The sequence below is a fragment of the Pseudomonas abyssi genome (assembly GCF_003444685.1).
GTDB classification, from domain to species: domain Bacteria; phylum Pseudomonadota; class Gammaproteobacteria; order Pseudomonadales; family Pseudomonadaceae; genus Halopseudomonas; species Halopseudomonas abyssi.
Genome location: NZ_LMAZ01000001.1, coordinates 1 through 55,589 on the forward strand (window position 1 = coordinate 1; position 55,589 = coordinate 55,589).

The window sequence follows — 55,589 nt, forward strand, 5'->3', positions numbered from 1 at the left end:
CCCCCCCTTAACTCGCCGTAAAAGGCGAAAGGCGGAGTCGACAGCGGCGCGATGTTGAGGCTAAAAGCAACGCGCTGAAACCTTACTCGCAGCTAACTCGCGCCGGATAAGTTTGCCGCCACAGGTCAAAACCGCCATCCAGGCTGTAGGCCTCGGCAAAGCCGATGCTGGCCAGGTAGGCGGCGGCGCCCTGGCTGGAGTTGCCGTGGTAGCAGCAGACGATCAAGGGCGCCTGTTGGTCGGCGTTGGCGACGAAGTCAGCGAGGTTGTCGTTATCCAGGCGGATGGCGCCTGGAATGTGGCCAACGTCGAAGCTCTGCGGGTCGCGGATATCAACCAGCTGGGCGTTGCTGTCCAGCAACTGGCTGGCGGTGCGCGGATCGATGCGTTTGAAATCGCTCATGGTGTTCTCGCCGGGTCAGTGATCGCAGTCGCAGTGGTGCAGTTCGCGGGTGTCCAGGTTCATCAGCGTCATGCGGCTGCCCCAGACGCAGCCGGTATCCAGCGCGTGTATGCCCTGGGTGCCGGTGCGGCCTTCGATAGCGGCCCAATGGCCAAAGATGATCTGAATGTCCGGGTCCTTGCGCGGATAGCGGAACCAGGGAGCATAGCCCTTGGGCGTGGTGTCCAGCCCCTCCTTGGATTTGAATTCCAGGGTGCCGTCGGGTTTGCAGAAGCGCATGCGGGTCAGATAATTGGTGATCGCGCGGAGACGGTCGATGCCCTTGAGGCTGGACTTCCAGCGTGAGGGTTCGTTGCCATACATCTCGTCCAGATAGTCGGGCAGGCGCTTGTCGCTACGCAGCACTCGTTCCACTTCCTCGGCCAGCTCAAGGGTTTGCTTGACGGTCCAGATAGGCGGGATGCCGGCATGGGTCATGACAAAGCCGAGTTCAGCATCGAAGTGGGCCAGCGGCCTGCGGCGCAGCCAGTCCAGCAGGCTGTCGCGGTCGTCGGCCTTGAGTAGCGGCTTGAGGGTATCGGATTTGCGCACGCGACTGCCGTTGCGGCTGGCGGCCAGCAGATGCAGGTCATGGTTGCCGAGTACGGCGATACAGGCGCTGTCGAGCTGCTTGAGATAGCGCAGGGTCGCCAGCGAGTCGGGGCCGCGATTGACCATGTCGCCAACCGACCAGAGCACGTCCTTTGACGGGTTGAAGTCAACCTCGGCAAGCAGGCATTGAAGGGGCTTCAGGCAGCCTTGAATGTCGCCAACGGCGTAGGTAGTCATAAGGCAGCGTCAATTGAGTGCGTGTGGCTGGGCCAGGCGAAAGCGGGCGATGGTGGCGCTGAAGCTGTGCCCGTCGCTGGCGCGCATGTCGTAACTGCCTTCCATGGTGCCCACCGGCGTCTCCAGCAGGCAGCCGCTGGTGTAAGTGTGGCTGGCGCCTGGGGCGATGACGGGTTGTTCGCCGACCACACCGGGGCCGTCCACCCGTTGCTGCTTGTTGTTGCCATCGGTAATCAGCCAGTGTCGGTACAGCAGTTGGGCGTCTACACAGCCCTGGTTGGCGATGGTGATGGTGTAGGCAAAGGCAAAGCGCTTTTTCTGCGGGTCGGACTGTTCCGGCAGGTAGCGGGTCTGCACACTCACCGCGATGGCATAGTCGCTCATGCGCTGGCCGCCTGTTTGCGGGTGAGGCGGTTGGCCAGGCGGACAAAGCCGGCCAGGTCAACCTGCTCGGGACGGGTGCCCGGGTCGATGCCTTCGGCCTCGATCTCTTCAGCCGTGAGCAGCGCCTTCAGGGTATTGCGCAGGGTCTTGCGGCGCTGGTTGAAGGCGTCGCGTACCAGCACTTCCAGCACGCCTGCGTCGTCAGCCGGATGCGGCAGCGTGGCGTGCGGCACCAGGCGAACGATGGCCGAGTCGACCTTGGGCGCCGGGTTGAAGGCGCCGGGGCCAACGTCGAACAGGTGTTCTACGCGGCAGTGGTACTGCACCATGATGCCCAGGCGTCCGTAATGGTTCATGCCCGCGGTGGCAGCCAGACGCTGCACCACTTCCTTCTGCAGCATGAAGTGCATGTCTTCGATGCAGTCCGATTGCGACAGCAGGTGGAACATCAGCGGGGTGGAAATGTTGTAGGGCAGGTTGCCGACCACGCGCAGCTTCTCGCCTCGGGTGGCGAGGTCGCGGAAGTTGAACTTGAGGGCGTCGCCCTTATGCAGACGGAAGCGCTCAAGGAAACCGAACTGGCCCATCAGTATCGGGTGCAGGTCCTTATCCAGCTCAACCACGTCAAGCTGTGCACCACTGGCCAGCAGACCCGAGGTAATGGCGCCCTGACCGGGGCCGATCTCGACCAGATGGTCGCTTTCGCGCGGGCGAATCGAACGGACGATGCGGTCGATGACGCCGGCGTCATGCAGGAAGTTCTGGCCAAAGCGCTTGCGCGCCTTGTGTTGCGGAAACTGACTCATACAGCCCTCCGGGCGGCGATCATCTGGATGGCGGTATCGAGGGCAACCTGCAGGCTGCCGGGGTTGGCCTGACCCGTTCCGGCCAGGTCGAGCGCCGTGCCGTGGTCCACCGAAGTGCGGATGATCGGCAGGCCCAGGGTAATGTTGACGGCGTTGCCAAAGCCCTTGTGTTTGAGCACCGGCAGCCCTTGATCGTGGTACATCGCCAGCACGGCGTCGGCCTGCTCCAGGTGCTTGGGGGTGAACAGGGTGTCGGCGGGCAGCGGGCCGATCAGCTGCATGCCCTCGGCGCGCAGGCGCTGCAGCGCGGGGATGATCACGTCCAGCTCTTCACCTCCCAGGTGCCCATCTTCGCCAGCGTGCGGATTCAGGCCGCAGACCAGAATACGCGGCGTGGCGATGCCGAACTTGCTGAGCAGGTCGTTGTGCAGGATGCGCATGACGCGCTCGATCAGCGGACCCGTGATGGCGTCAGCGACCTGGCGCAGCGGCAGATGCGTGGTGGCCAGGGCCACGCGCAGGCCGGGGCAGGCAAGCATCATCACCACTTGCTCGGTCGCGGTTTGCTCGGCAAAGAACTCGGTGTGCCCGGAGAAGGGCACGCCAGCGTCGTTGATGATGCCCTTGTGCACTGGTGCCGTGACGATAGCGTCAAAGCTGCCGGCAAGTGCGCCGGCACCAGCCAGGCGCAAGGTTTCGAGTACATAGCCGGCGTTGGCGGCGTTCAGCTCGCCCGGCCGACAGGGTGCGGCCAGGCTGACCGGCAGCACGCTCAACTGGCCGGCGGCCTGCGCGGCGGGCAGCGCATCCGGGTCAAACGGCTGCAGCTCGACGGACAGTCCGAGCTGGGCGGCGCGCTGCTCCAGCAGCTGCGGGTCGGCAATCACCACCCGCTCGCAGCTGGCCGGCTGTTGCGCCAGCATCAGACACAGGTCGGGGCCAATGCCCGCCGGCTCGCCAGCGGTGATGGCCAGGCGTGCCGGACTCACCCGTTCTTGATCTCCACGTAGGCTTCATCGCGGATCTGCAACAGCCAGGTCTGCAGCTCTTCTTCGTACTTGCGGCTGCGGATCAGGTTGGCAGCCTGCTGCTCACGCATCTCGTCGGTCATATCAACGTCGCGGGTGCCCAGCACTTCCAGGATATGCCAGCCAAACTGGCTCTGGAACGGCCGGGTCAGCGTGTTGAGCGGCGTGCTGGTGATCATTTCGCCAAATTCCGGGGTCATTGCATCCGGCGTCACCCAGTCCAGGTCGCCGCCGTTCAGCGCGCTGCCTGGATCCTCGGAGTAGGACTTGGCCAGGGTGGCGAAGGATTCGCCATTCTGGATACGCTCGTAGATGCGCTGGGCCAGTTGGGCGGCTTCGCCGTCAGTGCGGATTTCGCTGGGCTTGATCAGGATGTGACGGACGTGGAACTCCTCGATCATCTGTCCTTCACCGCCGCGGCGATCCAGCAGCTTGAGGATATGGATACCGGCTGGCGAGCGCATCGGCTGGGTGATGCCGCCGATCTCCAGGGCGTTGACCGCGGAAGCGAACGGACCCGGCAGCTGGGCCGCCTTGCGCCAGCCCAGTTCGCCACCTTCCAGCGCGGTGTCACCAGCCGAACGGCTGGCGGCCAGGGTGTTGAAGTCCGCACCCTGCTGCAGCTGGTTGTAGATGTCGGTTGCGGCGCGACCGACTTTCTCGACCTCGGCCTGGCTGGCGTTCTCTGCCAGCGGCAGTACGATCATCGCCAGGCGGAAATCAGCAGAAGTCTGGTACTTGCCGACCTCGGAGTTGAGGAAGTTGCGCACTTCCTGATCGCTGACCTGGATGTTGTCGCGGACCCGGCGCTGACGTACGCGGTTGATGATCATCTCGCGGCGGATCTGCTCGCGGGCCTGTTGAAAGCTGATGCCGTCGCGCTCCAGCGCGGCGCGGAACTGCTCCAGGGTGGCACCGTTGCGGGCGGCGATCTGCTGCATGGTTTGGTTCAGCGATTCGTCGTCAATCTGCATGCCGGCGCGTTCGCCCATCTGCAGCTGGATGCTTTCCAGGATCAGACGGTCGAGTACCTGGCTGCGCAGCTCGCTCTCGGCCGGCGCTTCAGCGCCGTTCTGCGCCAGTTGCTGGCGCACCGAGGCCATCCGCTCATTGACCTGGCTGGCCATGACCACGTCGTTATCGACGATGGCGGCGACCCGGTCCAGGGGCTCGACGGCCGCCTGGCTGGAGGCGCTGAACAGGAGGCCCGCACACAGGCTGAGGGCTGTAACAAACTTAGAATGCATTATCTTCACGCTCTCTGTAACCGGGAATGCCTTCGTCGAGGAGGCTGTGTACTTCGTTGCCGCTGACACTGCCGAGGCCCTTGAGGACCACCTGCAGGAAAATGCCGCGGTTGGATTCGTCGCGGGCGACCGATTCAAACTCGTTGTAGTCAACCCAGTAGCGGTTGATCACGCGCAGTTTCCAGCAGCAGCTGTCGTACTCCAGACCACCGAAGGCTTCGAGGGTTCGATCGTCGGCAAAGTCGTGCTGCCAGCGGCCGATCAGGCTCCACTGCGGATTGAGTGGCCACATGAACGACAGGTCGGACTGGTCGATACGGCTGTCCGGGTCGTGCTGGAAGGTACCGGTCAGCGCGTTGTAGGTGTTGATGTTGTTGCGGTAGCGATAGCCCATGTTCAGCACCTTGCGTGGCTCGGGCTGGTAATGAGCGAAGACGCTGCCGGCGTCGCTGCCGCTGTCGTCCGGATCCCAGATGATGTCGCCGTTGACACGCCAGGCGTCGCTGACCCGGTACATGACCTCGGCGGCGTAGGCGGAGGATGACGAGGTGTCGGCGCTGCGCGCGACGCCGTTGGCGTCGAGCATCTGGACTTCGCGGTCACGGAAATACAGAACCTGGCCGAAGCTGGCGCGGGCACGCTCGGTGCCATTGGACTCCAGCGCGCGGCTGGTCAGGCCCAGCGACAGCTGGTTGGCATCGGCCACGCGGTCCCGGCCGCTGAAGCGGTTGTCGCGGAACAGCGAGTTGTAGCTGAAGGTGTTCTGGTTGGTGTCGAACAGCGGCTGCTCGTCCTGGTCTTCGTGCGGCGCGTACAGGTAGAAGGCACGCGGCTCCAGGGTTTGACGCAGGCCCTTGCCAAACCAGCTGGTCTGACGGTCGAAGTACAGGCCGGCATCCAGCGCGGCCACCGGCACGGTGCTGGACGGCGTGGTATTGGCATCGGCGTAGTTGAAGCCGTCTGCGCGGGCGTCGAAGTCCAGGTCGTAGTAGGTGGTCTGGGTGCGCACGCTGGGCGTGACAAAGGCCCAGCTGTTGCGCCAGGGGTAGCTGAGTTTGGGGCTGATGCTGACCCGGTGACCGGTGGCGCGTTGCAGGCCGGTCAGGTTTTCGTCGGGGGTCAGAATCGGGTTGCCCAGGCTGTCGAGCTGAATGCCGTCCTGGCCGGTGATGAAGCCGTCGCCCAGGTCGCGATCAAAGAAGGCGTATTCCAGGTCATAACCGAAGCGCAGGCCGGTATCGCCCAGCCAGTTGGCGCCGTCGAGGCGCAGCTGCGGCAGGCGCTCGTAAGGCGTCAGCGAGGTGATGGTGGCCAGCTCGTAGGCATGCACGCCAGCGCGGAAGCGCCAGCCGTCACCCCGGTAGGTAATGCCGGCGCGCTGGTTGACATAGGTGTCTGAGCGGGCCTCCAGGGCGGTGTTCAGGTCCTGGAAGTAAAAGGGGTCGCTGATGTCGACGTACTCGACGTCGGTGCTCCAGCGGCTTTGCAGGCCGCCCTGGTGCTGCCAGCCGTATAGCCAGCGGTTTTCGCCATATTCGCTGTCGTCCAGGAAGGCGGCGGTGAGCGTGCCTTCGTTGTCCGGCTTCATGTAGCGGAAGTCGCCCTCCATCTGCAGGCCGCGTTCGGAGAGGTAGCGCGGGTACAGGGTGGCGTCGTAGTTTGGCGCAATGTTGATGTAGTACGGCGTTTCGATCTCGGTGCCGTTGTCGGTCGAGTGACTGAAACTCGGCGGCAGCAGACCGGTCTGACGACGGTCATCAATCGGGAAGTAGATATACGGCGTGTAGAACACCGGCACGTCCTTGACGCGCAGGGTGACGTGACGGGCTTCGCCCCAGCCTTTCTCGCGGTCCAGCTCAATGTCGTCGCCGTGCAGCGCCCAGCTGTTCTGGCCCGGCTCGCAGGTGGTGTAGCTGCCTTCGCTGATCACGATGATGGCGTCATCACGGCGCATCAGTTTGCTGGCGGTGCCGCGGGCGCGGGCGTCATGGACGACGTACTCGACGCCGTCGATTCGCGTCTCGCCGTTGTCGATGCGCATGGATGCGCTGTCGCCCAGCACCAGTACGCCCTGGTCGCGCAGGCGGACGTTGCCTTCCAGCACGGCCTGGGCATTGGCCTGGTCAAAACTGGCCTGGTCAGCGCGGGCCTGCAGGCGGCCCTGGCGCAGCAGAACGTCACCTTGTAGCACGCCGGTCTGCTTGTCCTGCTCAAAGCGACTGCTGTCGGCCGAGGCGTAGACGGGCAGTTGATCGAACGGTGTCGGGTCGTCACGGCCGGTGCGTTCCGGTTCGACATAGGCGCCGCCGCAGTAGGGCGCAATGGCGGCCTGCTGCTCAGCGCTCAGCTGTTCCCGCGGGACCCAGTCCAGGCGGCTGAAGTCGGTGCTGGCGGTGGGGCGGCCGGCGCCGGTAGCGGCTGCCGCTACGACGGTCTCGCTGATCGGCGCAGGGGTTGGAGCCGGGCGCGGCGGCCGGGGCGGCAGTTCGCCGCGGGTCTGCAGGGGTTCACAAGCCCAGCTGTTGCCGGACGGGCGGCACTGTACCTGTTGATTGGCAACAGCGCTCAGTGGCTGGGCCAGCAGCAAGGAGCTGGCCAGCAACATGGGAAAAGAAGTGCGAAAGGGTGGAGTACGGTAGGCCATTATGTCGTTATCCGGGCTTCCAGTCGGTGCGTGCTCGCGACGCCTTGTGCGAGGAGAATGCAATCTGCATGCTGTGTCAGTGCAGCAAGATAACGGATAATAAAGCATTGAGCGATGCCTGAGTACGAATTGGCACGGCAACCGATAGGCGAGATTGGGATATTGATGGACTCACGACAGCAGCAGATGCAGCAATGGCTGACCCGGGCGCTGCCCCAGGCAGCGGCGACCCTGCAATGGGCCGACTTGCCCGCGGGCGAGCTGGCACCGGCCAGCGCCGATGCGAGTTTTCGCCGTTATTTTCGCTGGCAGGCGGGCGAGCGCAGCCTGATTATTATGGATGCGCCGCCGGCGCACGAGAACAGCGAGCCCTTTGTGCGGATTACCGGCTTGCTGCAGGCGGCGGGTGTGCGCGTGCCGCGTATCTTTGCCGACGATCTGGAGCAGGGGTTTCTGCTGCTCGAAGACATGGGCGCCCAGACCTATCTGCAGTACTTGCAACAGGGCGTCAGCGACGCCGAGCGCGAGCGCCTGTTCACCGGCGCCATCGGCAGTCTGATCCGCTGGCAGCAGGCCAGTCGGCCCGGTGTGCTGCCTGATTATGATGAGGCGGTGCTGCGCCGTGAGCTGGCGTTGTTTCCCGAGTGGTATGTTGCGCGGGTGCTGGCGCGCGCGTTTAGCCCCGACGAGCAGCGCCTGTGGGATGCCCTCCAGCAGTTGCTGCTGGACAGCAATCTGGGCGAGGCGCAGGTCTATGTGCACCGTGACTACATGCCGCGCAACCTGATGGTGGCGGACGGCGAGCCCGGTGTGCTGGACTTTCAGGACGCGCTTTACGGCCCGATCAGCTACGACGTGACCTCGCTGTTTGCCGATGCCTTTTACAGCTGGTCGGCTGCCGAGCGGCGCCAATGGTTGACGCGCTACTGGCAGCAGGCAGCAGCTGCCGCTCTGCCGGTGCCGGCGCAGCTGGAAAGCTTTCTGGATCAGGCCCGGCTGATGGGCGTGCAGCGCCATCTCAAGGTGCTGGGGATCTTTGCGCGCATCTGCCACCGTGACGGCAAGCCGCACTATCTGGCTGACGCGCCGCGCTTTGTCCGCTATCTGCGTGAGGCCTGTACCGAGGATGTGCGGCTGCAGCCGCTGAGTGAGCTGCTGGACAGCCTGGAGATGCCGGCGGCATGAAGGCGATGATCCTGGCGGCGGGCAAGGGCGAGCGCATGCGTCCGCTGACACTGCACACCCCGAAGCCGCTGCTCAAGGTGGCGGACAAGCCGCTGCTGCAATGGCATATCGAGGCGCTGGCGGCCGCGGGCCTGCGGTCGCTGGTGATCAATCACGCCTGGCTGGGTGAGCAGATCGAGGCGTTCTTTGGCGACGGTGCGGCGCTGGGCGTGGCGATCAGCTGGTCCGCCGAAGGCGAACCGCTGGAAACCGGTGGGGGCATCCGTCGTGCGCTGCCGTTGCTGGGCGATGCCCCCTTTGTACTGGTCAACGGTGATGTCTGGACCCGGTTTGATTTTGCCCACCTGAGCCTGCCGCCCGGCAAACTGGCCCACCTGGTGCTGATCGACAACCCCGCGCACAACCCGAACGGTGACTTTCTGCTGCACGACGGTGAGGTCGGTAACCCTGCGAGCGGCCAGCGCGGCCTCACCTACAGCGGCATCGCGGTGTTGCACCCGGCGCTGCTGGTCGACCAGCCCGACGGGGCCTTTGCGCTGGCACCGTTGTTGCGCCAGGCGGCGGACCAGGGGCGGGTCAGCGGCGAGTACTATCGTGGCCCGTGGATCGACGTCGGCACACCCGAGCGGCTGGCGGACGCTGATCGGCAGGCGAGGGTCTGAGCATGCTCTGGCCGGTGACGGTATTGGGGGCGCTGGTGGGGGGGCTGGGCGGCGCGTTGCCCGGTGCGCTGCTGGGCGCTGTGGTCGGACACGCGCTGGACCGTCATTGGCGCCTGCGGCGCTGGCGGGATCTGCCGGCCCGTCTGGCCGAGCTGCGCCTGGGTGACAGTGGTTTTGAACGCGTGCTGTTTCTCTGTCTTGGTCGCCTGGCCAAGGCCAGTGGGCGCGTCAGTCAGGCGCATCTGCAGCTGGCGCGTGATCTGATGCAGCAATATCGCCTGGATGAAGCGGCGCGACTGCGTGCCATGCGAGACTTTAACGAGGGCAAGACGGCCGGTGATCTGGCCCCTCTGGTGCGCGCTCTGCGCAAGCGCGAGCCGGCACGCGCCGCCGAGCTGCTCGACAGCAGCTGGCGCATGGCGGTGGTCCCGGGGCAGCTGAATGAGGAGGTGCGCACTCTGCTGTTCGTCTGGGCTGGCGAAGCGGGCCTGGGGCAGGCTGAGCAGCAGCGCATGCACCAGCGCCACCAGCGAACGCAGGCGCCGCCGCGCAGTCGTTCGGCCGTCCCGCGGCAGGACGCGCTGAAGCGCGCCGCAGCGCTGCTCAAGGTTAACCTGGACGACTCGCCGGAGGTGATCAAGCGGGCCTACCGTCGACAACTCAGTCTGCATCACCCTGATAAGCTGGCCGCCCGCGGCGCGGGTCGTACCGAGCAGGGCAATGCGGGTGAGCGTATCCGCCAGATTCAGGAGGCGTACGAGCTCCTGCGTCGGCACAAGGGCTTCCGCTAACTCCCTTTTTGATGGCTGTTCTTCAGGGCGCCTCGCTCGCTTCGGGCGTGGCTTGGGCCGGCCGATAGTTGGCTTCCAGCCAGCCCTGCAGCCGCTTGGCAATCATCTCCTGCGCCACTGCCGAGCGTTGAATCGGTGCCAGATCCAGTTGTCGGTAGCGGCTGTGGCCGGCGCGTCGGGCGATACGCAGATGGGCGGCGGCGTGCGCCTGGCCCAGAGCGCTGCTGCTGTCGAGCATTTCCAGCATGGGCTTATCCCACCCCTCCATCAGGCTGCCAAGGCTTGGGCGCTCGGCCGCAGCGGGCTGACGCACCTCGTACAGCACCATTGCCTGCGGTGGTTGATCGTCAGGGGTGCTGTCGGTGGCCAGCAGCGCCCAGTAGCCCGCGTCGCGGCGGGCGACCAGGGTAATCTGCTCGGCGCCCTCAGCCTTCAATACCTGCAGCGCGGCGTTGATCAGGCCGCCGGCCGCGGTGCCATAGTCCAGGCTGACGGGCGGCTCGGGTGGTGCATCAGCGGGTTCGCTACCGGCCAGCAGCGCCGGGTCGGCGGCGGGGGGCGCTTCCCCTGGCGGCTGATTGTCCGGGTCGGCAATCGGCGGGCTGATGATGGTCGGGCCGTCCGGTGCATCGGGCAGAGTAAGAGCCAGCGTGTGCCAACCGGCATCACTCAGCTGGCGGCGCGCCGGACCAATCAACTCGGGCCAGTCGGCGTGCTCACCGGACCCCGCGATCAGCAGCACGCCACCCAGTGGCTGCGGTCTGGCTGCGGGTAGAAACAGGCCGAAGACGGACTCGCCGTTGAAATCCAGCTGGCGTTGTTCGTCGGTCGGGATCTCGCGCTGCAGTGCGTTGCGATACTGGGCGTTGCGAGACAGCGCGTCGACGCGTTCGCTCGGCGCGCTGGCCGCCGCTGCGTCCGGTGTTGGCGCAGATGGTTCCTGTGCGGCGGCGTGGCTGGCGAGGCAGAGCAGCGCGATCAGGGCTGGCAGGCGCATGGGCAGGTTCCGTCGGGCGGTTGGCAGGTTATCCGGCTGGACCGTAGACGATACGGCGCTCGGGTCTGTGCCGAGTATAACAGCGGCGGATGCGGTACACTGGCGACCTTTTCCGTGTCCGTTTTTACCGAGGTTTGTCATGCCTGATTACGCCATCGCGCCGTCCATCCTGTCTGCCGATTTTGCTCGTCTCGGAGAAGACGTCGACCGCGTGCTGGCGGCCGGCGCCGATATCGTGCACTTCGATGTCATGGATAACCATTATGTACCCAACCTGACTATCGGCCCGATGGTCTGCTCGGCGCTGCGCAAATACGGCATTACCGCACCGATCGATGTGCATCTGATGGTCAAGCCGGTGGATCGTCTGATCGGCGACTTTCTCGAGGCCGGTGCCAGCTACATCACCTTCCACCCGGAAGCCTCCGAGCACATTGATCGTTCGCTGCAGCTGATCAAGGACGGTGGCGCCAAGGCCGGTCTGGTGTTCAACCCGGCAACCTCGCTGGATGCGCTCAAGTACGTGATGGACAAGGTCGACATGGTGCTGCTGATGAGCGTCAACCCGGGCTTTGGCGGCCAGAAGTTCATCCCGGGCACGCTCGACAAGCTGCGCGAGGCGCGGGCACTGATCGACGCCAGCGGTCGTGATATTCGCCTGGAGATCGACGGTGGCGTCAACGAACAGAATATTCGTGCTATCGCTGAAGCGGGTGCCGATACCTTTGTTGCCGGTTCGGCGATTTTCAACAAACCGGACTACAAGGCAGTGATCGACAGCATGCGTGCGGAGCTGGCGCAGGTAAAACGCTGAGATGCTATTGCGCGATCTGTTTGCTGGAGAACTGCCAAAGCTGGTGATGTTCGATCTGGATGGCACCCTGATCGACTCTGTGCCGGACCTGGCTGCTGCCGTCGATGTCATGCTGCGTCAGCTCGGTCGAGATCCGGCTGGCGATGATCAGGTGCGTCACTGGGTCGGCAATGGTGCGCGGGTGCTGGTGCGTCGCGCGCTGGCGGGCGGTATGGCGCACGAGCATATAGATGAAGGGGCAACCGAGCAGGCGCTGGCGCTGTTTCTTGAGGCGTACGCCGGCGATCACTCGCGCAGCACGGTCTACCCCGGTGTGCGCGCCTTGCTTGATCAGTTGCAGGCGGACCAGGTGCCGCTGGCGCTGGTCACCAACAAACCGAGTCGCTTTGTGCCTGAGCTGCTGGCAGACAAGCAGCTGGACGGTTACTTTCGCTGGCTGGTGGGCGGCGATACGCTGCCCGTGCAGAAGCCTGACCCCGCCGCGCTCAACTGGGTCATGCAGCAAGCCGCGGTGAGTGCCGCCCAGGCGCTGTTTGTCGGCGACTCGCGCAGCGATGTGCTGGCCGCCAGAGCTGCGGGCGTGCCGGTGGTCGCGGTCAGCTATGGCTACAATCATGGCCAATCGATCGCCACGGAAAACCCGGACCTGCTGGTTGATTCGCTTGACGCGCTCATATAGGCTTGCTCGGGTATCCCCTCCAGTGATGGATCAGCCGTGTTTGTCAGCAACCGCAAACTGATGAGAGTTATCAAGGCGCTCGCCCGCTGGCGTTGGCGTACCTGAACTGTCCCTGCTCGCCCTCGTGTGCGAGCACCCCTGTTTGCGTATGACTTACCCTGCCTTTGAGGCTGATCATGATCCGAGACGAATTCCTTCGCCTGGCTGCCCAGGATTGCAACCGTGTACCCGTTGTACGCGAGGTGCTGGCAGATCTTGAAACTCCGCTGTCCACCTATCTGAAACTGGCCGACGGTGCCTACTCCTACCTGCTGGAGTCGGTGCAGGGCGGCGAGAAGTGGGGGCGTTATTCCATCATCGGCCTGCCGGCCCGCACCGTACTGCGCGTCGACGGCCATACCGCAACCGTGCTGGTCGACGGTGTCGAGCAGGAGCGCCACGAGTGTGCCGATCCGCTGGATTTCGTCGAGACCTTCAAGGCCCGTTATCGGGTGCCGAGCATTCCGGGTCTGCCGCGCTTCAATGGTGGGCTGGTTGGCTACTTTGGTTACGACTGCGTGCGCTATGTTGAGCCGCGCCTGGCCGCGACGGTCAATCCGGATGTGCTGGGTACCCCGGACATCCTGCTGATGGTGTCGGATGAAGTGGTGGTGTTCGACAACCTCGCCGGCAAGCTGCACGCCATCGTGCTGGCTGACCCGAGCGCCGACGATGCCTTCGAGCAGGCCAATGCCCGACTGGACCAACTGCTTGAGCAGCTGCGCCTGCCGACGCCGGCGCGCAAGCTGATTGATCTGGCTGCGCCGGTCAATACCGACCTGGAATACCGCGCCAGCTTCACCCGTGAGGATTACGAGCGGGCGGTCGACACCATCAAGGAATACATCCTTGCCGGTGACTGCATGCAGGTGGTGCCGTCCCAGCGCATGAGCATCGACTTCAAGGCCGAGCCGATTGATCTGTACCGGGCGCTGCGCAGCCAGAACCCGACGCCTTACATGTACTTCTTCAACTTCGGTGACTTCCACGTGGTTGGCAGCTCTCCCGAGGTGCTGGTCCGTGTCGAAGAGGGTGAAGTAACGGTACGCCCGATTGCCGGTACCCGCCCGCGTGGCGCGACCGAAGAAGCCGATCTGGCGTTGGAGCAGGACCTGCTGTCCGACGCCAAGGAAATCGCCGAGCACCTGATGCTTATCGACCTGGGCCGCAATGACGTTGGCCGCGTGGCGCAGATCGGCAAGGTCAAGGTGACCGAGAAGATGGTCATCGAACGTTATTCCAACGTCATGCACATCGTCTCCAACGTGCAGGGCCAGCTCAAGCCGGAACTGACAGCGATGGACGCGCTGCGCGCCATTCTGCCGGCGGGCACCCTGTCCGGCGCGCCGAAGATTCGCGCGATGGAAATCATCGACGAGCTGGAGCCGGTCAAGCGCGGCGTCTACGGCGGCGCGGTCGGCTACTGGGCGTGGAACGGCAATATGGACACGGCCATCGCGATTCGTACCGCGGTGATCAAGGATGGCGAACTGCACGTACAGGCTGGTGGCGGCATTGTGGCTGACTCGGTGCCCGCGCTGGAGTGGGAAGAGACCATCAACAAGCGTCGCGCCATGTTTCGTGCGATTGCCCTCGCTGAACAATCGGCCCGGTAAAGGAGAAAAGCCATGCTGCTGATGATCGATAACTACGACTCCTTTACCTACAACGTGGTGCAGTACCTCGGTGAACTGGGTGCCGACGTTAAGGTGGTGCGCAACGATGAATTGACCGTCGCCGAGATCGAAGCCCTCAATCCCGAGCGCATCGTTGTTTCACCTGGTCCGTGCACGCCCAACGAGGCGGGTGTGTCGGTGCCGGTGCTCAAGCACTTTGCCGGCAAGCTGCCGATTCTCGGCATTTGCCTGGGCCACCAGAGTATCGGTCAGGCCTTTGGCGGTGATGTGGTGCGCGCCCGTCAGGTCATGCACGGCAAGACCAGTCCGGTCTACCATGAAGGCTTGGGGGTGTTTGCCGGCCTGAACAACCCGCTGACCGTGACCCGTTACCACTCGCTGGTAATCAGCCGCGATACGCTGCCCGACTGCCTGGAGCTGACGGCCTGGACCCAGCATGAAGACGGCAGCGTTGACGAAATCATGGGCGTGCGCCACCGCGAATACATGATCGAGGGCGTGCAGTTCCATCCCGAGTCGATCCTGTCCGAACAGGGGCACGAGATGCTCGCAAACTTCCTCAAGCAGCAGGGCGGCCTGCGCCGCTGATCAGCAAGGAGAGACGGCATGGATATCAAGACAGCCCTCGGCAAGGTGGTCGATCAACTGGATCTGTCCACCGAGGAAATGCAGGACGTCATGCGCCAGATCATGACCGGCCAGTGCACCGACGCACAGATTGGCGGCTTTCTGGTTGCCCTGCGCATGAAGAGTGAAACCCTCGACGAAATTACCGGCGCGGCCATGGTCATGCGCGAGCTGGCTTCCGGGGTGCAGATCAGCGGCGAGCGGCTGGTCGATACCTGCGGCACCGGCGGCGACGGCGCCAATATCTTTAACGTGTCGACCGCCGCAGCGCTGGTGGTAGCCGCTGCTGGCGGCAAGGTCGCCAAGCACGGCAACCGGGCGGTATCCGGCAAGAGCGGCAGTGCCGACCTGCTGGAGGCGGCAGGCGTGAACCTCAATCTGACGCCCGAGCAGGTTGCCCGCTGTGTGGAAAGCGTCGGCGTCGGCTTTATGTTCGCCCCGGCTCATCACGGCGCGATGAAGCACGCCATCGGCCCGCGCCGCGAGCTGGGTATGCGCACCCTCTTCAACATGCTCGGCCCGATGACCAACCCGGCCGGGGTCAAGCATCAGGTCATCGGCGTGTTTACCCAGGCGCTGTGCCGGCCGATTGCCGAGGTGCTCAAGCGTCTCGGTAGCGAGCACGTGCTGGTGGTGCACTCCAAGGATGGCCTGGACGAACTGAGTCTGGCGGCGACCAGCCACATCGCCGAGCTGAAAGACGGTGAAGTACGCGAATACGATGTCAGCCCGGAAGAGCTGGGCATCAAGAGTCGCTCGCTGATCGGCCTGACAGTCGAGGACTCGACTGCCTCGCTCAAGCTGATTCGCGACGCGCTCGGCAAACGTGAAACCGAGGCGGGCGAGAAGGCTGCCGATATCATCATTCTCAATGCTGGCGCGGCACTGTACGCGGCGGATCACGCCACCAGCCTGCTCGAAGGCGTGAAGCTTGCCTCCGATGCGCTTTACTCCGGGCTGGCGCGGGAAAAACTCAACGAACTCATCGCCTTTACCGAGGTATTCCGGGAGGAAGCAGCACAATGAGCGTGCCGACTATCTTGCAGACCATTGTTGCGCGCAAGCACGAGGAAGTGGCTGAGCGACTGAAGCAGCGCAGTCTGGCCGAGCTGGAGCAGCTGGCAGCGGCTGCGCCGCCCACCCGCGGCTTTGCCAAGGCCCTTCGGAACGCTGCAGCAGCGCGTCGCCCAGGCGTGATTGCCGAGATCAAGAAGGCATCGCCGAGCAAGGGCGTGCTGCGTGAGCATTTTGATCCGGCCGAGATTGCCGTCAGCTATGAAGCCGGTGGTGCAGCCTGTCTGTCGGTACTGACCGATGTGGACTTCTTTCAGGGGCACGACGATTACCTGCAGCAGGCGCGCGCCGCCTGCGCATTGCCGGTGATCCGCAAGGACTTTATGGTGGACCCGTATCAGATCGTCGAGGCCCGTGCGCTGGGCGCCGATTGCGTGCTGCTGATCGCGGCCTGCCTTGATGATGGGCAGATGAACGAGCTGGCCGCCACTGCCCGTCAGCAGGGATTGGACGTGCTGGTGGAGGTACATGACGGCGCCGAGCTGGAGCGCGGTCTCAAGCTGGATACGCCGTTGATCGGCATCAACAACCGCAACCTGCATACCTTCGAGCTCACGCTGGATACCACGCTGGAGCTGCTGCCGCAGATCCCGCGTGAGAAGACCCTGGTGACCGAGAGCGGCATTTTGCACCGGGCGGACGTCGAGCTGATGCTGGCGCATGAGGTCTATGGCTTTCTGGTTGGCGAGGCCTTTATGCGGGCCGGTAATCCAGGGCAGGAGCTCAAGCGTCTGTTCTTCTGATGCGCGGTGGCTTGCGCTGACAGAAAACCTCCTTCGGGAGGTTTTTTTGTGCCGGAAAGTAGCGCGTTTGCGCTGGGTGAAATATCGAGAAACCTGTTTGGTGTGAACCAATTTTTGCGCTTTTTATCGAACTGAGTCGATGGGATTATCGCTCCATCGGCAGTGAGGTAATGATGCAGTGGCGCAACACTAACGACAGATTTGGTCTGGTTACCGGCAGCCTGCACTGGCTAATGGCGCTGGCGGTGATCGGCCTGACTGCGCTCGGCCTGTGGATGACCAGCCTGACTTATTACAGCCCCTACTACACCAGTGCGCCGTTTTGGCACAAAAGCATCGGCCTGGTGTTTGCGGCGCTGCTGGTGCTGCGGCTGATCTGGCGCGCGGCGACGCCGTCGCCTGCGCATGTGGCGAGTCACCAGCGCTGGGAGCGGCGTCTGGCGGCCGGGGCGCAGTGGCTGATGTATGCCGCCATGCTGCTGATTGTGATCAGCGGCTATCTGATCTCGACGGCCAAGGGGCGTGGTGTCAGTCTGTTTGGCTGGGTTGAGGTACCGGCGCTGATCAGCAATCTGCCGGATCAGGCTCAGCGGGCAGGTGCCGTGCACTACTGGTTGGCTCTGGGACTGCTGGGCGTGGCGGGTGTGCACGCGCTGGGTGCGCTAAAGCACCACTTCATCGATAAGGACAATACCCTGCGGCGCATGCTTGGCATGCGGCTGCTCAACGCAACGGAGAACCGCAAATGAAAAAGCTGATTGCAGCGACCACCCTGGGCAGCCTGATGTTGGCCGCCGGCCTGGCCCAGGCGGCCGATTACCAGATCGACAAGCAGGGGCAGCACGCCTCGATCAACTTCAAGATCAGCCACTTGGGCTATAGCTGGGTGTATGGCCGTTTCAACGACTTTGACGGCACCTTCAGCTGGGATGCCGATAAGCCCGAGGCCAGCGCAATCAACGTGACCGTCAACACCGAGAGTGTTGATACCAACCACGCCGAGCGCGACAAACATATCCGTGGCGAAGACTTCCTCAATGTCTCCGAGAATGCGACGGCCACCTTTACCTCGACCGGTGTCGAAGTGACTGGCGACAATAGCGCCAAGGTCACTGGCGATCTGACCCTGAACGGGGTAACCAAGCCGGTGGTTCTGGACGCCAATTTTATCGGTGAAGGTGAGGACCCCTGGGGCGGCTACCGCGCCGGCTTTGATGCCACCACCACGCTCAAACTGGCTGACTTCGGCATCGACTACAACCTGGGGCCTGCCTCGGAAACCGTCGAGCTGATCCTGACGGTGGAAGGTGTGCGTCAGTAATCGCAACAAGCTTCATGTGTGCTCAGGGGCCTTCGGGCCCCTTTTTTTAGCTGCAAGCGGCAAGCTTCAAGCTGCAAGCAAAACCCGTGCGGGGCTCCATTGCGCGAGTTTATTCAGGCGGAGGTAGCTGCTCGACGCTACGGACACTCTCAGGACACCGCCGCCCATCCGGTTCTGCTTGCAGCTTGAAGCTTGAAGCTTGCCGCTTGCAGCCAATAACTTACATCTTGAGGCTTGCCGCTTGATAAGCCTGCGCCTGCTGCAGAATCCAGTCACGGAACGCGAGCAGCGCAGCCGACTCGGCCTTGCGCTCGGGGATCACCAGGTAGTAACCGTTGTCGGTTGCAAAGCTGCGCGGGCAGGGGCTGATCAGGCGGCCGTCGGCCAGCTCCTGGCGAATCAGAAAGGGCGGAATCAGCGCGATGCCCATACCGTGCATGGCCGCTTGCGCGAGCATCGAGAACAGCTCCAGCCGGGTGCCGTTGAGGTCGTGCTCGACGCGCATGTCGGCGGCGGCAAACCACTGGCGCCAGGCATAGGGGCGGGTGGTCTGCTGCAGTAGAGGCAGCTGGGCGATGTCCTCGGGCGTCAGCTCTTGGGCGGGAGCGATCAGCGCCGGGCTGCAGACGGGGATGGGCGCCTCGGGCATCAGGTAGTGCGTCTGGGTACCCGACCAGTCGCCGTCGCCGAAGTAGATAGCGGCGTCGAACTCGGTGTCGGCAAACAGGAAGGGGCGGGTGCGGTTGGTCAGGTTGACCGTGATCTGCGGATGCTGGCGGAGGAAGTGACTGAGCCGTGGCAGCAGCCATTGGGTGCCGAAGGTGGGTACCAGGGCCAACTCCAGCGTGGCGGTGCCCTGATTGCCCATCACCGACAGGGTGTCGCGCTCGACCGCATCCAGCCGGCTGGCGATGCGACGGCTGTAAATCTGTCCAGCGTCGGTCAATTTCACGCCCCGACGGGTGCGGCGAAACAGTTGAATATCAAGGAACGCTTCCAGGTTGGCGATCTGGCGACAGACTGCACTTTGGGTCAGCGAGAGTTCCTCTGCAGCCTTGGTGAAGCTCTCATGGCGAGCGGACGACTCGAAGCAGATCAGGGCCTGGGTCGGAGGGATCTTGCGGCGCATGGGGCGGGCTCCTTCGGAGCAGCTATAAGCTATAAGTATCAAGCGGCAAGCTGTCCGTGCGCTGAGCCGGGGTTGCTTGCAGCTTGAAGCTTGCGGCTTGTCGCTATGCAATTGGTCGGAGTTCCAATTTAGCACAGGTGTCTGCGCAAAAGACGCTTGTTTGCTGGTTTCTCTGTGCGTAGAGTCGCTGACAACCTGTGGTTCCGTGTCGGAACCTGCCCCCAACAAATCGAATATCGGAGTGCTCATGGCCGCATCCAAGGCAAGTTTCAACTGGGAAGATCCGCTGCTGCTGGATCAGCAACTGACTGAAGAAGAGCGCATGGTGCGTGACAGCGCGCGCCAGTACTGCCAGGACAAACTCATGCCGCGGGTGCTGAACTCGTTCCGTAACGAGCAGACCGACGCGGAAATCTTCCGTGAAATGGGCGAGCTGGGCCTGCTGGGTGCGACCATTCCGACCGAGTACGGCGGAAGCGGGCTGAACTATGTCTGCTACGGCCTGATCGCTCGCGAGGTTGAGCGCGTCGACTCCGGTTACCGTTCGATGATGAGCGTGCAGTCTTCGCTGGTGATGGTGCCGATCAACGAGTTTGGTTCCGAGGAGCAGAAGCAGAAGTACCTGCCCAAGCTGGCCAGCGGCGAGTTTATCGGCTGCTTCGGCCTGACCGAGCCGAACCACGGCTCCGATCCGGGCTCCATGGTTACTCGTGCGCGTAGCACCGAAGGCGGCTACCTGCTCAAGGGTGCCAAGATGTGGATCACCAACAGCCCCATTGCGGACGTGTTCGTGGTCTGGGCAAAAACCGACGACGACGTCATCCGTGGCTTCATTCTGGAGAAAGGCTGGAACGGTCTGAGCGCGCCGGCGATCAAGGGCAAGGTTGGCCTGCGTACCTCCATCACCGGTGAAATCGTGATGGAAGACGTGTTCGTTCCGGAAGAAAACATGCTGCCGCACGTGACCGGTCTGAAAGGTCCGTTCACCTGTCTGAACTCTGCCCGTTACGGTATCTCCTGGGGCGCGCTGGGTGCCGCCGAGTTCTGCTGGCACACCGCCCGTCAGTACACCCTCGATCGCCTGCAGTTTGGTCGTCCGCTGGCGCAGACTCAGCTGGTACAGAAGAAACTGGCCGACATGCAGACCGAAATCACCCTGGCGCTGCAAGGCTGCCTGCGTCTGGGCCGCATGAAGGACGAAGGTACTGCCGCGGTGGAAATCACCTCGATCATGAAGCGCAACTCCTGCGGCAAGTCGCTGGACATCGCCCGCGTTGCCCGCGACATGCTGGGTGGCAACGGTATCTCCGACGAGTACGGTGTGATCCGTCACGTGGTCAACCTGGAAGTGGTCAACACCTACGAAGGTACCCACGACGTACATGCGCTGATCCTCGGCCGCGCGCAGACCGGCCTTCAGGCGTTTTTCTAACGACTGAAGGCAGCTGCAAGCGACAAGCCGTTCTGAGTTGGATCGGCTTGTCGCATTCTCCTCACGCTGCATTGGCGTACCGCTCGTCCCCTTATCTTCGTATCCCGCACGGCCAGCTTGTGGCTTGAAGCTTGCCGCTTGGAGCTAAAGACATGAGTGCATTATCCGGTTTACGCGTTCTTGATCTGTCCCGTGTGCTGGCTGGCCCCTGGGCCGGGCAGATGCTGGCGGATCTGGGGGCGGATGTGGTCAAGGTCGAACGGCCCGGAGCGGGGGACGACACCCGTGCCTGGGGCCCGCCGTATCTGCGCGACGCGGATGGGCGTGACACTTCCGAGGCGGCGTACTTTCTGTCAGCCAACCGCAATAAGCGCTCGATCACCATCGACTTTACCCAGCCCGAAGGGCAGCAGCAGGTGCGTGAGCTGGTGCAGCGCGCAGATGTGCTGATCGAGAACTTCAAGGTTGGCGGTCTGGCGGCCTATGGGCTGGATTACCAGAGCCTGCAGGCGCTCAATCCGCGTTTGATCTACTGCTCGGTAACCGGCTTCGGTCAGCACGGGCCCTATGCCAAGCGGGCGGGCTATGACTTCATGATTCAGGCCATGGGAGGCCTGATGAGTATCACCGGCAAGGCCGATGGGGAAGAGGGGGCAGGGCCGGTCAAGGTCGGCGTGGCGCTGACCGATATCCTCACCGGGCTGTATGCCAGCAATGCCATTCTCGCCGCACTGGCTGAACGTGAGCGAAGCGGTCAGGGCCAGTACATCGATCTGGCGCTGCTGGATGTGCAGATTGCCTGTCTCGGTAACCAGGCGCTGAACTATCTCACCACTGGCGTGCCGCCAAAGCGGCTGGGCAACGCTCATCCGAACATCGTCCCGTATCAGGATTTCCCGACCGCCGATGGTGACTTCATCCTGACGGTGGGTAACGATGGCCAGTTCCGCAAGTTCTGCGAGGTGGCGGGGCATCCGGAGTGGGCGACTGATCCGCGTTTTGCCAGTAACTCGGCGCGGGTGGCCAATCGTGCCGAGCTGATTCCGCTGATTCGCCAGGTGACGGTGTTTCGCACGACGGCCGAGTGGATTGCCGCACTGGAACAGGCCGGTGTGCCCTGCGGGCCGATCAACGACCTTGACCAGGTGTTTGCTGATCCCCAGGTGCAGGCGCGGGGCACGCGCATCCGCATGGCTCACCCGTTGGCCGGCGAGGTAGATCTGGTGGCCAACCCGATTCGCTTGTCACGTACGCCGGTCGATTATCGCCGCCCGCCGCCGCTGCTGGGTGAGCACAACCGCGAGGTGCTGGCCGACTGGCTCAGCGACTGACCGGCCGCTCGCGCCGCTGGGCACGAGCGAGTCGTCGGCTTTCCTCTTCGCGCTCTTCCAATACGTCCTGTACGTAGCTGATGTGTTCACTGGCGATGTGTCGGGCATCGTCGGCGCGGCCCTGCATAATGGCGTCGAACAGCGCCTGATGCTGCTCAACCAGCATGCGTCGGGTCTCGCTGCGCAGCGCGTACATGCCACCGATATTGGTGACCACGTTACGTTTGAGCAGGTCGAACAGGCCGCGAATGGTGTGCAGCAGCACCAGATTGTGGCTGGCCTCGGCGATCGCCAGATGAAAGCGCGCGTCAGCCGCGCCTTCTTCTGCCCGTGAGGCCTTGCCCTCGCGGGCGTAGCACGCTTGCAGCGCATCAAAGGCCACCTGCAGGTGCTGGCGATCCAGTTCGGTGGCGCGTAGCGCGGCGTAGTAGGCGCAGTCGGCTTCCAGCGTGTGGCGAAACTCCAGCAGGTCTCTGTGGGCCTCCGGGCGGCCTTCGATCAGGCTCAGCAAGGGGTCGCTGAAGCTGGAGCCCAGCGAATCGCTGACATAGTTGCCGCCACCCTGGCGGCTGATCAACAGGCCCTTGGCGACCAGCTTTTGTACCGCCTCGCGCAGTGACGGGCGCGACACGCCGAACTGTTCGGCCAGCGCGCGCTCGGCGGGCAGGCGTTGGCCCGGCTGCAGCGTGCCCTCAAGAATCATGGTTTCCAGCTGCTCGACGATATTGTCGGACAGTCTGCGCTGTTTGATCTGGCCTATGTCCACGCTATGTTCCTTTGGTCTTACCAATCCTGCGAAGAGGGTAGCGGGCCGACGCTGTGCGTTCAACCCGGAATCAGCATCTATACCAAAGTCTACAGTCGCAGGTTTGACATGCTGCTGGTGCTTTTTTAATCTGGGCATCCATTTTTGTAAATTGGTATTACCAATTGGTGCTCGATCGCCAATAACAACTACAGGAGCGCTTCATGTCTTCCGGTTTTCTTGCCTTGATGGCCTTTGCCCCGATTCTGCTGGCGGGCATTTTGTTGATCGGTTTGCGTTGGCCGGCACGTCGTGCCATGCCGCTGGTATACCTGCTCAGCGCCGGTATCGCGTTGTTCGTCTGGGATATGAGCTTTAACCGGGTGCTGGCCTCGACCCTGCAGGGGCTGGTGGTCACTGTCGGCGTTCTGTGGATCATCTTCGGCGCCATTCTGCTGCTCAACACGCTCAAGCACTCCGGTGGTATCACCGCCATCCGCGCCGGTTTCACCACCATCAGCCCTGACCGCCGCATCCAGGCGATTATCATTGCCTGGCTGTTCGGCTGCTTTATTGAAGGTGCCTCCGGCTTCGGCACCCCGGCTGCGATTGCCGCGCCGCTGCTGGTGGCGATCGGCTTCCCGGCCATGGCGGCGGTGCTGATGGGCATGCTGGTGCAGAGCACGCCGGTGTCGTTCGGGGCAGTGGGTACGCCGATTATCGTGGGTGTGAACACCGGCCTGGATCATGCCGTGATCGGTGAGCAACTGGCGGCCGCCGGTTCCAGCTGGGAAGCCTACCTGCAGCTGATCACCAGTCAGGTGGCGATTGTGCATGCGCTGGTGGGTACCGCCATGCCGCTGGTCATGGTGATCATGCTGGTGCGCTTTTTCGGTCAGGACAAGAGCTGGCGCGCGGTATTCGAAGTGCTGCCGTTTGCCCTGTTTGCCGGCGTCTCCATGACCATTCCCTATGTGCTGGGCGGTGTCTTTCTGGGGCCGGAATTTCCGTCGCTGATTGGTGGTCTGGTCGGCCTGGCGGTGGTCACCACGGCCGCCCGCGCAGGCTTTCTGGTGCCCAAGCGGCAGTGGGACTTTGCACCGCGTGATAGCTGGCCGGCTGCCTGGATGGGTACGGTCGAGATGAAGCTGGAGGAGCTGACCGCACGCCCCATGAGCAGCTTCCGCGCCTGGCTGCCGTATCTGCTGGTGGGTGTGCTGCTGGTGATCAGCCGAGTCTTTCCTGAGGTCAGTGCTGCGTTCAAGGCGGTTGCGATTAACTTCACCGACATCCTGGGTGAGGCTGGCATCAGCGCTGGCGTGCAGCCGCTGTATCTGCCGGGCGGCATTCTGGTGATGGTGGTGATTGCGACCTTCTTCCTGCACCGCATGAAGCTGAGCGAGTTGAACAAGGCCACCGGTGAATCCTTTGGTGTGCTGCTCAGTGCCGGTTTTGTGCTGCTGTTTACCGTGCCGATGGTACGCATCCTGATCAACTCCGGTGTCAATGCCGCCGAGCTGCCAAGCATGCCGATCGTGATGGCCCGCTATGTGGCCGACAGCGTGGGTGGTATCTATCCGTTGCTGGCGCCGACCATCGGTGCGCTGGGTGCCTTCCTGGCTGGCTCCAACACGGTATCCAACATGATGTTCAGCCAATTCCAGTTTGGCGTGGCCAGCAACCTTGGCCTGTCTACTGCACTTATCGTATCGGTGCAGGCGATTGGCGCCGCTGCCGGCAACATGATTGCCATTCACAACGTGGTGGCGGCGTCGGCCACGGTCGGTTTGCTCGGTCGTGAGGGCACGATTTTGCGTCGTACAGTCTGGCCAACGCTGTACTACGTGCTGATGACCGGTCTGATTGCGCTCTTTGCTGCCTATGTAATGGGTGTTCGCGACCCGCTGATGGCGGGCTGATACCCTACTGTTGTCGCCCCGGCCTGGTTGCCGGGGCGTCGTCCGTTGAAGATTCGATGGGAACTCCGTGATGATCATTTCTGCCTCGACCGATTACCGTGCCGCCGCCCAGCGCCGGTTGCCACCCTTCCTGTTTCACTATATCGATGGTGGCGCCTACGCCGAGCACACGCTGAAGAAGAATGTCGACGACCTGGCCGGTATCGCCTTGCGCCAGCGGGTGTTGAAAGACATGGCGGAACTGAGCCTGGAAACCCGCCTGTTTGACGAGACGCTGAGTATGCCGGTGGCGCTGTCGCCGGTCGGCCTGACCGGCATGTACGCGCGTCGCGGCGAGGTCCAGGCGGCGCGCGCAGCGGCAGACAAGGGGATTCCCTTTACCCTGTCGACCGTTTCGGTCTGTCCGATTGAAGAAGTCGCACCGGCGATCAGCCGCCCGATGTGGTTTCAGCTTTATGTGCTGAAAGACCGTGGCTTTATGAAAAATGCGCTGGAGCGCGCCAAGGCCGCCGGTGTGACCACGCTGGTTTTCACCGTCGACATGCCGGTGCCCGGCGCGCGCTATCGTGACGCGCACTCGGGTATGAGCGGTCCGAATGCAGCGATGCGTCGTTACCTGCAGGCGGTGATGCACCCGCGCTGGGCCTTTGATGTCGGGCTGCTGGGCAAGCCGCACGACCTGGGCAATATCTCTGCCTACCGTGGTAACCCGACCGGGCTGGAAGACTATATGGGCTGGCTGGGGGCCAACTTCGACGCGTCTATTTCCTGGAAAGATCTGGAGTGGATTCGCGAGTTCTGGGACGGCCCCATGGTGATCAAGGGGATTCTCGATCCGGAGGACGCCCGCGATGCCGTGCGCTTCGGCGCCGACGGCATCATCGTTTCCAACCACGGTGGTCGCCAGCTGGACGGCGTGCTGTCGAGCGCCCGCGCGCTGCCGCCGATTGCCGATGCGGTCAAAGGTGATCTGAAGATTCTGGTCGACTCTGGTATCCGTACCGGTCTGGACGTGGTGCGCATGCTGGCGCTCGGTGCCGACTGCACCATGCTTGGCCGCGCCTTTATCTACGCGCTGGCGGCCGATGGGCAGGCGGGTGTGACCAATCTGCTGGAGCTGATTGAAAAAGAAATGCGGGTGGCAATGGTGCTGACCGGTGCCAAGTCGATCAGTGAGATCAAAGCCGACCTGCTGGTAGCCGCGTCATGAGTGCCGCGCATAGCCACCAGCGTGACGCCTTGCTGGAGCAGCTACGCAGTCTGGTTGGCCGCCGTTATGTGCTGACCGGCGAGCAGCAGACGCGGCGCTTTCGCAAGGGCCACCGTACCGGCGAGGGGCAGGTGCTGGCGGTGATCCAGCCCGGCACCCTGCTGGAGCAGTGGCAGGTCCTGCGGGCCGCGGTTGCGGCCGACTGCATCGTCATTATGCAGGCAGCCAACACCGGCCTGACCGGTGGCTCCACCCCGGATGGCGACAACTACGACCGCGATATCGTGCTGATCAGCACGCGCCGACTCGATGGCGTGCAACTGATCAATCAGGGTGAGCAGGTGGTCTGCCTGCCCGGCGCCACGCTGGATCGGCTGGAGCGCGAGCTGGCACCGCTGGGGCGTGAGCCGCACTCGGTGATCGGCTCCTCGTGCATCGGCGCGTCGGTGCTGGGTGGGGTCTGCAACAACTCCGGTGGCGCTCTGGTGCGGCGCGGCCCGGCCTATACCGAGCTGGCGCTCTATGCGCAGGTGCAGGCCGACGGCACGCTCACCTTGGTCAACCACCTGGGCATCGAGCTGGGCGACAGCCCGGAAGAAATTCTGACACGTTTGCAGCGTGGCGATTATCAGCCTGACGCGGTCCTCAACGAGTCCGCCAGGGCCTCCGACGCCGGTTATGCCGAGCACGTACGTGATGTCGACGCCGATACCCCCGCACGCTTTAATGCCGACCCGTCCCGCCTGTTCGAGGCCTCGGGCTCAGCCGGCAAGTTGTGTCTGTTTGCCGTGCGACTGGATACCTTTGTGAAGGAAGCCAGCACCGTGTTCTACATCGGCAGCAACGACCCGCAGGATCTGACCGACCTGCGCCGGCACCTGCTGACCAACCTGCCGAGTCTGCCGATTGCCGGTGAGTACATTCACCGTACCGCCTTTGATATCGGTGAGCGCTACGGCAAGGACACCTACCTGATCATCGACCGTTTTGGCACCGCCCGGGTGCCGGCTGCCTTTGCCATCAAGAGCCGAGTCGACGGTTTCTTCGAGCGTTTGGGGCTGCGCGGTGTGAGTGACCGTGTGATTCAGGCGGTCATGAATCTGTTGCCCAGTCATTTGCCAGAGCGCATGCGCGAGTACCGTAACCGCTTTGAACATCACCTGCTGCTGCGCGTGTCCAACGATACCGCTGCGCAGACGCGCGAGCACCTGAGCGGCTTTTTTGCCGGGAGTGATACCGGTGACTATTTCGAGTGCGACGACGACGAGGGGCGGCGCGCCTTTCTGCACCGTTTTGCCGTCGCGGGCGCCGCCATTCGCTACCGTGAGGTGCACCGCCGCGAGGTGGAAGACATTGTGGCGCTGGATATTGCCCTGCGTCGTAATGACCGGGACTGGGTGGAGACGCTGCCGGCGGAGCTGGAAAAGGATATGGTGCACAAGTTGTATTACGGGCACTTCTTCTGCCACGTCTTCCATCAGGATTACATCGTGCGCAAGGGGGTTGATCCGCTGGCAATGGAGCATCGCATGTGGGCGCTGCTGGATGAGCGCCGCGCCGAGTATCCGGCCGAGCATAATGTCGGCCATCTGTATGTGGCCAAGCCGGCACTGGCCGGCTTCTACCGCGAGCTGGACCCGACCAACAGCTTCAACCCCGGTATTGGCCACACTTCACGTCAGCGCGGCTGGGGTGAGTGCTGCGGTGGGCATGAGGAGCCGCACGGGCACTGACACCCGCGCTGGCGGCCAGCTCGTTAATCCTCCCAGCGCGCGTCGCGCCGGGTAATGCAGGCAGCCAGCAGGCTTTCCAGTGAGGCCTGCAGCTGATCCATGAAGGGCGCGCATTCCTGCTCGGCGCTGAGCGCCTCGCCGATAGCTACGTCGGCGTTGAACGGCACGATCATCGAGCCGCCCTTGGGCAGCGCTCGGCCCAGCCCGTGCATGGCAATCGGCACTACCTGGGTGCCGGCGTGGCTGCGGGCCAGATGATAAATACCCTTGCGCAGCGGCTGCAGCTCTTCTGCTTCGCCGCGACTACCTTCGGGGAACAGTAGCAGAATCTGGCCGTCGGCCAGGGCCTGCTGGCACTGTTCAAACACCTGCTCCTTGTCGACCTGACCCTGCCGGTCCAGCGGGATGATGCCGATCAGGTTGAGCGACAGCCAGGTGGTGAAACGATTGCGCAGAAAGTAGTCCGCCGCCGCCACCGGGCGTACCCGGTGCAGCTCGCCCAGCGGGTACAGCGCCATCAGCACCAGCGTATCCAGGTGGCTGTTGTGATTGGCGGCCAGGATCGCCGGGCCGTGGCTGGGTAGGCGTTGCTTGTTGTAGATGTTCAGGCCAAGCAGCAGGTACACCACCGGCTTGACGATCAGCAGGAAGAACAGCTGTTTGGGCAGGCGCTTGATCACGGACATGGCGACCTCAGTAGGTGGTGTAAACGAGGAAGTGGAAGAACAGCGGCGCGGTGTACATAAGGCTGTCGATGCGGTCGAGAATGCCGCCGTGGCCCGGAATCAGCTGGCTGGTGTCCTTGATGCGCAGGTCGCGCTTGACCGCCGAGACGGTCAGGTCGCCAATAAAACCGGCCAGCCCGATCAGCAGGCCAGCGCCGAGACCCAGCCACCAGGGCAGCGGCGTCAGCCAGGGCGCAAGCAGCGCGCCAAACAGGGTGGTGGTGGCCACCCCGCCAAGAAAGCCGGCCCAGGTCTTGTTTGGGCTGATCGCCGGCACGATCTTGCGGTTGCCGAACTTCTTGCCCCAGATGTATTGGGCAACGTCATTGAACTGGGTCAGGAACACCAGATAGATCACCAGGCCTACGCCGCCGCCGGCGGGGTTTTCTTCGGCGGGCAGCATCAGCAGATAGGCAACGTGGCTGATGGCGAACACGGTCGTCATGGTCGCCCACTGGTAGGAGCCGACCGCCCGGATAAAGCCCTTGGTCTCTCCCAGCATCAACAGGCCGAAGGGAATCAGCAGGAACAGGTAGACCGGAATAAACACGATGAACATGCCGTACCAGCCCATGCCGACCCAGTAGTACTGCAGCGGTACGGCCAGATACAGGGCGAGAATCAGCCGGCGGTCGGTGACCCGCACCGGCAGGATCGAAAAGAACTCACGCAGCGCGATAAAGCTCAGAATGGTGAAGAAGATCAGCGACGCGGTGGGGCCGATCATCAGCGCGGTGAACACCACGCCGACCATCACCCACCAGGAGTTGATGCGCTGTTTCAACTCCAGGTAGCCGTCCTCGCTCAGGCGCGAGCGCAGCAGCAGTTGAGTGATGCTGGCGAGGATCAGCATGGCCACCACCACCAGCATCGCGCACAGGGTGTTGGGCGTCAGGTCGAGCATGAAGGGCAGGCCGATATCCATTATTCAATCCCCCGGCGTTGCAGTCGCAGATAGGCGCCGACCAGCCGGCGCACAACCGTCAGGCCACTGCCGACGGCGATGATGATCAGGCTGATCCACAGGATCAGGCCCGGCTGCTGCCACAGCGGGTCGAATGCCGACAGCAGGCAGGCACCGGTCAGGACCGCCATGCGCTGCTGCTTGGCCAGCGGCCCGCGAAAGTCCGCCGGCAGGCCCAACGAGACACCCAGCACGCGTACATAGGCGGTCATGACCGCCAGCAGCGCGCCCAGCCAGGCCAGCCACTGGGCCGATTCGAAACCGGGCACGGCGAAGCCGCAGGCAACGATCAGCAGCGGGTCGGCGATGCGGTCAGGCACATCGTTGAACAGCTCGCCCGCCGGCGTCTGCTTGCCGCCCTCCATCGCCACCATGCCGTCGAACAGGTTGCACAGCAGACGCAGCTGGATGCACAGCGCGGCAATGACCAACCAGATCGAGCGTGCGCCGCCCAGCTGCTGGCCCGAGTAGACCAGTGCGACGGCGCCGGCCAGGGCAAACAGTACGCTGAGCACGGAGATCTGATTGGGCGTCACGCTGCGCTGACTGAGCCAGGCGGCAAAGCGGGTCATGATGCGCTGGTCGCGAATCTTCAGGGGGCGGCGGTTGTCGGTCATGGGGCCTCGTTGCAGGCCTGCTCGCGCTGCAGGCGCAGACACAGGAACAGGCAGTAGGTGAATGCCAGGGCGGTGGGCGGAAGGATTGTTTGCCAGAGTGCATGGGTCTGGTGCCAGCTGTGGACCAGATAAAGCAGGGTGAAGCTTGCGCTGACAATCAGCAGGGGGGGCAGCAGCAGACGCGCTGCACCGCTGGGCAGTTGGCGGAACAGGGCCTTGGCGGCAACCGCCATGACCAGTGTCATCAGAGCGCTGGCGCTACCCTGCAGCAGCCCGGCGATCAGGGCATGGTGCGGATCGCTTGACCAGTTCGCCAATAGCGCCCAGCCGCCCCACAGCACGAAGGCCAGCGCTGCGGCGAGCAAACGCCCGGCCAGGCTATTGGCAAAGGAAGTGGCGGTCGGCTGCATGAACGTCCCTGTGGCGGCAGTGCGGCCCGTCAGCTTACGCCGGAAGTCGATGTCTGGCGAGTCTGACGGCAGCGTGCTGTGATGCGCATCAAACCCGCCAGGGCCGCTCAGAGCGCCGGGGTGTTACCGCAATCCTCAGCCGTCCAGCGACTGACCTGCGAATGCTGCAGCTTGACCTCGCCATTGCCGGCGCCAGCGTTCTCGCCCAGCAGGCCGGCCGGCAGCGCGTAGCTGCCGTTGCCGTTGAAGGTGGAGCGCATTTCACGGCTGGAGACAACCTGGATGCTGCCGCTGAGGTCGCCAGTGAACCCGTCCGGGTCATTGCAGTGCCCGGAAAACTGCAGCGCGTCGCCACTGGACTGCTCAATCTTGAGGTCGCAATTGGGCATGTTTTCCCGGGCGTCTGCCAGCAGTGCATCGGGGTCGGCCATGGTGTGAGCGGTCTCGGCGGTAATGCATTGGCGCTCACCTACCTGACCTTCACTGCCCAGCATGTCTTCTGCCAGGGCGCGCTGCTCCGGCGGCAGCGTCTTGAGCATGTTTTCGCGCATCTCGCGCATGCGCGCCTGCATATCGATGCCATTGATCAGGGTGGTGCTTTCGCTGACCCACAGGCCGGGTTCGGGCAGGGTGTCCAGGCTGGCAGCGCTGGTGGAAAGGGCGCTCAGGCTGAGCGAGCAAAACAGAGCAAGACGGGAGAGGTGCATACGACAGTCCTTGGTAGCGAGTGCAGGACTGACTATAGCCTTGTTGGCGTTGTCGTGTTGTGAGGGGATGTGAGGTTTTGCCGAAAAAAGGAAGAAGCTGGCAGCTCACTTCGTCATTGCAGCCTGCGTCAGACGCTTGTGATGGGTTGCCTCGCCGTTGCGCAGAGCCATAAAAAAACGGGGCCGAGGCCCCGCTTTTGGTCAAGCGCGGTTTAGCGTGCGCCGAGCAGCGCAGGCTTTTCCCGTTGCTTGCGGTTGCCGCCGCCGTTTGGCTTGCGATTGCCGTTGCCGTTGCCGTTGCCGTTGCCGTTGCCGTTGCCTTGCTTGCGGGCGGCGGCGGGCTTGCTCTCTTCTGGAACGTCGATGCGGTTGCCAAGGGCCTGACGACGGCGCTCGATGGCTACCGGATCTTCCGGCTCATGGATGCCGGGCATCGCGCGGTTCTGGCCGGCCGCTGCACGCTGACGCTGCTGGTGCGGACGTTGTTCTGCGCGCTGGCGTTCGTTGCGGCGTTGGCCACGTTGCTGGCCGTTGCCGTTGCCGCCATTACCGCCGTTGCTGCTTTTCTGGGCGGATTGGCCGTTGCCGGCACGTTTGCCCTGCTGGCCCTGGCCGCGGTTGTTGCGTTGCTGGCCGCCGCGACCATTCTGCTCGCGCGGACGCTCCGGACGGTCGCTGTTCAGCTCGGCCTGGGCCGGCGGCTCAAACCCCTCCAGCGTGCCTTCTTCAATGCGCTGCTTGGTCATGCGCTCGATCGCGCGCAGCAGCTTGTCCTCATCCGGGCTGACCAGCGAGACCGCTTCGCCGCTGCGTCCGGCACGGCCGGTGCGGCCGATACGGTGCACGTAGTCTTCCGACACGTTGGGCAGCTCGAAGTTGATCACGTGCGGCAGCTGGTCGATATCCAGGCCGCGGGCGGCGATATCGGTCGCCACCAGAATGCGCAGGGTGTTGGCCTTGAAGTCGGCCAGGGCCTTGGTGCGGGCGCTCTGGCTCTTGTTGCCATGAATCGCCGCCGCCGGCAGGCCGTTCTTGACCAGGTACTCGGCCAGGCGGTTGGCTCCGTGTTTGGTGCGAGTGAAGATCAGCACCTGCTCCCAGGCGCCCTGGGTAATCAGGTGGGCGACCAGCGCGCGCTTGTGGCCGGCGGCAACGCGGTAGACCTTCTGATTGATGCGCTCGACGGTGGTGTTCGGCGGCGTGACTTCGATGCGTGCCGGGTTGTCGAGCAGCTTGTTGGCCAGGTCGGTGATGTCTTTCGAGAATGTCGCGGAGAACAGCAGGTTCTGACGCTTGGCCGGCAGCTTGGCGATGACTTTCTTGACGTCATGGACAAAGCCCATGTCGAGCATGCGGTCCGCTTCATCGAGCACCAGTACTTCTACCTGTGACAGATCGACAGCCTTCTGGCCGACCAGGTCGAGCAGGCGGCCGGGGCAGGCGACCAGGATATCCAGGCCGGGGGCGATGGCTTTCATCTGCGGGTTGGCGCCAACGCCGCCGAAGATGCAGGCGGATTTCAGTGGCAGTTCGGTGGCGTAGGCGCGGATGCTGTCGTGCACCTGGGCGGCCAGTTCGCGGGTCGGGGTCAATACCAGAACGCGCACCTGCTTGGGCTTGGCGCGCTGGCCGTCGGACTCGCCGTTGGGGAACAGGCGTTCGATCACGGGGAGGGCAAAGCCGGCGGTTTTGCCGGTGCCGGTCTGGGCGGCGACCATCAGGTCGCGGCCTTCGAGAACAGCCGGAACCGCTTGTTGCTGCACCGGCGTGGGTGTGGTGTAACCAGTGGCGGCCACCGCGCGAACTAGCGCGTCGGACAGCCCCAGAGAGGCAAAGGACATGAGCAATCCTGTTGGGCCGAGGCCCGTTGATGTAATCAAGAGAATATCGTCAGGCACAAATCGCCACGCTGTGGACTAGGGGCGATTCCGTTCGGGCCTGCCGAAAGAGGTAGACGGCATCCGAACGCGGGATTGACGGGAATCGGGAGTATAACAGAGCTGTACGGGGAGTCTGCAAGCGCAGGCAGCGGTCTGTCTGGTTTTAGGTGGCTGCGTTACAGGCCGTACGCCCGCAGGATCTTCTGGTAGCCGGCTGTCTGCTTGAAAGTCTTCAGTGCTTCGCCAAAGCGCAAGGCCAGATCGGCCAGGTCGGGGCGGCGTGCAAAGGCCAGGTACAGCGGCCCGCTGCTCAAGGGCTGCGGGTGGTAGGCAATGCCTTCGAGCCCGAGCAGGGACAAGGTGTAGAGGCCCACCTGGCGATTGATCACTGTCATGTCGACCCGGCCACGCTGCAGCATCAATAGACATGACTCGATCGAGGGACAGGGTTCGCGGGTCAGGTGTTCGGCCTGATTGAATGCCGGGTTGCCGTAGCTGTAGCCGGCAGACACGCCGATGCGCAGGCCGCGCAAGTCGTCGAGGGTGCTGTAGGGGAAGGGATCGCTGGTGCGGTAAAACAGCACCGACTCGCTGTTCGACAGTGGCTCGGTGGGAAAATGATATTGGTTCTGGCGTTCGGCGTTGACGGTAATGTCGAGGATCGCATCGGCCTGGCCGGCGAGGACGTCATGCTGGGCGCGCTTCCAGGGCATGACGCGCCAGTCGGGCTGATAGCCAAGGTCCTGCAAGATGTGCTGGCTGACTTCATAGTCGACACCGCGCAGCTGGCCGTCTTGCAGAAAGACATAAGGCGGCCAGGGCTCGGTAACAACGGTGATGGGTTCGGCTCGCGGCGCACCGCAAAACAGCAGGGCGAGTGCGAACAGCAGCGCGACTGTCGGTTTCATGGGGGCAGTATAGGGCCTTTGCGTGGCTTCACAAACGCTGGGCCTGCCCCGGGTCTGGCTGCAGCCTGTGCGTGCCGGGTGTCGCTGCCGTCAGCACACCCGGGCAAGCGGCGCGACAGCTTAGCCGCGCAGGTTGCGCAGCACTGCTACGGTGGGTTCGGCCTGGTTCAGGGTATAGAAGTGCAGACCCGGTGCGCCGCCCTCGACCAGGCGCTCGCACAGCTGGCTGATCACCTCGGTACCGAACGCTTTGATGCTGTCGCTATCGTCACCATAGGACTCCAGCTGCTTGCGAATCCAGCGCGGAATCTCGGCGCCGCAGGCGTCGGAGAAGCGCGCTAGCTTGCTGTAGTTGGTGATCGGCATGATGCCGGGGATGATCGGGATGTCCACGCCCGCCTTGCGCACACGGTCGACAAAGTGGAAGTAGCAATCGGCATTGAAGAAGTACTGGGTGATAGCGCTGTCGGCACCGGCCTGGGCCTTGCGGATAAAGTTCTTCAGGTCGGCCTCGAAACTCGGCGCTTGCGGATGGGATTCCGGGTAGGCGGCGACCTCCAGCTTGAAGTGATCGCCGGTCTCGGCGCGGATGAACTCGACCAGCTCATTGGCGTAGCGCAGCTCGCCACTGGCGTGCCCCATACCGGAGGGCAGGTCACCACGCAGGGCAACAATGCGCTGGATGCCGCAGTCGCGGTAGTCGTTCAGCAGGGTGCGCAGATCCTCGCGCGAGTCACCCACACAGGACAGGTGCGGCGCTGCCGGTACACCGACGTCGTTGTTCAGCTGCAGCACGGTACGGCGGGTGCCGTCACGGGTTGAGCCACCGGCACCGTAGGTGACGGAAAAGAACTCGGGCTGCTCGCCGGCCAGCACGTTGGCTACCGCGATCAGCTTGGCTTGGCCAGCCTCGGTTTTCGGCGGGAAGAACTCGAAGTTGACGGGGACGGTTTTGTTGATCGTCATTGTTTCTGTGCTCTTGTGGGTTGGTCAGCTGCAAGCGTCAAGCCGCAAGCTTCAAGTAAACCCAAAACCTTGCCCCCTCAGAGGCGCGGTCTCAGGCTCTTTTGCTTGCAGCTTGCAGCTTGCAGCTTGCAGCTTGCAGGGGGCGGCCGTCCGCCTTGCAGCGATCAGTACCGATAGCTGTCCGGTTTGAACGGGCCTTCGACTTCAACGCCGATGTAGTCGGCCTGGGTCTTGGTCAGCTGGGTGACAACGCCACCGAAGCCCTTGACCATTTCCAGTGCAACTTCTTCGTCCAGCTTCTTCGGCAGCACTTCTACGGTCAGTGCGGCGGCTTTGCCTTCGGCAGACTGATCAGCGAACTTGCGCTCGAACAGGTGGATCTGCGCCAGCACCTGGTTAGCGAAGGAGCCGTCCATGATGCGCGAGGGGTGGCCGGTGGCGTTACCCAGGTTCACCAGACGGCCTTCGGCCAGCAGGATCAGGTAGTCGTCGTTGGTCGCGTCGACGGTCTTGCCGGTGCGGTGGATCTTGTGAACCTGCGGCTTGACCTCTTCCCAGCCCCAGTTGGCGCGCATGAAGGCGGTGTCGATCTCGTTGTCGAAGTGACCGATGTTGCAGACCACAGCGCGCTTCTTCAGCGCCTTGAGCATGCCGGCGTCACAGACGTTGGCGTTGCCGGTGGTGGTGACGATCAGGTCGATCTTGCCGAGCAGGGCGGTGTCGATACAGGCGTCGGTGCCGTCGTTCAGGCCGTTCAGGTAGGGCGACACCAGCTCGAAGCCGTCCATGCAGGCCTGCATGGCGCAGATCGGGTCGATTTCGGAGACTTTGACGATCATGCCTTCCTGACGCAGCGACTGCGCCGAGCCTTTGCCCACGTCGCCGTAGCCGATGACCAGCGCCTGCTTGCCGGACAGCAGGTGGTCGGTGCCGCGCTTGATGGCGTCGTTCAGACTGTGGCGGCAGCCGTACTTGTTGTCGTTCTTGCTCTTGGTGACCGAGTCATTGACGTTGATCGCCGGGACTTTGAGGGTGCCGGCTTTCAGCATGTCCAGCAGGCGGTGTACGCCGGTGGTGGTTTCTTCGGTGATGCCGTGGATCTTGTCCAGCATGGCCGGGTATTTCTTGTGCAGGATTTCGGTCAGGTCACCACCGTCGTCCAGCACCATGTTGGCGTCCCAAGGTTGGCCGTCCTTGAGGATGGTCTGCTCGATGCACCACTCGTACTCTTCTTCGGTCTCGCCTTTCCAGGCAAATACCGGGATGCCGGCAGCGGCGATAGCGGCAGCGGCCTGATCCTGGGTGGAGAAGATGTTGCAGGACGACCAGCGTACTTCGGCGCCCAGCGCAGTCAGGGTTTCGATCAGCACGGCGGTCTGGATGGTCATGTGGATGCAGCCCAGAATCTTGGCACCCTTGAGCGGCTGCTCGCCGGCGTACTTGCGGCGCAGGCCCATCAGTGCGGGCATTTCCGACTCGGCGATGATGACTTCACGGCGGCCCCAGTCGGCCAGGCTGATGTCAGCGACCTTGTAGTCGGTGAAGGCGTTGTTGATCACGGCACTCATCTGATTTCTCCATTCGTGGTTGCGAATGGGCGCGGTTAAATGTCGCATGCCGCGGACGAGCCTGGCAGTGGCTGGTGCCCCTGCTGCAGCGCCCCTCGTCCGGGGCTGAAGTTACCCGGCCTGTGCTCTCCTCAAGGGAGACGCCTTGGCCGGAATCGGTTCAGAGGCGATACTGTCGCCCCTCCTGTATGTCGTCTGGATGAAACATGACCTCTGTTCCACACCGAAAACTCGTTGTCGCCCTGTTGCTTGGCGCGGCCTTGGCCGGCTGCAGTAACGAGCCTGACCCCAACTCGCATGAAGGCAAGCGTCAGGCGCTGTTCAAGCAGATGCTGCGCCAGACCGAGCCCATGAGCGGCATGCTGACTGGCCGCGTTACGCCCAGCATGGGCGAATTCATGAGCAAGGCCGATACTCTGGCCGAGCTCGCCGATCGGCCCTGGCAGCACTTCCCGACGCCGGGCGATGACCCGGAGCCGAATCGCACCAAGGACACCGTCTGGTCCGATCCCGAAGGCTTTGCCCTGGCCATCGATGACTTCAAGACCAAGGTCGCCGCCCTGCATGCCGTTACCGCTGTCGGCATCAAATCCCTGGACCAGGCAGCCGATGAGCTGCGCGCGGTGCAGGAATCCTGCAAGAGTTGTCATGACAGCTATCGCCGCTGAGCGGCGATAGCTTCAGCCGAAAGCTGCAAGCCTCAAGCTACAAGTAGAAGCACAGCTCTAGCCTGATTGCTTGCCGCTTGCCGCTTGCCGCTTGCCGCTCCGCCTCAGGCGTCCGCGCGCAGCGCGTCGGCCTTGTCTGTTTTCTCCCACGGGAAGGCGGTGAAGGTGTCACCCTTGACGGTCATCTCGAACGGGTTGCGGCCGAAGTGGCCGTACGCGGCGGTTGCGCGGTACATCGGGTGCAGCAGGTCGAGCATGCGGGTGATCGCGTACGGGCGCAGATCGAAGTGCTGACGGACCAGCTGGATGATTTTCTCGTCGCTGATCTTGCCGGTGCCGAAGGTGTTGATCGACACCGAGGTCGGCTGCGCCACGCCGATGGCGTAGGACACCTGAATCTCGCACTTGTCGGCCAGGCCGGCAGCCACGATGTTCTTGGCGACGTAGCGGCCGGCATAGGCGGCGCTGCGGTCAACCTTGGACGGGTCTTTGCCGGAGAATGCGCCGCCACCGTGGCGCGCCATGCCGCCGTAGGTGTCGACGATGATCTTGCGGCCAGTCAGGCCGCAGTCGCCCACCGGGCCACCGATGACGAACTTGCCGGTCGGGTTGATGTGGTACTGGGTGTCGGCGTGCAGCAGCTCGGCCGGGATCACCTTTTTGACGATCTCCTCCATCACCGCTTCGCGCAGATCCGCCTGGCTGATGTCCGGGTTGTGCTGAGTCGACAGCACGATGGCGTCGATACCGGTGACAATGCCGTTTTCGTAGCGGCAGGTAACCTGGGACTTGGCGTCCGGGCGCAGCCAGGCGAGGGTACCGTTCTTGCGCGCTTCGGCCTGGCGCTCGACCAGACGGTGCGCGAAGGTGATCGGCGCCGGCATCAGTACGTCGGTTTCGTTGCTGGCGTAGCCGAACATCAGACCCTGGTCGCCGGCGCCCTGATCTTCCGGCTTCTGGCGGTCAACGCCCTGGGCGATGTCCGGCGACTGCTTGCCGATGATGTTGATCACGCCGCAGGTGTCGGCGTCGTAGCCGACCTCGGAAGAGGTGTAGCCAATATCCTTGATGACGCTGCGTACCAGATCTTCCAGATCGACCCAGGCGCTGGTGGTGATTTCACCGCCGACGATGGCCACACCGGTCTTGACCATGGTTTCGCAGGCCACGCGGGCGAACTTGTCTTCAGCCAGAATGGCGTCCAGCACCGCGTCGGAAATCTGGTCGGCCAGTTTGTCCGGATGGCCTTCGGACACGGATTCAGAGGTGAAAATCGAATAATCGCTCATGGGTCTTTCCTGTCCTCGGGAGAAAGGGAATCGGGTTTGGCCAGCTGCAGCAGTTGCAGCTGAAAGCCGTTACGCAGGCCGATGTACTGGCTGTTGCCCGGACGCAGTCCGGCCGCCTCGGCCCAGCGGGCAATATCTTCCTGGTCAAAGCCTAGCCAGAGATCGCCGCAGCTGTCGCGTACCCAGCTCTGGTCATGGCTGCACAGCTCGGTCAGCACCAGGCTGCCACCGGGTTTGAGCAGTGCGGCAAAACGTTTGAGCGCTTCGGCGGGCGCCGGCATGTGGTGCAGCACCATGTTGCAGACCACGCAGTCGGCAGCAGGCAGTTGCTGGGGCTGCAGGGCATCGGCCAGCAGGCAGTCGACGTTGGTCAGGCCTGCTTCTTTGCATTGCTGGCGCGCGCGCTCGAGCATGGCGTCGGCATTGTCGAGCGCGATGACTCGCTGGAAACGGCTGGCCAGGCTCGGTAGAAAGCCGCCTTCGCCCGGGCCGATTTCGATGGCCAGCTGCGTGGCGGGCAGCGGCAGGGCGTCGATCAGGCTCAGCAGTGGCTCGCGGTAGATGCCGAAGTGGGCAATCAGGTCCTGCTGCGCCGGGGTGCCATCGGCAAAGCGGGCAAAGAACTGGCGTGACAGCTCGGCGCGCTGGGCATGTACTGCGGCGATGGCCTGCTGCAGTTGGGCGTCATCGGGCTGGTTGTCGAGCTCGCTCAGCAGTTGGCTGTGCAGGCGATGCCATGGCTGCTCGCTGACCGGCAGGCTGCGGCGATAGAAGATCGAGTTGCCTTCGCGCCGGGTGCTGACCAGGCCCGCGTTAGCCAGCACCTTGAGGTGGTGGCTCATGCCGGATTGGCGCATGTCGAAGATCTGCGCCAACTCCAGTACGCCAAAGGAATCGCTGCGCAGCACGCGCAGGATGTCCAGCCGCAGCGCATCGCCCGCTGCCTTGCAAAAGGCGGCGAGGTCCTCGGTCTGACTGGGTTTGGCGGCGGGAATGCGCGCAATCTGGTTCATGCGGCGCAGTGTAGTAGCGAACGGCCGGTGTCGCAACGGCTATATCAAAATACTTTGATATAGGTATGTCCGTTCGTCTGGCGAGGAGGGGATAAGCGCAGCTGAAACGGGGTTTTCGTTGCCGGGGACGGCGGATTGCGCGAAAATGCCCGCCTCTTTTTCCCGGCCAGTCGCTTTGCCGACTGAAAGCCCACGCCTTGCAAGCCACAGGAGTTGTTCATGCCCAGTCGTCGTGACCGTGCCAATGCCATTCGTGCCCTCAGCATGGATGCCGTGCAGAAAGCCAACAGCGGCCACCCCGGTGCGCCCATGGGTATGGCGGATATCGCCGAAGTCCTGTGGCGTGACTATCTGAAGCACAACCCGGCCAACCCGAACTTTGCCGACCGCGACCGCTTCGTGCTGTCCAACGGTCACGGCTCGATGCTGATCTACTCGCTGCTGCACCTGACCGGCTACGACGTCAGCATTGACGACATCAAGAACTTCCGTCAGCTGCACAGCAAAACGCCAGGCCACCCGGAATACGGTTACACCCCGGGCGTTGAAACCACCACCGGCCCGCTGGGGCAGGGGCTTGCCAATGCCGTGGGCATGGCCATTGCCGAGAAGGTGCTGGCCGCGCAGTTCAACCGCGAAGGCCATGAGGTGGTTGACCACAACACTTATGTTTTCCTCGGCGACGGCTGCATGATGGAAGGCATTTCCCATGAAGTGTCTTCGCTGGCAGGCACTCTGGGCCTGGGCAAGCTGGTTGCCTTCTATGACGACAACGGCATCTCCATCGACGGCGAAGTCGAAGGCTGGTTCACCGATGACACGCCCAAGCGTTTCGAGTCCTACGGCTGGCAGGTTATCCGCAATGTCGACGGCCACGATGCCGACGAGATCAAGACCGCCATTGAGACTGCACGCAAGAACTCCGAGCAGCCGACCCTGATCTGCTGCAAGACCATCATCGGTTTCGGTTCGCCGAACAAGCAGGGCAAGGAAGAGTGTCACGGCGCCGCGCTGGGCGAGGCGGAAATCGCCGCTACCCGTGAAGCGCTGAACTGGCCGCACGCTGCGTTCGAGATTCCGGCTGATATCAAGGCCGAGTGGGATGCTCATGAAGCCGGCGCCAAGGCAGAAGCCGCCTGGAATGACAAGTTTGCCGCCTATCAGGCCGCCTTCCCCGAGCTGGCTGCCGAGCTGCAGCGCCGTCTGGCAGGTGACCTGCCGGCCGACTTCAGCGAAAAGGCCGATGCCTACATCGCCGAGGTGGTCGCCAAGGAAGAAACCATCGCCAGCCGCAAGGCCAGCCAGAACACCCTGAACGCCTTCGGCCCGCTGCTGCCGGAAATGCTCGGCGGCTCCGCTGACCTGGCCGGTTCCAACCTGACTCTGTGGAAGGGCTGCAAGGGCGTAGAGGCTGCGGATGCCTCGGGCAACTACCTGTTCTACGGCGTGCGCGAATTCGGCATGACCGCGATCATGAACGGTATCGCCCTGCACGGCGGCTTCGTGCCCTACGGCGCGACCTTCCTGATCTTTATGGAGTACGCCCGTAACGCGGTGCGCATGTCGGCCCTGATGAAGCAGCGCGTGATCCACGTCTACACCCACGACTCCATCGGTCTGGGCGAAGACGGCCCGACCCACCAGCCGATCGAGCAACTGGCCAGCCTGCGTGGCACGCCGAATCTCGATACCTGGCGCCCGGCTGACGCCGTTGAGTCGGCGATTGCCTGGAAGTACGCGCTGGAGCGTGCTGATGGCCCGAGCGCCTTGGTGTTCTCGCGTCAGAACCTGCCGCACCAGAGCCGTGATGCCGAGCAACTGGCCAATGTTGCCCGTGGTGGTTACGTGCTGAAGGATTGTGACGGCGAGCCCGAGCTGATCCTGATCGCCACCGGTTCCGAAGTCGGTCTGGCGGTTAACGCCTGGACTGCACTGAACGAGCAGGGCCACAAGGTACGCGCGGTGTCCATGCCGTCGACCAGCGTGTTCGACCAGCAGGATGCCGCCTACAAACAGTCGGTCCTGCCGCTGGAAGTCGGTGCACGCATCGCCATCGAAGCCTCCCACGCCGACTTCTGGTACAAGTACGTCGGCCTCGACGGCCGCATCATCGGCATGCAGAGCTTCGGCGAGTCCGCCCCGGCTGCGGCGCTGTTTGAGGAGTTCGGTTTCACCCTCGACAACGTGCTCGCCGCCGCGCAAGAGTTGTTGGAAGACTAAACCAGCGGCAAGCCTCAAGCCTCAAGCTGCAAGCGGCGCTCGGCCTGCTTGCAGCTTGTAGCCTGCAGCTTGCAGCCAGGCGGAGCCTGCTGTTATGTCCCACCCGCGTCCCTATAGAATCGCCCTGAACGGCTACGGCCGGATCGGTCGCTGCGTGCTGCGCGCGCTGCACGAGCGAGGTGATCTGGACGTGCAGGTGGTGGCGTTGAATGATCTGGCCGACCGCGAGAGCATCGAGTACCTGACCCGTTTTGATTCGACTCACGGTCGCTTTCCCGGGCAGGTACAGCTGCAGGGCGAGCAGTTGCTGATCAACGGCCAGCCCATTGAGGTGCTGCGCTCGGCTGAGCCCGAGGGCGTTGACTGGCGTGCGCTGGATATCGACCTGCTGCTGGAGTGCTCCGGTCAGTACACCACCCGCGAACAGGGCCTGCGCTTTGTGCATGCCGGCGTGCCGCGGGTGTTGTTCTCCCAGCCTATGGTCAGCGAAGAGGCGGTGGATGCCACGCTGGTGTATGGCGTCAATCACGCCAGCCTGCCGACTGATGCGCGACTGGTGTCCAACGCGTCCTGCACCACCAACTGCAGTGTGCCGCTGCTCAAACTGCTGAACGAGGCGGTGGGGCTGGAGTACGTCTCTATTACTACCATTCACTCGGCGATGAACGACCAGCCGGTGATCGATGCCTACCACCACGCTGACCTGCGCCGCACGCGCTCGGCGTTCCAGTCGATGATTCCGGTCTCGACCGGCCTGGCGCGCGGTATCGAACGCCTGCTGCCGGAGCTGGGCGGGCGTATTCAGGCCAAGGCTATCCGCGTACCGACAGTGAATGTGTCGGCGCTGGATATCACCCTGCAGGTGGCGCGTGACACCAGCGCCGAGGAAATCAACCAACTGCTTCGTGCAGCAGCCGACGGGCAGTACGCCGGGCTGCTGGATTACACCGAGCTGCCGCATGCCAGCTGTGACTTCAACCACGATCCGCACTCGGCGATTGTCGATGGCAGTCAGACCCGCGTCTCCGGGCCGCGGCTGGTGAACCTGCTGGTCTGGTTTGATAACGAGTGGGGTTTCGCCAACCGCATGCTGGATGTGGCGCGCTATTGGCTGGAGCAGCCGTCGAACTGAATACAGGTGGCGTGGCCGCAGGCTGCGGCGGCGCCGAAAAGATTGACACACTTACCAAGCAAGGAGCGGGCTATGACCGTATTGACCATGAGCGAGCTGGACCTCAAGGGCCAGCGAGTACTGATTCGTGAAGACCTCAACGTGCCGGTCAAGAACGGCAAGGTGACCAGCGATGCGCGTATCGTTGCTTCCCTGCCCACCATCAAGCTGGCACTGGAGAAGGGCGCCGCCGTGATGGTCTGCTCGCATCTGGGCCGTCCGGAAGAGGGCGTGTTCAGCGAAGAGAACAGCCTGGCACCGGTCGCCGCTTACCTGAGCGAAGCGCTGGGCCGTGACGTGCCGCTGGTGCGCGACTATCTCGGCGGCGTCGAGGTCCAGCCGGGCGAGCTGGTGCTGCTGGAAAACGTGCGTTTCAACAAGGGCGAAAAGAAGAACGCCGACGAGCTGGCCCAGCAGTACGCGGCGCTGTGCGACGTGTTCGTGATGGACGCCTTCGGCACCGCCCACCGCGCCCAGGGCTCGACCCACGGCGTGGCCAAGTTCGCCACGGTCGCCTGCGCCGGCCCGCTGCTGGCCGCCGAGCTGGACGCGCTGGCCAAGGCACTGGACAAGCCTGCTCGCCCGATGCTGGCCATCGTTGCCGGCTCCAAGGTCTCGACCAAGCTGGATGTGCTGAACGCGCTGTCCGAGAAGTGTGACCAGCTGATCGTTGGCGGCGGTATCGCCAACACCTTCCTGGCGGCGGCCGGTTACCCGGTTGGCAAGTCGCTTTACGAGGCTGATCTGGTCGACACCGCCAAAGCGATTGCCGCCAAGGTCAGTGTGCCGCTGCCGGTTGACGTGGTGGTCGCCAAGGAGTTTGCCGAAACAGCTACTGCCACCATCAAGGCGGTAGCCGACGTGGCGGAAGACGAGATGATTCTCGACATCGGCCCGCAGACTGCGGCGCAGTTTGGCGAGATGCTCAAAGCCTCCGGCACCATCCTCTGGAATGGCCCGGTTGGTGTGTTTGAGTTTGACCAGTTTGGTGAAGGCACCAAGGCGCTGGCGCAGGCCATCGCTGCCGGTGAGGGATTCTCGATTGCTGGCGGTGGCGACACCCTGGCTGCGATCGACAAGTACGGCGTCGCCGAGCAGATTTCCTACATTTCCACCGGTGGTGGCGCCTTCCTCGAGTTTGTCGAGGGCAAAGTGCTGCCGGCTGTTGAGATTCTGGAGCAGCGTGCGCGCTAAGCGCAGCTGCAAGCTTCAAGCTTCAAGCTTCAAGCGGCAAGGGGTGACCAGCCTCAGCTCAGGCGGGTAGACTGTCGGGATCGCCCGGACAGCTTGCCGCTTGGGGCTTGTCGCTTGCCGCAACGACTTTTTTAACGGAGAGATTGATTATGGCTCTTATCAGCCTGCGCCAGATGCTCGACCACGCCGCCGAATACGGTTACGGCGTACCCGCTTTCAACGTCAACAACCTGGAGCAGATGCGCGCCATCATGGAAGCGGCCGACAAGACCGATTCCCCGGTGATCGTGCAGGCCTCTGCCGGTGCCCGCAAATACGCCGGCGCGCCTTTCCTGCGTCATCTGATTCTGGCGGCTATCGAAGAGTTTCCGCACATTCCGGTGTGCATGCACCAGGATCACGGCACCAGCCCGGCGGTGTGCCAGCGCTCCATTCAGCTGGGGTTCTCCTCGGTGATGATGGACGGTTCCCTGGGTACAGACGGCAAGACCCCGACCAGCTACGAATACAACGTCGACGTTACCCGTCGCACCGTTGAAATGGCCCACGCTTGCGGTGTGTCCGTCGAGGGTGAGCTGGGCTGCCTGGGTAGTCTGGAAACCGGCATGGCCGGTGAAGAGGACGGCATCGGCGCCGAAGGTGTACTGGATCACAGCCAGCTGCTGACCGACCCGGAAGAAGCTGCCGACTTCGTCAAGCAGACCGGTGTGGATGCCCTGGCGATTGCCATCGGCACCAGCCATGGCGCCTACAAGTTCACCAAGCCGCCGACAGGCGACACCCTGTCGATCCAGCGCATCAAGGAAATTCACGCGCGCATCCCGGATACCCATCTGGTCATGCACGGTTCTTCCTCTGTGCCGCAGGAGTGGCTGGCGATCATCAACGAGTTTGGTGGCGAGATTCCGGAGACCTACGGCGTGCCGGTTGAAGAAATCGTCGAGGGCATCAAGTACGGCGTGCGCAAGGTCAATATCGACACCGACCTGCGTCTGGCTTCGACCGGTGCGGTACGTCGCTTCCTGGCGCAGAACCCCAGCGAGTTTGATCCGCGCAAGTATCTGGCCAAGACCGTCGATGCCATGCGCGACGTCTGCATTGCCCGCTACGAAGCCTTCGGTACTGCCGGCAATGCGTCCAAGATCAAACCGATCTCGCTGGACGACATGTTCGAGCGCTACGCCCGTGGCGAGCTGGACCCCAAGGTCAACTAAGCAGGTCAGAGGGCGGCGACAGCCGCCCTTTTTGCGACAGGATCAATGCGATGAGTAATCAGGACGAACAGGACGACGAGTCCTTTGCCGAGGCCCGACTGGTCGAGGCGATTGAAAACCAGCTGGCTGCGGGTGAGCCGCCCGCAGCGCAGGCGACACTGAACAAGCTGACGCTGGTCGGCTATGCACGCGAGGACAGCCTCGACCTGATGGCTCAGGTGTTGGCCTACAGCATCAACCGCATGCTGGAAGAGGATGCTCCCTTTGATACCCCCGCCTACGAGCAGGCATTACGCAATCTGCCGACCCTGCCCGATGGTTCTGACGCGAGCTGAGTGCTCGCACCGCGTAACAGGATAACGACAATGAAAGTGATGACCGTGCTGCGGATCGTCTTCCTTTATCTGCTGGCTGTGCTGGTGGCGACCCTGCTGGGCAGCCTGGTACAGACCCAATTCAATCTGGCCGCACTGCAGGCCCTGGATGTGCCGGTCGATGCGTCGACCCGGCTGCACACCAGTCTGCACGACCTACGCTTTTTCAGCCCCTTTCTGGCCCTGATGGTGGCTGCCTGCCTGTTGCTGGCGCTGCCGCTGGCCGAAGCACTGGGGCGTATCTTCAAGCCCTGGCGTTGGTTGCTGTATTTTCTCGCCGGTTTTGTCGGCATCTGGGCCGCCTGTGCGCTGGCCAATTACCTGCTGCCGATGCCAACCTTTATCGCTGCCACCCGCGAGACGCCCGGTCTGCTGTCATTGATGGCGGCCGTCGGCCTGGGCAGCGCACTGTTTGGCCGCTTGACCAAACCCAAGGCGCGGCGCGGTCTGCGTGTGCTCGGTTGATTGTGCAAGGAGAAGGGCAATGAACAAGTTTGCTTTGCTGGGTACCTCGCTGGTGCTCTGTGCCGGTGCTGCCACGGCAGCCGATTATCAGGTTGAAACCCTGGCTGACGGCCTGTCCAATCCCTGGTCGCTGGCCTTTCTGCCGGACGGCGGCATGCTGGTCACCGAGCGCAGTGGCCAGCTGCGACTGATTGATGCCGCAGATCAGTTGCGCGCCGAGCCGGTTGCGGGCGTGCCGGAGGCCTTCGTCAACGGTCAGAGCGGTTTGATGGAGGTCGCGCTGGCGCCGGATTTTGCCGAGTCCGGCGAGCTGTTCCTCAGCTACAGCTGCGGCACCCGCGAGGCCAACCACACCTGCCTGGCGGCGGCGACCTTTAACGGCGAGACGCTGGAAAACGCGCATGAAATCTTTCGCGTACAGCCGGCCAAGAAGGGCAGCGCCCACTATGGCGGACGCATTGCCTTTTTGCCGGACAACACCTTGCTCCTGACCCTGGGCGACGGCTTTGACTACCGCGAACAGGCGCAGAACACCGCTAACCACCTGGGCAGCATCGTGCGCCTCAATCGCGACGGTTCGGCGCCAGAGGACAACCCCTTCGTTGGTCAGGCAGATGCCATGCCCGAGCTGTACAGCATTGGCCATCGCAACGTGCAAGGCATTCTGGTCGACGACGCCGGGCGCGTGTTCAGTCACGAGCACGGCCCACGCGGCGGAGACGAGATCAACCTGATCGAGGCCGGCAAGAACTACGGCTGGCCGAAGATCACCTACGGCATTGACTACAACGGCTCGCAGATCTCGCCCTATACCGAGCTGCCCGGTTTGGAGCAACCGCTGGTCTACTGGGATCCGTCCATCGCGCCGTCCGGCATGACCCTGTATCAGGGCGAGCTGTTCCCCGAGTGGCAGGGTAGCCTGCTGGTGTCGGCGCTGGCCGGCAAGGAAGTGCGTCGTGTTGAGCTGAATGGCGATACGGCCGGCGAGCAAGAGTCGCTGTTTACCGAGCTGGGTCAACGTTTCCGTGATGTGCGCACTGGCCCCGATGGCGCCGTCTATCTGTTGACCGACAGCCCCAGCGGGCAACTGCTGCGGGTGGTGCCGGCCAACTGATCAGCCGCCCGTCACGCGCTGGCGATAGCTGCGTGGCGGGCAACCCAGCCAGCGCCGGAAGGTGCGACTGAAATTGCTGGTGTCCTGATAGCCAAGCCGTTCGGCGATCACTTCCATACTCAACTCGGTATGTTCCAGCAGCCAGCAGGCCTGCTCGCTGCGTACCTGATCCAGAATCTGCTGATAGCGCACGCCCTCGCTGGCGAGGTGACGAATCAGCGTGCGTGCGGTGAGATGCTCCTGTGCTGCCATTTGCGCCAGCGTCGGGTAGTGGTATTCACACTGCAGCAGCCGCTGCTTGATGCGCTGACTCAGATCGCCACCGCTATGCTGATGTTGCAGCTGATGCTCGCAGTCACGCAGCGCCTGCCGGTGCAGTTCGGCGTCAGCACCGAGGCAGGGTTGCTCCAGCAGGCCGCCTGGCAGGTGCAGGCGCAGTGCGTCGCTGTCGAACACCCAGTTGGCGGCGTAGTCGCGGACGGCGTCCGCCCAGTCAGGTTTGGCGCCCGGCCATTCCAGCGTCAACTCCGGCCCCAGCGGTTGTCCGCTGACCGTTTCCAGCAGGCGCAGCATGCCGGTGGTGAAATGGCCGAGCAGGTAATCGCGTACCGCCGGCGGCACCAGGTGTTCGTCCAGGCGCAGCACGGGCGGGTTGCGCTGTTCGACGACAAAGGTTGCCAGGTGCTGGCGCAGGGGCGCGTAGTGTTGTGCCAGCTCAATGGCCTCGCCAATGGTGGCAGCGGTGACGGCGGCGTAGCCGCCAGGGCCGTGGGTGGACACGTCGGTGTGCATGCCGGCAGCAAAGCCGAGACCGGGGTGGCCGGTGCGCAGGATCACGGCCTGCAGCAGATGGCAGAGCGTCTCCAGGTTGAGAAACCGGTTGCCCTGCAGTTGCTGTTCCCAGTTCTGCCCCAGCACGTCGAGCGCCGGGTTGTCCTGGTAGCCCTGACGGCGCAGTTCGGCCAGCACCAGGCGGGCGTAGATCGGGTGAACGGCTGGGCTGAGCCAGTAGTGTTCGGACGGCATGGTAGCTCTTGTTGAGTGCTTGTGGTGTCACAATATGACGGTTATTTGCCGCTTGCAACGGGTGGCGCTGTCGTGACTGCAGCGCATGATGGGCCACAGCAGGCGCGCCAGCTCAAGCGCACTGCTCAAACACAATAATAAGAGGACGCCCCCATGCAACACCTTGCTGCAGATAACGGCCTGGTCGGCTACGTAGACCGCAAGCGCAGACTCTGGCTGTTTTCCCTGATGGTGCCCGGACTGGCCTTGGTCGGGCCGCTGCTGTACATGCTGGTGTCGCCCAATGTGCTCTGGCTGTGGCTCTCGACGATTTTCGGCTACGTGGTGATTCCGATGCTGGACGGGGTGCTGGGTGAAGACCTGAGCAACCCTCCGGAGGAAGCGGTGCCGGCGCTGGAAGCTGACCCCTACTACCGCTATGTCACCTATGCGCTGGTGCCCATTCTGTGGGGCAGCTTTATCGTCAATATCGCCTTTCTGGGGCTGCATGAATTGCCCTGGTACGGCACGCTGGCGGTCATACTGGCAACCGGCGGCAGTCTGGGCTTTGGGTTGAACCTGGGGCACGAGATGGGCCACAAGAAGACCGGGCTGGAGCGCTGGCTGGCCAAGATTACGCTGGCGCTGGGCTGTTATGGCCACTTTTTTGTGGAGCACAACCGCGGCCATCACCGGGATGTAGCCACCCCGGAAGATCCGGCCTCCGCGCGTATGGGTGAAAGCATCTATCGTTTTGTCTTTCGCGAGATGCCCGGTGCCTTTTTCCGTGCCTGGGATCTGGAGGCGCAACGTCTTGAGCGCTGTGGCAAGTCGGTCTGGAGTCTCGACAACGAATTGCTGCAGCCGGCGATGATCAGTGCGGTGCTGTATGCGCTGCTGATTGCCTGGCTGGGTATCGAGATACTGCCGGTGATGCTGCTGATTGCCTTCTGGGGAGCCTTCCAGCTGACCCAGGCCAACTACATCGAGCATTACGGCCTGCTGCGTCGCAAGGAACCGAGCGGGCGCTACGAGCGCTGTCAGCCGCATCATTCGTGGAACAGCAATCACCTGTTCTCCAACTGGGCGCTGTTTCACCTGCAGCGGCATTCCGATCATCACGCTCACCCGACTCGGCGCTATCAGTCGTTACGTGATTTTCCGGATTTGCCTCGGCTGCCCAATGGTTACTTTGGCATGTACCTGCTGGCCTACTTTCCGCCGCTGTGGCAGCGGGTCATGGACCCGCGCCTGCTGGAAGCGGTGGGGCATGACCCGCAGCGCATCAACTTTTTGCCGGCCAAGCGTGAGCAACTGATGCGGCGTTATGGGCTGAGTGAGGCGCCGCTGGACGGTGCGGGAGCGGCAGCATGACGCGCTACCAATGCCCGGAATGTGGCTATGAATATGACGAGGCAGCGGGTGATCCGCATCAGGGGTATCCGGCGGGTACGGCCTGGGACAGCCTGCCCGAGACCTTTACCTGTCCGGACTGCGCTGTGCGCTACAAGGAAGACTTTCGCGCCCTTGAGGAGTGAGGCCGTGGCCGCTTATAGCGGCCACACCCACAGCAGCATGGGGATGCTGATGGTGACCACCAGCAGCTCCATGGGGAGCCCCAGGCGCCAGTAGTCGCCAAAGCGGAAGCCGCCCGGGCCAAGAATCAGGGTGTTGTTCTGGTGGCCGATGGGGGTCAGGAAGGCGCAGGAGGCGCCAATGGCCACGGCCATCAGGAAGCTGTCGGGATTCACGCCGAGCTGGCTGGCGACGCTCAGGGCAATCGGACACATTACAGCTGCGGTCGCGGCGTTGTTCATGAAGTCTGACAGGGTCATGGTCACCACCAGCATCAGGGTCAGGGCGATGATCGGGCTGCCCTGGGCGACATGTTCCAGCAGAGTGCGGGCCAGCACATCGGCAGCGCCCGTATCGCCCATGGCAGCGGCCAGCGGCATCAGCGCGCCGAGCAGCACGATGATCGGCCAGTCGATGGCTTCATACAGGCGCCGCAACGGAATCACCCGGGTCAGCATGTAGCCCAGTACGCCGGCGGTGAAGGCGACGGCCGCCGGCAGAATGCCGAATGCGGCCAGGCCCACCGAGCCGAGCATGATCAGTACCGCTGTCAGCGCCAGACGGCGGTCCGGGATGAGGATGCTGCGCGGGGCCAGTGGCGCGCAGCCGTATTCGCTGGCAAAGCCGGCGATGGCCTCCGGATCGCCTTGCAGTAACAGAACGTCACCGGCCTCGACCTCGGTCCAGCGCAGGCGGCGGATAGAACGATGCCCCTGGCGCGAGATGGCCAGCAGGTTGATGCCGAAGCGGGTACGCAGGGCAATGTCCGAAGCACTGCGGCCGAGGATGTCGGCGCCGGGCTGGACGACCATTTCCTGCAACACGATCTCGTCGCTGTGGCGTACCGGTGGCGTCTGTTCTTCTGCGTCTTTCTCGCTGTTCGGCGTCGTCTCGCCGGCAGGCTCGTCGCTGTCTTCGTTTTCCTTTTCTTTGTCTTTCTCAGTGTTGCCGGGCGGCACGGCCTCTTCCAGCTTCAAGCCCAGGCGTGTCAGCGACGCGCCCAATGCCTCCGGGTCGGATTCGATGACCAGAATATCGCTGGCGCGCAGGATGCGGCTGGACAGCGGTGCGATCACGCGAAAGTCGTTGCGCACCATGCCGACAATCTGCGCATCGCCGTCATCCAGCAGCTGCTCCACCTCGCGCAGGGGCTTGCCATCGATCTTGCTGTCGGCATCAATGTGTACCTCGGTGAGGTAGGTGCCGGTGTCAAAACTACCCGCCTCGGGTTGCGGGCGGTGGGGCACCAGCCAGCGGCTCGCCAGCACGGCCAGCAGCACGCCGCCCAGCGCGACCGCCAGGCCCACCGGCGTGAAGTCGAACATGCTGTAGGGGCCGAGTTCGGTCTGTGCGCGAAAGCCCGATACGATCAGGTTGGGCGGCGTGCCGATCAGCGTGGTCATGCCACCCAGAATGGTGCCGAAGGCCAGTGGCATAAGCACGCGCCCGGGGGGCACGCCCTGGCGGTTGGCCAGCTGCATGGCAATCGGCATCAGCAGCGCCATGGCGCCGACGTTGTTCATGAAGGCGGACAGAGCGGCGCCGAGCAGGGTCAGAAAGCCCAACCCCAGCAGCACCCCGCCGCGTTGCGGCAGTGCGCGCTGGGCCAGTGCCTCGACGGCGCCGGTGGTCTGCAGGCCTTTGCTGAGGATCAGCACGGCGGCGACGGTGATGACGGCAGGATGACCAAAGCCGACGAAGGCGTCGGCGGCGGGGGTAAGGCCGGTCACGACGCAGGCCAGCAGCGCGGCCAGGGCAACAATATCGTGCCGCCAGCGGCCCCAGAGGAAGAGGGCAATGGTGCAGGCGAGGATGAGCAGAATAAGCTGCTGGCTGGCGTCCATGATGTACTGCTCCGGTTGGCCCTGCGAGCCTGTGGCGCTCAGCCGGGGCTGGGCGCGCTCAGGGCCGGTTGAGGCCTGGGTTAAATCAGGCGCACCTTGAAGCGCCTTCCCTTGATCTTGCCATCACTCAGACGTTGCAGTGCCTGCTTGGCCTGTTCGCGGCGGATGGCTACCAGCGCCTGAAAGTCGCTGATGCTGATCTTGCCGATGGCATCTCCTGGCAGGCCGGCATCGCCGGTCAGGGCGCCCAGCAGGTCGCCGGGGCGCAGCTTGTCCTTGCGTCCACCGGCGACGGCCAAGGTGCGCATCGGCGCGATCAGCGGTCGCTCGGGCCGTTCCGGCAACTGCTCTATCTCGCCCCACTGCAGCGGACCCTGATGATTCTCTTCGATTGGCCGCAGGCGTTTGAGTTCCCGCGGGGCAACCAGGCTGAGGGCCAGGCCAGGCTGACCGGCGCGGCCGCTGCGACCGATGCGATGGGTGTGCGCGGCAGGGTCCGCGGCGAGTTCGACATTGATGACCGCCGCAACACCGGCGATATCGATGCCGCGCGCGGCCACGTCGGTGGCGGTCAGCACGCTACAGCTCTGGTTGGCAAACAGGGCCAGTACCTGGTCGCGCTCGCGCTGCTCCATATCACCATGCAGGGCCAGGGCACTGATGCCCTCGGCGCCGAGGTAGTCGGCCAGCTCCTGGCATTGCTGACGGGTGTGGCAGAAGGCGATGCAGGGCTGCGGACGGTTGGCGGCCAGCAGGCGCAGTACCGACGCGAAGCGCTGCTCGGCCTCGATCTCGTAGAAGCGCTGCTCGATCGGACTGTCGGCGCTTGCGCGTTCTACCTTGACCTGCGCCGGGTCGCGCAGCAGGTCGCCGGTCAACTGGGCCAGACTCGGAGGGTAGGTAGCGGAGAACAGCAGCGTCTGGCGCCGGGCTGGCGTATGGCCGACGATCTCGCGGATGGCATCGACAAAGCCCATGTCGAGCATGCGGTCCGCTTCATCCAGCACCAGGCAGTTCAGGCTGTCGAGCTGCAGGGTGCCGCGATTGAGGTGGTCTTGTACCCGGCCGGGGGTGCCGACAATGACGTGGGCGCCCTGTTCCAGCGAGGCCGCCTGCGGGCCGAAGGGGACCCCGCCGCTGAGGGTAACGATTTTGATGTTGCCCATACCGCGTGCCAGCTTGCGCAGTTCCTCGGTGATCTGGCCTGCCAGCTCACGTGTCGGGCTCAGCACCAGCGACTGGCAGCCAAAAAAGCGCGGGTTGAGTGGTGCCAGCAGGCCCAGACCAAAGGCAGCGGTCTTGCCACTGCCGGTCGGTGCCTGGGCGATCAGGTCGCGGCCCGCCAGAATCAGCGGCAACGCGCTGGCTTGAATCTCGGTGGTGTGTTCATAGCCGAGCTGCGCAAGTGACTGCAGCAGTGGAGCGGGCAAAGAGAGAGAGCTGAAGGGGACTTGAGTCACGGGTGCCGGAGCCTGATCTGCGCAAAGAGGGTGTGCAGTGTATCAGAGCGCCCGCACGGCGGCTGGCGTCAGCGACGGATGCGCGTTTTGCGAAAACCTCCGTGGCTGACAAACGAGCCGGTATCGCCGGTTATCCAGAAGCGCGTGGCGCGATAAAACGCCTGGGGCATGCTGGTGTGGTAGCTGCGGGTTTTACGATATGCCCAGAGCCATCCTCGTTTGCGCTCTTCCATAGTTACTGCCTTGTCCTGAGGTCTGAAATTTATCGTCAAAAAAGCCGCCCTTTTTTGGGCGGCTTCTGTCTTTTGTCGTTTTTTTGACTGCCTATGGGCGCAGCATATCGCGAATTCGTGTTCTGTGAAACGTGTCCCAACTGACCGAGCATGCGTGAAAAGGTTCAGCGGGACAGTGTCACCTGATTGCGCCCGCCTTCCTTGGACTGGTACAGCGCCTTATCCGCGCGCTCCAGTAGCGTCAGGTAGCCAGCCATATCATCGGTCAGGGTGGCTACCCCCAGGCTGATGGTGAAGGTCAGCGGGCTACCCTGATAGTCCAGTTGCTGGCGCTCAATACTGCTGCGCAGGCGCTCGGCAAACTGCGCTGCCCCATCCAGGGTGGTGCCGGGCAGCAGCACCACGAACTCCTCACCGCCGTAGCGTCCGGCAAAATCGGTTTCACGAACCAGTTGCGAGGTGATGCGCGCTGTTTCGCGGATCACCTCGTCCCCGGTCTGGTGGCCATAGGTGTCGTTGACCCGTTTGAAATGGTCGATATCAAAGATCACCAGGCTGACCGGATTGTCGTAACGCTGATGGCGCGCAAATTCGCGTTCCAGGCAGGATTCCCAGTACCGGCGATTGAGCAGGCCGGTCAGGCCATCACGCAGGGCCAGTTCCTGGAGCTTAGTATTGGCTGATTCCAGTTGCCGTTTGTTTACAGCGACACCGGTCACATCATAAATAATCAAACAGACATGGTCCGTTTTGCCGGTGCTGCTGCGCAGGGGCAGGATGGTGACGTTCTGGTACATCTCGTCAGCCATGCCGGTGATCGGCTGGTAGCTTTTGAAGTGTACGAGATTGGGCCGTTGTTCCCAGATGGTGAACGCGCGGGTGCCCAGCATTACGGCCGTTTCGACCTTGTGGGTAAACCAGCCCTGGTCAATTTCGGGGAACAGCGCAAACAGCGACTGCCGGGCGGCCTTGTCGGCACCGACCCCGGAGTGGTTTTCCATAAAGCTGTTCCAGACCTCGACATTGTAGTCGCGGTCCATGACCACAACGCCGACATCAATGCTCTGCACGATGTCGAGCAACCAGTGGAGTTCGTTGATATCGATGTGTTCGGCCATCTGTAGGGTCCGGTTGTGCTCAGTCGATCAGGTAATCGAGCCGCTCCCGCAACTTGGGCACCGAGTCCTCGGTAAACAGCAGCAGAAGATCGAAGTGAATGTCGAGGTTTTCCAGTCCATAGCTGATTTCTACCGCCAGCGTACGCTTCCAGCGCCGTTGGTTGATACGAATCAGGTCCTCGATGGGGCAGTGCTGGCCCAGCACCAGTGGGTGACCCTGCGACAGGGTGATATTCAACTGCTCGGACAGGCCGTTCAGGCAGGCGCCGATGATGATGCTGGCCAGGTCAAGCTGCATCTCCAGCTGCGCGCTTTCATCTCGCTGGGTGTTGAGCAGTTTGGCGACATCGTCGATTTCCGAGTCGTGGAATATCAGCAGCGCCTCGCCGGCAATACCGCCGCCGATATAACCCTGGCAGATGGCGGACAGGCGCTCGTCACGCTGGGCATCGGCCAGCGCCATGTGCAGTTCGCCTACCTCGAGGATATTGACGTTGGGGATTGGCAGCTTGATGAACACCCCAAGCACCCGGCCGAGCAAGTCGGCAGCGCGGCCCATGGCGACATTGGACACTTCGCGGAAGGCATCGCGGAAGGACACGTTGGGCAGGGGGCGGTAGATGTCGTCCTGTGCAGCAGGCGCTGGCGCCAGCGGCACGTCGACGCCCAGGGAGTTGAGGGCCTCGGCCAGCTGCATCGGATCGGCCGGCTTTTTCAGAAAGGCACGGGCGCCCAGTGCCTTGGCACGGCGTACCGCTTCCTCCTGGACGTCGCCGGAGACGACAATAACCTCGGCGCTGAGACCTTCCTCGCGCAGCTGGGTCAGCACGCCAAAGCCGTCCAGCTCTGGCATGGTCAGGTCGAGCAGGACGATCTGGCCATGGCCCTGACGGATCGCCTCCATGCCTTCGAGGCCGTTGGTCGCCTGGGTGATGCGAAATGGCCAGTTAGCCGGCAGGGCCCGGATCAGCTGCTTCCGAGCCATGTTGGAGTCGTCGCATACGAGCAGTGGGATAGCACTCACGGTGTAGTCCTGGTTGCTAATCGGTGCCGCTGGGCTTCAGTTATCGCGGTGGTGGCCGACAAGGGCACATGGCCAGTAGCCAGCGTGCCGTCCAAGCATGACAACTTATTGACCTCTTGAGAAGCAATCTTGCAGAAATGTCGGGCCTTTTTCGGAGAAAGGTCGCACATTTCAGGGGGACAGGCAGTGCTGCCATCTATTCTGGTCCTGGTTGGCTGCTACGCACGTGAATGGGGAAGTCGATGCCAGAGCGTCTGGGACAGAGTGAGGAACATCGTCGTTCGGTGCTGCGCGCGCTGCTGTGGATCACCGTTGCGGCCGGGCTGGTGTTCGCCGCCATCAACTTTTCCCGCGGGCTCTATGCGCTGGCCAGCCTGGAAGTAGCCTACGCGCTGTTCGCCGGCGCCCTGCTGCCGATAGTCGGCACCACGCGTCATCTGTGGCGCTGGACGGTG

Annotated in this window: 53 protein-coding genes, 1 pseudogene and 1 riboswitch (1 of these 55 running past the window's edge); of the genes and pseudogenes, 27 read left to right on the forward strand and 27 right to left on the reverse strand. The window is 63.3% G+C overall.

Annotated elements, in window-relative coordinates:
- Positions 1 to 82: 82 nt before the first annotated feature.
- Genes glpE through ASB58_RS00035 form a run of 7 tightly spaced genes read right to left on the reverse strand, consistent with a single transcriptional unit; the run spans position 83 to position 7,340 of the window.
- Positions 83 to 403: a thiosulfate sulfurtransferase GlpE gene (glpE, locus tag ASB58_RS00005; protein WP_118128903.1), complete on the reverse strand. Its 321-nt coding sequence runs from the start codon at positions 401 to 403 to the stop codon at positions 83 to 85.
- Positions 404 to 418: 15 nt separating this feature from the next.
- Complete coding sequence (locus ASB58_RS00010; protein WP_118128904.1) at positions 419 to 1,231, reverse strand: symmetrical bis(5'-nucleosyl)-tetraphosphatase; 813 nt, start codon at positions 1,229 to 1,231, stop codon at positions 419 to 421.
- Between the two features lie 9 nt (positions 1,232 to 1,240).
- On the reverse strand, positions 1,241 to 1,615 hold the full coding sequence (gene apaG / locus ASB58_RS00015; RefSeq protein WP_118128905.1) for a Co2+/Mg2+ efflux facilitator ApaG/CorD: 375 nt from the start codon (positions 1,613 to 1,615) through the stop codon (positions 1,241 to 1,243).
- Positions 1,612 to 2,421, reverse strand: coding sequence for a 16S rRNA (adenine(1518)-N(6)/adenine(1519)-N(6))-dimethyltransferase RsmA (gene rsmA, locus ASB58_RS00020; RefSeq protein WP_118128906.1), 810 nt, complete (start codon positions 2,419 to 2,421; stop codon positions 1,612 to 1,614). Before rsmA ends, apaG begins: the two co-directional genes overlap by 4 nt.
- Positions 2,418 to 3,410, reverse strand: a complete 993-nt coding sequence (gene pdxA, locus ASB58_RS00025) for a 4-hydroxythreonine-4-phosphate dehydrogenase PdxA (RefSeq protein ID WP_118128907.1) — start codon at positions 3,408 to 3,410, stop codon at positions 2,418 to 2,420. Before pdxA ends, rsmA begins: the two co-directional genes overlap by 4 nt.
- Positions 3,407 to 4,696, reverse strand: a complete 1,290-nt coding sequence (locus tag ASB58_RS00030) for a peptidylprolyl isomerase (RefSeq protein WP_118128908.1) — start codon at positions 4,694 to 4,696, stop codon at positions 3,407 to 3,409. Before ASB58_RS00030 ends, pdxA begins: the two co-directional genes overlap by 4 nt.
- Positions 4,686 to 7,340: an LPS-assembly protein LptD gene (locus ASB58_RS00035; RefSeq protein WP_118128909.1), complete on the reverse strand. Its 2,655-nt coding sequence runs from the start codon at positions 7,338 to 7,340 to the stop codon at positions 4,686 to 4,688. The genes ASB58_RS00030 and ASB58_RS00035 overlap by 11 nt, the downstream gene beginning before the upstream one ends.
- Before the next feature lie 114 nt (positions 7,341 to 7,454).
- Between ASB58_RS00035 and ASB58_RS00040 the strand changes: the two genes are divergently transcribed.
- Genes ASB58_RS00040 through ASB58_RS00050 form a run of 3 tightly spaced genes read left to right on the forward strand, consistent with a single transcriptional unit; the run spans position 7,455 to position 9,978 of the window.
- Entirely contained in the window at positions 7,455 to 8,525 is a 1,071-nt protein-coding gene (locus ASB58_RS00040) for an aminoglycoside phosphotransferase family protein (RefSeq protein ID WP_202974570.1), read from the forward strand.
- Positions 8,522 to 9,187 (forward strand): N-acetylmuramate alpha-1-phosphate uridylyltransferase MurU, encoded by a 666-nt coding sequence (gene murU, locus ASB58_RS00045; protein WP_118128910.1) that lies wholly within the window; start codon positions 8,522 to 8,524, stop codon positions 9,185 to 9,187. Before ASB58_RS00040 ends, murU begins: the two co-directional genes overlap by 4 nt.
- 2 nt (positions 9,188 to 9,189) lie before the next feature.
- Positions 9,190 to 9,978 (forward strand): DnaJ domain-containing protein, encoded by a 789-nt coding sequence (locus ASB58_RS00050; RefSeq protein ID WP_118128911.1) that lies wholly within the window; start codon positions 9,190 to 9,192, stop codon positions 9,976 to 9,978.
- 22 nt (positions 9,979 to 10,000) lie between these two features.
- On the opposite strand, the gene ASB58_RS00055 is transcribed toward ASB58_RS00050, so the two are convergent.
- The gene (locus tag ASB58_RS00055; protein ID WP_181977842.1) at positions 10,001 to 10,975 is read right to left on the reverse strand and encodes a DUF3530 family protein; all 975 of its coding nucleotides are present in this window, start codon (positions 10,973 to 10,975) and stop codon (positions 10,001 to 10,003) included.
- Positions 10,976 to 11,114: 139 nt separating this feature from the next.
- On the opposite strand from ASB58_RS00055, the gene rpe reads away from it, so the two are divergent.
- From rpe to ASB58_RS00095, 8 genes are all read left to right on the forward strand, one after another.
- On the forward strand, positions 11,115 to 11,789 hold the full coding sequence (rpe, locus tag ASB58_RS00060) for a ribulose-phosphate 3-epimerase (RefSeq protein ID WP_096004355.1): 675 nt from the start codon (positions 11,115 to 11,117) through the stop codon (positions 11,787 to 11,789).
- Position 11,790: 1 nt separating this feature from the next.
- Positions 11,791 to 12,468, forward strand: a complete 678-nt coding sequence (locus tag ASB58_RS00065; RefSeq protein ID WP_096004354.1) for a phosphoglycolate phosphatase — start codon at positions 11,791 to 11,793, stop codon at positions 12,466 to 12,468.
- 176 nt (positions 12,469 to 12,644) lie between these two features.
- Positions 12,645 to 14,123 carry an anthranilate synthase component I gene (gene trpE, locus ASB58_RS00070; RefSeq protein WP_118128913.1) on the forward strand — a complete coding sequence of 493 codons (1,479 nt, stop codon included), beginning with the start codon at positions 12,645 to 12,647 and terminating at the stop codon, positions 14,121 to 14,123.
- Positions 14,124 to 14,135: 12 nt separating this feature from the next.
- Entirely contained in the window at positions 14,136 to 14,732 is a 597-nt protein-coding gene (locus ASB58_RS00075; protein ID WP_118128914.1) for an aminodeoxychorismate/anthranilate synthase component II, read from the forward strand.
- A gap of 18 nt (positions 14,733 to 14,750) precedes the next feature.
- Entirely contained in the window at positions 14,751 to 15,797 is a 1,047-nt protein-coding gene (trpD, locus tag ASB58_RS00080) for an anthranilate phosphoribosyltransferase (protein WP_118128915.1), read from the forward strand.
- Positions 15,794 to 16,588 (forward strand): indole-3-glycerol phosphate synthase TrpC, encoded by a 795-nt coding sequence (gene trpC / locus ASB58_RS00085; protein ID WP_096004350.1) that lies wholly within the window; start codon positions 15,794 to 15,796, stop codon positions 16,586 to 16,588. The genes trpD and trpC overlap by 4 nt, the downstream gene beginning before the upstream one ends.
- 173 nt (positions 16,589 to 16,761) lie before the next feature.
- Positions 16,762 to 17,337: a cytochrome b gene (locus tag ASB58_RS00090; protein WP_118129952.1), complete on the forward strand. Its 576-nt coding sequence runs from the start codon at positions 16,762 to 16,764 to the stop codon at positions 17,335 to 17,337.
- On the forward strand, positions 17,334 to 17,909 hold the full coding sequence (locus tag ASB58_RS00095; protein ID WP_096004348.1) for a YceI family protein: 576 nt from the start codon (positions 17,334 to 17,336) through the stop codon (positions 17,907 to 17,909). Before ASB58_RS00090 ends, ASB58_RS00095 begins: the two co-directional genes overlap by 4 nt.
- A 220-nt stretch (positions 17,910 to 18,129) precedes the next feature.
- Here the strand turns inward: ASB58_RS00095 and ASB58_RS00100 are convergent, their stop codons facing one another.
- Positions 18,130 to 19,038, reverse strand: a complete 909-nt coding sequence (locus tag ASB58_RS00100) for a LysR family transcriptional regulator (protein ID WP_118128916.1) — start codon at positions 19,036 to 19,038, stop codon at positions 18,130 to 18,132.
- 247 nt (positions 19,039 to 19,285) lie between these two features.
- Here ASB58_RS00100 and ASB58_RS00105 point away from each other — a divergent pair, with 247 nt between their 5' ends.
- Together ASB58_RS00105 and ASB58_RS00110 are read left to right on the forward strand one after the other, a co-directional pair.
- Positions 19,286 to 20,470 carry an acyl-CoA dehydrogenase gene (locus ASB58_RS00105; RefSeq protein ID WP_118128917.1) on the forward strand — a complete coding sequence of 395 codons (1,185 nt, stop codon included), beginning with the start codon at positions 19,286 to 19,288 and terminating at the stop codon, positions 20,468 to 20,470.
- Positions 20,471 to 20,622: 152 nt separating this feature from the next.
- The gene (locus ASB58_RS00110) at positions 20,623 to 21,801 is read left to right on the forward strand and encodes a CaiB/BaiF CoA transferase family protein (RefSeq protein ID WP_118128918.1); all 1,179 of its coding nucleotides are present in this window, start codon (positions 20,623 to 20,625) and stop codon (positions 21,799 to 21,801) included.
- Here ASB58_RS00110 and ASB58_RS00115 read toward each other — a convergent pair.
- Positions 21,791 to 22,567: a GntR family transcriptional regulator gene (locus ASB58_RS00115; protein WP_096004344.1), complete on the reverse strand. Its 777-nt coding sequence runs from the start codon at positions 22,565 to 22,567 to the stop codon at positions 21,791 to 21,793. The genes ASB58_RS00110 and ASB58_RS00115 overlap by 11 nt on opposite strands.
- A gap of 203 nt (positions 22,568 to 22,770) precedes the next feature.
- On the opposite strand from ASB58_RS00115, the gene ASB58_RS00120 reads away from it, so the two are divergent.
- The 3 genes from ASB58_RS00120 (at position 22,771) to dld (ending at position 27,408) form a co-directional block, all read left to right on the forward strand.
- The gene (locus ASB58_RS00120; protein WP_118128919.1) at positions 22,771 to 24,465 is read left to right on the forward strand and encodes an L-lactate permease; all 1,695 of its coding nucleotides are present in this window, start codon (positions 22,771 to 22,773) and stop codon (positions 24,463 to 24,465) included.
- A 70-nt stretch (positions 24,466 to 24,535) separates the two neighbouring features.
- Positions 24,536 to 25,675 (forward strand): FMN-dependent L-lactate dehydrogenase LldD, encoded by a 1,140-nt coding sequence (gene lldD, locus ASB58_RS00125; protein WP_118128920.1) that lies wholly within the window; start codon positions 24,536 to 24,538, stop codon positions 25,673 to 25,675.
- Complete coding sequence (dld, locus tag ASB58_RS00130; RefSeq protein ID WP_118128921.1) at positions 25,672 to 27,408, forward strand: D-lactate dehydrogenase; 1,737 nt, start codon at positions 25,672 to 25,674, stop codon at positions 27,406 to 27,408. The genes lldD and dld overlap by 4 nt, the downstream gene beginning before the upstream one ends.
- A gap of 23 nt (positions 27,409 to 27,431) precedes the next feature.
- Here the strand turns inward: dld and ASB58_RS00135 are convergent, their stop codons facing one another.
- From ASB58_RS00135 to ahcY, 9 genes and pseudogenes are all read right to left on the reverse strand, one after another.
- On the reverse strand, positions 27,432 to 28,094 hold the full coding sequence (locus ASB58_RS00135; RefSeq protein ID WP_202974571.1) for a lysophospholipid acyltransferase family protein: 663 nt from the start codon (positions 28,092 to 28,094) through the stop codon (positions 27,432 to 27,434).
- 7 nt (positions 28,095 to 28,101) lie between these two features.
- The gene (locus tag ASB58_RS00140) at positions 28,102 to 29,058 is read right to left on the reverse strand and encodes a phosphatidate cytidylyltransferase (RefSeq protein WP_202974572.1); all 957 of its coding nucleotides are present in this window, start codon (positions 29,056 to 29,058) and stop codon (positions 28,102 to 28,104) included.
- Entirely contained in the window at positions 29,058 to 29,714 is a 657-nt protein-coding gene (locus ASB58_RS00145; RefSeq protein WP_096004338.1) for a CDP-alcohol phosphatidyltransferase family protein, read from the reverse strand. Before ASB58_RS00145 ends, ASB58_RS00140 begins: the two co-directional genes overlap by 1 nt.
- Positions 29,711 to 30,124: a hypothetical protein gene (locus ASB58_RS00150; RefSeq protein WP_096004337.1), complete on the reverse strand. Its 414-nt coding sequence runs from the start codon at positions 30,122 to 30,124 to the stop codon at positions 29,711 to 29,713. The genes ASB58_RS00145 and ASB58_RS00150 overlap by 4 nt, the downstream gene beginning before the upstream one ends.
- 107 nt (positions 30,125 to 30,231) lie before the next feature.
- Positions 30,232 to 30,831, reverse strand: coding sequence for a DUF3617 domain-containing protein (locus tag ASB58_RS00155; protein ID WP_096004336.1), 600 nt, complete (start codon positions 30,829 to 30,831; stop codon positions 30,232 to 30,234).
- Between the two features lie 692 nt (positions 30,832 to 31,523).
- Positions 31,524 to 32,672: pseudogene (locus ASB58_RS00160) on the reverse strand (DEAD/DEAH box helicase); the annotation flags it as partial.
- Positions 32,673 to 32,887: 215 nt separating this feature from the next.
- A complete protein-coding gene (locus ASB58_RS00165) occupies positions 32,888 to 33,619 on the reverse strand; it encodes a substrate-binding periplasmic protein (RefSeq protein ID WP_118128923.1) in 732 nt (243 codons plus the stop codon).
- Positions 33,620 to 33,739: 120 nt separating this feature from the next.
- A complete protein-coding gene (metF, locus tag ASB58_RS00170) occupies positions 33,740 to 34,585 on the reverse strand; it encodes a methylenetetrahydrofolate reductase [NAD(P)H] (protein WP_118128924.1) in 846 nt (281 codons plus the stop codon).
- 164 nt (positions 34,586 to 34,749) lie between these two features.
- Complete coding sequence (gene ahcY / locus ASB58_RS00175; RefSeq protein ID WP_118128925.1) at positions 34,750 to 36,153, reverse strand: adenosylhomocysteinase; 1,404 nt, start codon at positions 36,151 to 36,153, stop codon at positions 34,750 to 34,752.
- 20 nt (positions 36,154 to 36,173) lie between these two features.
- Positions 36,174 to 36,256: riboswitch (S-adenosyl-L-homocysteine riboswitch) on the reverse strand.
- 103 nt (positions 36,257 to 36,359) lie between these two features.
- Between ahcY and ASB58_RS00180 the strand changes: the two genes are divergently transcribed.
- Complete coding sequence (locus ASB58_RS00180) at positions 36,360 to 36,821, forward strand: c-type cytochrome (RefSeq protein ID WP_118128926.1); 462 nt, start codon at positions 36,360 to 36,362, stop codon at positions 36,819 to 36,821.
- Between the two features lie 104 nt (positions 36,822 to 36,925).
- Here the strand turns inward: ASB58_RS00180 and metK are convergent, their stop codons facing one another.
- Together metK and ASB58_RS00190 are read right to left on the reverse strand one after the other, a co-directional pair.
- On the reverse strand, positions 36,926 to 38,110 hold the full coding sequence (gene metK / locus ASB58_RS00185; protein ID WP_118128927.1) for a methionine adenosyltransferase: 1,185 nt from the start codon (positions 38,108 to 38,110) through the stop codon (positions 36,926 to 36,928).
- Positions 38,107 to 39,123, reverse strand: a complete 1,017-nt coding sequence (locus ASB58_RS00190; protein WP_096003765.1) for an ArsR/SmtB family transcription factor — start codon at positions 39,121 to 39,123, stop codon at positions 38,107 to 38,109. Before ASB58_RS00190 ends, metK begins: the two co-directional genes overlap by 4 nt.
- Before the next feature lie 219 nt (positions 39,124 to 39,342).
- On the opposite strand from ASB58_RS00190, the gene tkt reads away from it, so the two are divergent.
- The 7 genes from tkt (at position 39,343) to ASB58_RS00225 (ending at position 46,875) form a co-directional block, all read left to right on the forward strand.
- A complete protein-coding gene (tkt, locus tag ASB58_RS00195; protein ID WP_118128928.1) occupies positions 39,343 to 41,343 on the forward strand; it encodes a transketolase in 2,001 nt (666 codons plus the stop codon).
- A gap of 94 nt (positions 41,344 to 41,437) precedes the next feature.
- Complete coding sequence (gene epd, locus ASB58_RS00200; RefSeq protein WP_118128929.1) at positions 41,438 to 42,475, forward strand: erythrose-4-phosphate dehydrogenase; 1,038 nt, start codon at positions 41,438 to 41,440, stop codon at positions 42,473 to 42,475.
- A 72-nt stretch (positions 42,476 to 42,547) separates the two neighbouring features.
- The gene (locus ASB58_RS00205; RefSeq protein ID WP_118128930.1) at positions 42,548 to 43,708 is read left to right on the forward strand and encodes a phosphoglycerate kinase; all 1,161 of its coding nucleotides are present in this window, start codon (positions 42,548 to 42,550) and stop codon (positions 43,706 to 43,708) included.
- A 149-nt stretch (positions 43,709 to 43,857) separates the two neighbouring features.
- Entirely contained in the window at positions 43,858 to 44,922 is a 1,065-nt protein-coding gene (fba, locus tag ASB58_RS00210) for a class II fructose-bisphosphate aldolase (protein ID WP_096003769.1), read from the forward strand.
- Between the two features lie 50 nt (positions 44,923 to 44,972).
- Positions 44,973 to 45,257 (forward strand): hypothetical protein, encoded by a 285-nt coding sequence (locus ASB58_RS00215; RefSeq protein WP_118128931.1) that lies wholly within the window; start codon positions 44,973 to 44,975, stop codon positions 45,255 to 45,257.
- A 30-nt stretch (positions 45,258 to 45,287) separates the two neighbouring features.
- On the forward strand, positions 45,288 to 45,761 hold the full coding sequence (locus ASB58_RS00220) for a hypothetical protein (RefSeq protein ID WP_235827143.1): 474 nt from the start codon (positions 45,288 to 45,290) through the stop codon (positions 45,759 to 45,761).
- A 19-nt stretch (positions 45,762 to 45,780) separates the two neighbouring features.
- Positions 45,781 to 46,875 carry a PQQ-dependent sugar dehydrogenase gene (locus tag ASB58_RS00225; protein WP_118128932.1) on the forward strand — a complete coding sequence of 365 codons (1,095 nt, stop codon included), beginning with the start codon at positions 45,781 to 45,783 and terminating at the stop codon, positions 46,873 to 46,875.
- Here ASB58_RS00225 and ASB58_RS00230 read toward each other — a convergent pair whose 3' ends face one another.
- The gene (locus tag ASB58_RS00230; RefSeq protein WP_118128933.1) at positions 46,876 to 47,901 is read right to left on the reverse strand and encodes a helix-turn-helix transcriptional regulator; all 1,026 of its coding nucleotides are present in this window, start codon (positions 47,899 to 47,901) and stop codon (positions 46,876 to 46,878) included.
- A 153-nt stretch (positions 47,902 to 48,054) separates the two neighbouring features.
- On the opposite strand from ASB58_RS00230, the gene ASB58_RS00235 reads away from it, so the two are divergent.
- Positions 48,055 to 49,254, forward strand: a complete 1,200-nt coding sequence (locus ASB58_RS00235) for an alkane 1-monooxygenase (RefSeq protein ID WP_118128934.1) — start codon at positions 48,055 to 48,057, stop codon at positions 49,252 to 49,254.
- A complete protein-coding gene (locus tag ASB58_RS00240; RefSeq protein WP_096003774.1) occupies positions 49,251 to 49,418 on the forward strand; it encodes a rubredoxin in 168 nt (55 codons plus the stop codon). The genes ASB58_RS00235 and ASB58_RS00240 overlap by 4 nt, the downstream gene beginning before the upstream one ends.
- 12 nt (positions 49,419 to 49,430) lie before the next feature.
- Here the strand turns inward: ASB58_RS00240 and ASB58_RS00245 are convergent, their stop codons facing one another.
- The 5 genes from ASB58_RS00245 to ASB58_RS00260 all read right to left on the reverse strand — a co-directional run bounded on the left by ASB58_RS00245 (position 49,431) and on the right by ASB58_RS00260 (position 55,134).
- Positions 49,431 to 51,299 (reverse strand): SLC13 family permease, encoded by a 1,869-nt coding sequence (locus ASB58_RS00245; RefSeq protein WP_118128935.1) that lies wholly within the window; start codon positions 51,297 to 51,299, stop codon positions 49,431 to 49,433.
- An 80-nt stretch (positions 51,300 to 51,379) separates the two neighbouring features.
- Positions 51,380 to 52,759 (reverse strand): ATP-dependent RNA helicase DbpA, encoded by a 1,380-nt coding sequence (gene dbpA / locus ASB58_RS00250; RefSeq protein WP_096003776.1) that lies wholly within the window; start codon positions 52,757 to 52,759, stop codon positions 51,380 to 51,382.
- A gap of 68 nt (positions 52,760 to 52,827) precedes the next feature.
- A complete protein-coding gene (locus tag ASB58_RS19985) occupies positions 52,828 to 52,992 on the reverse strand; it encodes a hypothetical protein (RefSeq protein ID WP_165771227.1) in 165 nt (54 codons plus the stop codon).
- Between the two features lie 164 nt (positions 52,993 to 53,156).
- On the reverse strand, positions 53,157 to 54,110 hold the full coding sequence (locus ASB58_RS00255) for a sensor domain-containing diguanylate cyclase (protein ID WP_096003777.1): 954 nt from the start codon (positions 54,108 to 54,110) through the stop codon (positions 53,157 to 53,159).
- Positions 54,111 to 54,129: 19 nt separating this feature from the next.
- Complete coding sequence (locus ASB58_RS00260; protein WP_096003778.1) at positions 54,130 to 55,134, reverse strand: response regulator; 1,005 nt, start codon at positions 55,132 to 55,134, stop codon at positions 54,130 to 54,132.
- 242 nt (positions 55,135 to 55,376) lie between these two features.
- Between ASB58_RS00260 and ASB58_RS00265 the strand changes: the two genes are divergently transcribed.
- A protein-coding gene (locus tag ASB58_RS00265; RefSeq protein WP_118128936.1) for a GGDEF domain-containing protein crosses the window boundary here: on the forward strand, positions 55,377 to 55,589 show its 5' portion. It continues 897 nt past the right edge of the window; only the first 213 of its 1,110 coding nucleotides appear in the window; the start codon lies at positions 55,377 to 55,379; its stop codon lies off the right edge, out of view.

Bases quoted from the DNA above. Each gene is read 5' to 3' on its own strand.
- glpE (WP_118128903.1), bottom strand. From the start codon at position 403: ATGAGCGATTTCAAACGCATCGATCCGCGCACCGCCAGCCAGTTGCTG.
- ASB58_RS00010 (WP_118128904.1), bottom strand. From the start codon at position 1,231: ATGACTACCTACGCCGTTGGCGACATTCAAGGCTGCCTGAAGCCCCTT.
- apaG (WP_118128905.1), bottom strand. From the start codon at position 1,615: ATGAGCGACTATGCCATCGCGGTGAGTGTGCAGACCCGCTACCTGCCG.
- rsmA (WP_118128906.1), bottom strand. From the start codon at position 2,421: ATGAGTCAGTTTCCGCAACACAAGGCGCGCAAGCGCTTTGGCCAGAAC.
- ASB58_RS00030 (WP_118128908.1), bottom strand. From the start codon at position 4,696: ATGCATTCTAAGTTTGTTACAGCCCTCAGCCTGTGTGCGGGCCTCCTG.
- ASB58_RS00035 (WP_118128909.1), bottom strand. From the start codon at position 7,340: ATGGCCTACCGTACTCCACCCTTTCGCACTTCTTTTCCCATGTTGCTG.
- ASB58_RS00040 (WP_202974570.1), top strand. From the start codon at position 7,455: ATGCCTGAGTACGAATTGGCACGGCAACCGATAGGCGAGATTGGGATA.
- murU (WP_118128910.1), top strand. From the start codon at position 8,522: ATGAAGGCGATGATCCTGGCGGCGGGCAAGGGCGAGCGCATGCGTCCG.
- ASB58_RS00050 (WP_118128911.1), top strand. From the start codon at position 9,190: ATGCTCTGGCCGGTGACGGTATTGGGGGCGCTGGTGGGGGGGCTGGGC.
- ASB58_RS00055 (WP_181977842.1), bottom strand. From the start codon at position 10,975: ATGCGCCTGCCAGCCCTGATCGCGCTGCTCTGCCTCGCCAGCCACGCC.
- rpe (WP_096004355.1), top strand. From the start codon at position 11,115: ATGCCTGATTACGCCATCGCGCCGTCCATCCTGTCTGCCGATTTTGCT.
- ASB58_RS00065 (WP_096004354.1), top strand. From the start codon at position 11,791: ATGCTATTGCGCGATCTGTTTGCTGGAGAACTGCCAAAGCTGGTGATG.
- trpE (WP_118128913.1), top strand. From the start codon at position 12,645: ATGATCCGAGACGAATTCCTTCGCCTGGCTGCCCAGGATTGCAACCGT.
- ASB58_RS00075 (WP_118128914.1), top strand. From the start codon at position 14,136: ATGCTGCTGATGATCGATAACTACGACTCCTTTACCTACAACGTGGTG.
- trpD (WP_118128915.1), top strand. From the start codon at position 14,751: ATGGATATCAAGACAGCCCTCGGCAAGGTGGTCGATCAACTGGATCTG.
- trpC (WP_096004350.1), top strand. From the start codon at position 15,794: ATGAGCGTGCCGACTATCTTGCAGACCATTGTTGCGCGCAAGCACGAG.
- ASB58_RS00090 (WP_118129952.1), top strand. From the start codon at position 16,762: ATGCAGTGGCGCAACACTAACGACAGATTTGGTCTGGTTACCGGCAGC.
- ASB58_RS00095 (WP_096004348.1), top strand. From the start codon at position 17,334: ATGAAAAAGCTGATTGCAGCGACCACCCTGGGCAGCCTGATGTTGGCC.
- ASB58_RS00100 (WP_118128916.1), bottom strand. From the start codon at position 19,038: ATGCGCCGCAAGATCCCTCCGACCCAGGCCCTGATCTGCTTCGAGTCG.
- ASB58_RS00105 (WP_118128917.1), top strand. From the start codon at position 19,286: ATGGCCGCATCCAAGGCAAGTTTCAACTGGGAAGATCCGCTGCTGCTG.
- ASB58_RS00110 (WP_118128918.1), top strand. From the start codon at position 20,623: ATGAGTGCATTATCCGGTTTACGCGTTCTTGATCTGTCCCGTGTGCTG.
- ASB58_RS00120 (WP_118128919.1), top strand. From the start codon at position 22,771: ATGTCTTCCGGTTTTCTTGCCTTGATGGCCTTTGCCCCGATTCTGCTG.
- lldD (WP_118128920.1), top strand. From the start codon at position 24,536: ATGATCATTTCTGCCTCGACCGATTACCGTGCCGCCGCCCAGCGCCGG.
- dld (WP_118128921.1), top strand. From the start codon at position 25,672: ATGAGTGCCGCGCATAGCCACCAGCGTGACGCCTTGCTGGAGCAGCTA.
- ASB58_RS00135 (WP_202974571.1), bottom strand. From the start codon at position 28,094: ATGTCCGTGATCAAGCGCCTGCCCAAACAGCTGTTCTTCCTGCTGATC.
- ASB58_RS00140 (WP_202974572.1), bottom strand. From the start codon at position 29,058: ATGGATATCGGCCTGCCCTTCATGCTCGACCTGACGCCCAACACCCTG.
- ASB58_RS00145 (WP_096004338.1), bottom strand. From the start codon at position 29,714: ATGACCGACAACCGCCGCCCCCTGAAGATTCGCGACCAGCGCATCATG.
- ASB58_RS00150 (WP_096004337.1), bottom strand. From the start codon at position 30,124: ATGCAGCCGACCGCCACTTCCTTTGCCAATAGCCTGGCCGGGCGTTTG.
- ASB58_RS00155 (WP_096004336.1), bottom strand. From the start codon at position 30,831: ATGCACCTCTCCCGTCTTGCTCTGTTTTGCTCGCTCAGCCTGAGCGCC.
- ASB58_RS00165 (WP_118128923.1), bottom strand. From the start codon at position 33,619: ATGAAACCGACAGTCGCGCTGCTGTTCGCACTCGCCCTGCTGTTTTGC.
- metF (WP_118128924.1), bottom strand. From the start codon at position 34,585: ATGACGATCAACAAAACCGTCCCCGTCAACTTCGAGTTCTTCCCGCCG.
- ahcY (WP_118128925.1), bottom strand. From the start codon at position 36,153: ATGAGTGCCGTGATCAACAACGCCTTCACCGACTACAAGGTCGCTGAC.
- ASB58_RS00180 (WP_118128926.1), top strand. From the start codon at position 36,360: ATGACCTCTGTTCCACACCGAAAACTCGTTGTCGCCCTGTTGCTTGGC.
- metK (WP_118128927.1), bottom strand. From the start codon at position 38,110: ATGAGCGATTATTCGATTTTCACCTCTGAATCCGTGTCCGAAGGCCAT.
- ASB58_RS00190 (WP_096003765.1), bottom strand. From the start codon at position 39,123: ATGAACCAGATTGCGCGCATTCCCGCCGCCAAACCCAGTCAGACCGAG.
- tkt (WP_118128928.1), top strand. From the start codon at position 39,343: ATGCCCAGTCGTCGTGACCGTGCCAATGCCATTCGTGCCCTCAGCATG.
- epd (WP_118128929.1), top strand. From the start codon at position 41,438: ATGTCCCACCCGCGTCCCTATAGAATCGCCCTGAACGGCTACGGCCGG.
- ASB58_RS00205 (WP_118128930.1), top strand. From the start codon at position 42,548: ATGACCGTATTGACCATGAGCGAGCTGGACCTCAAGGGCCAGCGAGTA.
- fba (WP_096003769.1), top strand. From the start codon at position 43,858: ATGGCTCTTATCAGCCTGCGCCAGATGCTCGACCACGCCGCCGAATAC.
- ASB58_RS00215 (WP_118128931.1), top strand. From the start codon at position 44,973: ATGAGTAATCAGGACGAACAGGACGACGAGTCCTTTGCCGAGGCCCGA.
- ASB58_RS00220 (WP_235827143.1), top strand. From the start codon at position 45,288: ATGAAAGTGATGACCGTGCTGCGGATCGTCTTCCTTTATCTGCTGGCT.
- ASB58_RS00225 (WP_118128932.1), top strand. From the start codon at position 45,781: ATGAACAAGTTTGCTTTGCTGGGTACCTCGCTGGTGCTCTGTGCCGGT.
- ASB58_RS00230 (WP_118128933.1), bottom strand. From the start codon at position 47,901: ATGCCGTCCGAACACTACTGGCTCAGCCCAGCCGTTCACCCGATCTAC.
- ASB58_RS00235 (WP_118128934.1), top strand. From the start codon at position 48,055: ATGCAACACCTTGCTGCAGATAACGGCCTGGTCGGCTACGTAGACCGC.
- ASB58_RS00240 (WP_096003774.1), top strand. From the start codon at position 49,251: ATGACGCGCTACCAATGCCCGGAATGTGGCTATGAATATGACGAGGCA.
- ASB58_RS00245 (WP_118128935.1), bottom strand. From the start codon at position 51,299: ATGGACGCCAGCCAGCAGCTTATTCTGCTCATCCTCGCCTGCACCATT.
- ASB58_RS19985 (WP_165771227.1), bottom strand. From the start codon at position 52,992: ATGGAAGAGCGCAAACGAGGATGGCTCTGGGCATATCGTAAAACCCGC.
- ASB58_RS00255 (WP_096003777.1), bottom strand. From the start codon at position 54,110: ATGGCCGAACACATCGATATCAACGAACTCCACTGGTTGCTCGACATC.